53 protein-coding genes and 2 tRNA genes (2 of these 55 running past the window's edge) are annotated in these 55,723 nt (G+C 68.0%); 16 read left to right on the forward strand and 39 right to left on the reverse strand.

Features of this window, described 5'->3' with window-relative positions; translation table 11 throughout:
• Positions 1 to 998 carry the 5' portion of an acyl-CoA dehydrogenase family protein gene (locus DQG15_RS07420; protein WP_116084088.1) on the reverse strand. 622 nt of this gene lie to the left of the window's left edge, so 998 of the gene's 1,620 nt are visible here — the first part of the coding sequence; it begins with the start codon at positions 996 to 998; the stop codon falls past the left edge of the window.
• A 190-nt stretch (positions 999 to 1,188) separates the two neighbouring features.
• Here DQG15_RS07420 and DQG15_RS07425 point away from each other — a divergent pair, with 190 nt between their 5' ends.
• The gene (locus tag DQG15_RS07425; RefSeq protein WP_116084702.1) at positions 1,189 to 1,491 is read left to right on the forward strand and encodes a septum formation initiator family protein; all 303 of its coding nucleotides are present in this window, start codon (positions 1,189 to 1,191) and stop codon (positions 1,489 to 1,491) included.
• 84 nt (positions 1,492 to 1,575) lie between these two features.
• On the opposite strand, the gene DQG15_RS07430 is transcribed toward DQG15_RS07425, so the two are convergent.
• Positions 1,576 to 3,360: an ATP-binding protein gene (locus DQG15_RS07430; protein WP_198665108.1), complete on the reverse strand. Its 1,785-nt coding sequence runs from the start codon at positions 3,358 to 3,360 to the stop codon at positions 1,576 to 1,578.
• A gap of 503 nt (positions 3,361 to 3,863) precedes the next feature.
• On the opposite strand from DQG15_RS07430, the gene pdhA reads away from it, so the two are divergent.
• From pdhA to DQG15_RS07450, 4 genes are all read left to right on the forward strand, one after another.
• On the forward strand, positions 3,864 to 4,898 hold the full coding sequence (gene pdhA / locus DQG15_RS07435; protein WP_116084091.1) for a pyruvate dehydrogenase (acetyl-transferring) E1 component subunit alpha: 1,035 nt from the start codon (positions 3,864 to 3,866) through the stop codon (positions 4,896 to 4,898).
• Between the two features lie 16 nt (positions 4,899 to 4,914).
• On the forward strand, positions 4,915 to 6,306 hold the full coding sequence (locus DQG15_RS07440) for a pyruvate dehydrogenase complex E1 component subunit beta (RefSeq protein ID WP_116084093.1): 1,392 nt from the start codon (positions 4,915 to 4,917) through the stop codon (positions 6,304 to 6,306).
• 13 nt (positions 6,307 to 6,319) lie between these two features.
• Positions 6,320 to 6,589, forward strand: coding sequence for a hypothetical protein (locus DQG15_RS07445; protein ID WP_116084094.1), 270 nt, complete (start codon positions 6,320 to 6,322; stop codon positions 6,587 to 6,589).
• A gap of 66 nt (positions 6,590 to 6,655) precedes the next feature.
• Complete coding sequence (locus DQG15_RS07450) at positions 6,656 to 8,047, forward strand: pyruvate dehydrogenase complex dihydrolipoamide acetyltransferase (protein ID WP_116084096.1); 1,392 nt, start codon at positions 6,656 to 6,658, stop codon at positions 8,045 to 8,047.
• 122 nt (positions 8,048 to 8,169) lie between these two features.
• Here the strand turns inward: DQG15_RS07450 and DQG15_RS07455 are convergent, their stop codons facing one another.
• The 24 genes from DQG15_RS07455 to DQG15_RS07570 all read right to left on the reverse strand — a co-directional run bounded on the left by DQG15_RS07455 (position 8,170) and on the right by DQG15_RS07570 (position 28,941).
• On the reverse strand, positions 8,170 to 9,258 hold the full coding sequence (locus tag DQG15_RS07455) for a PHB depolymerase family esterase (protein WP_116084097.1): 1,089 nt from the start codon (positions 9,256 to 9,258) through the stop codon (positions 8,170 to 8,172).
• 36 nt (positions 9,259 to 9,294) lie between these two features.
• A complete protein-coding gene (locus DQG15_RS07460; RefSeq protein ID WP_116084099.1) occupies positions 9,295 to 9,711 on the reverse strand; it encodes a CopG family transcriptional regulator in 417 nt (138 codons plus the stop codon).
• A 138-nt stretch (positions 9,712 to 9,849) separates the two neighbouring features.
• Positions 9,850 to 10,653, reverse strand: coding sequence for a serine O-acetyltransferase (gene cysE / locus DQG15_RS07465; protein WP_116084101.1), 804 nt, complete (start codon positions 10,651 to 10,653; stop codon positions 9,850 to 9,852).
• Positions 10,654 to 10,927: 274 nt separating this feature from the next.
• Positions 10,928 to 11,638, reverse strand: a complete 711-nt coding sequence (locus DQG15_RS07470) for a DUF2793 domain-containing protein (RefSeq protein WP_116084102.1) — start codon at positions 11,636 to 11,638, stop codon at positions 10,928 to 10,930.
• The gene (locus DQG15_RS07475; RefSeq protein ID WP_116084104.1) at positions 11,631 to 15,569 is read right to left on the reverse strand and encodes a glycoside hydrolase/phage tail family protein; all 3,939 of its coding nucleotides are present in this window, start codon (positions 15,567 to 15,569) and stop codon (positions 11,631 to 11,633) included. Before DQG15_RS07475 ends, DQG15_RS07470 begins: the two co-directional genes overlap by 8 nt.
• Positions 15,570 to 15,581: 12 nt before the next feature.
• Complete coding sequence (locus DQG15_RS07480; protein ID WP_116084106.1) at positions 15,582 to 16,010, reverse strand: peptidase; 429 nt, start codon at positions 16,008 to 16,010, stop codon at positions 15,582 to 15,584.
• Positions 16,010 to 16,954: a DUF2163 domain-containing protein gene (locus DQG15_RS07485; protein WP_198665109.1), complete on the reverse strand. Its 945-nt coding sequence runs from the start codon at positions 16,952 to 16,954 to the stop codon at positions 16,010 to 16,012. Before DQG15_RS07485 ends, DQG15_RS07480 begins: the two co-directional genes overlap by 1 nt.
• Positions 16,951 to 17,586 carry a DUF2460 domain-containing protein gene (locus DQG15_RS07490; RefSeq protein WP_116084110.1) on the reverse strand — a complete coding sequence of 212 codons (636 nt, stop codon included), beginning with the start codon at positions 17,584 to 17,586 and terminating at the stop codon, positions 16,951 to 16,953. Before DQG15_RS07490 ends, DQG15_RS07485 begins: the two co-directional genes overlap by 4 nt.
• 10 nt (positions 17,587 to 17,596) lie before the next feature.
• Positions 17,597 to 18,253 carry a phage tail tape measure protein gene (locus tag DQG15_RS07495; protein WP_232830755.1) on the reverse strand — a complete coding sequence of 219 codons (657 nt, stop codon included), beginning with the start codon at positions 18,251 to 18,253 and terminating at the stop codon, positions 17,597 to 17,599.
• On the reverse strand, positions 18,243 to 18,440 hold the full coding sequence (locus DQG15_RS07500) for a rcc01693 family protein (RefSeq protein WP_116084111.1): 198 nt from the start codon (positions 18,438 to 18,440) through the stop codon (positions 18,243 to 18,245). The genes DQG15_RS07495 and DQG15_RS07500 overlap by 11 nt, the downstream gene beginning before the upstream one ends.
• On the reverse strand, positions 18,440 to 18,757 hold the full coding sequence (locus DQG15_RS07505; protein ID WP_116084113.1) for a gene transfer agent family protein: 318 nt from the start codon (positions 18,755 to 18,757) through the stop codon (positions 18,440 to 18,442). The genes DQG15_RS07500 and DQG15_RS07505 overlap by 1 nt, the downstream gene beginning before the upstream one ends.
• Complete coding sequence (locus DQG15_RS07510; protein WP_116084115.1) at positions 18,757 to 19,173, reverse strand: phage major tail protein, TP901-1 family; 417 nt, start codon at positions 19,171 to 19,173, stop codon at positions 18,757 to 18,759. Before DQG15_RS07510 ends, DQG15_RS07505 begins: the two co-directional genes overlap by 1 nt.
• A 27-nt stretch (positions 19,174 to 19,200) precedes the next feature.
• A complete protein-coding gene (locus DQG15_RS07515; protein ID WP_116084116.1) occupies positions 19,201 to 19,614 on the reverse strand; it encodes a DUF3168 domain-containing protein in 414 nt (137 codons plus the stop codon).
• Positions 19,611 to 19,952 carry a head-tail adaptor protein gene (locus DQG15_RS07520; RefSeq protein ID WP_116084118.1) on the reverse strand — a complete coding sequence of 114 codons (342 nt, stop codon included), beginning with the start codon at positions 19,950 to 19,952 and terminating at the stop codon, positions 19,611 to 19,613. Before DQG15_RS07520 ends, DQG15_RS07515 begins: the two co-directional genes overlap by 4 nt.
• Entirely contained in the window at positions 19,949 to 20,533 is a 585-nt protein-coding gene (locus DQG15_RS07525) for a hypothetical protein (RefSeq protein ID WP_157968935.1), read from the reverse strand. Before DQG15_RS07525 ends, DQG15_RS07520 begins: the two co-directional genes overlap by 4 nt.
• 82 nt (positions 20,534 to 20,615) lie before the next feature.
• The gene (locus DQG15_RS07530; protein ID WP_116084121.1) at positions 20,616 to 21,797 is read right to left on the reverse strand and encodes a phage major capsid protein; all 1,182 of its coding nucleotides are present in this window, start codon (positions 21,795 to 21,797) and stop codon (positions 20,616 to 20,618) included.
• Positions 21,798 to 21,847: 50 nt separating this feature from the next.
• A complete protein-coding gene (locus tag DQG15_RS07535; RefSeq protein ID WP_116084124.1) occupies positions 21,848 to 22,450 on the reverse strand; it encodes an HK97 family phage prohead protease in 603 nt (200 codons plus the stop codon).
• 11 nt (positions 22,451 to 22,461) lie between these two features.
• Positions 22,462 to 23,658, reverse strand: a complete 1,197-nt coding sequence (locus DQG15_RS07540; RefSeq protein ID WP_116084125.1) for a phage portal protein — start codon at positions 23,656 to 23,658, stop codon at positions 22,462 to 22,464.
• A 26-nt stretch (positions 23,659 to 23,684) separates the two neighbouring features.
• Positions 23,685 to 25,070, reverse strand: coding sequence for a DNA-packaging protein (locus tag DQG15_RS07545; protein WP_116084705.1), 1,386 nt, complete (start codon positions 25,068 to 25,070; stop codon positions 23,685 to 23,687).
• Positions 24,967 to 25,401 (reverse strand): hypothetical protein, encoded by a 435-nt coding sequence (locus DQG15_RS18390; RefSeq protein ID WP_232830756.1) that lies wholly within the window; start codon positions 25,399 to 25,401, stop codon positions 24,967 to 24,969. The genes DQG15_RS07545 and DQG15_RS18390 overlap by 104 nt, the downstream gene beginning before the upstream one ends.
• A 113-nt stretch (positions 25,402 to 25,514) precedes the next feature.
• Positions 25,515 to 26,675, reverse strand: a complete 1,161-nt coding sequence (gene mltG / locus DQG15_RS07555; protein ID WP_116084128.1) for an endolytic transglycosylase MltG — start codon at positions 26,673 to 26,675, stop codon at positions 25,515 to 25,517.
• Positions 26,675 to 27,934, reverse strand: coding sequence for a beta-ketoacyl-ACP synthase II (gene fabF / locus DQG15_RS07560; protein ID WP_116084130.1), 1,260 nt, complete (start codon positions 27,932 to 27,934; stop codon positions 26,675 to 26,677). Before fabF ends, mltG begins: the two co-directional genes overlap by 1 nt.
• A 105-nt stretch (positions 27,935 to 28,039) precedes the next feature.
• Positions 28,040 to 28,513, reverse strand: coding sequence for a DNA starvation/stationary phase protection protein Dps (gene dps, locus DQG15_RS07565; protein ID WP_116084131.1), 474 nt, complete (start codon positions 28,511 to 28,513; stop codon positions 28,040 to 28,042).
• A 191-nt stretch (positions 28,514 to 28,704) separates the two neighbouring features.
• The gene (locus DQG15_RS07570) at positions 28,705 to 28,941 is read right to left on the reverse strand and encodes an acyl carrier protein (RefSeq protein WP_116084133.1); all 237 of its coding nucleotides are present in this window, start codon (positions 28,939 to 28,941) and stop codon (positions 28,705 to 28,707) included.
• Positions 28,942 to 29,215: 274 nt separating this feature from the next.
• Here DQG15_RS07570 and DQG15_RS07575 point away from each other — a divergent pair, with 274 nt between their 5' ends.
• The 3 genes from DQG15_RS07575 (at position 29,216) to DQG15_RS07585 (ending at position 31,801) form a co-directional block, all read left to right on the forward strand.
• The gene (locus DQG15_RS07575) at positions 29,216 to 30,433 is read left to right on the forward strand and encodes a glycosyltransferase family 4 protein (RefSeq protein WP_232830757.1); all 1,218 of its coding nucleotides are present in this window, start codon (positions 29,216 to 29,218) and stop codon (positions 30,431 to 30,433) included.
• Positions 30,434 to 30,576: 143 nt separating this feature from the next.
• Positions 30,577 to 30,653 (forward strand) — tRNA-Pro (locus tag DQG15_RS07580).
• A 56-nt stretch (positions 30,654 to 30,709) separates the two neighbouring features.
• Positions 30,710 to 31,801, forward strand: coding sequence for a 2'-deoxycytidine 5'-triphosphate deaminase (locus DQG15_RS07585; RefSeq protein ID WP_116084135.1), 1,092 nt, complete (start codon positions 30,710 to 30,712; stop codon positions 31,799 to 31,801).
• A 4-nt stretch (positions 31,802 to 31,805) separates the two neighbouring features.
• On the opposite strand, the gene DQG15_RS07590 is transcribed toward DQG15_RS07585, so the two are convergent.
• The 7 genes from DQG15_RS07590 to argS all read right to left on the reverse strand — a co-directional run bounded on the left by DQG15_RS07590 (position 31,806) and on the right by argS (position 38,648).
• Positions 31,806 to 32,969: an MFS transporter gene (locus DQG15_RS07590; RefSeq protein ID WP_116084136.1), complete on the reverse strand. Its 1,164-nt coding sequence runs from the start codon at positions 32,967 to 32,969 to the stop codon at positions 31,806 to 31,808.
• A gap of 10 nt (positions 32,970 to 32,979) precedes the next feature.
• Positions 32,980 to 33,201: a hypothetical protein gene (locus DQG15_RS07595; protein ID WP_116084138.1), complete on the reverse strand. Its 222-nt coding sequence runs from the start codon at positions 33,199 to 33,201 to the stop codon at positions 32,980 to 32,982.
• Positions 33,198 to 33,842: an SMC-Scp complex subunit ScpB gene (scpB, locus tag DQG15_RS07600; RefSeq protein WP_116084140.1), complete on the reverse strand. Its 645-nt coding sequence runs from the start codon at positions 33,840 to 33,842 to the stop codon at positions 33,198 to 33,200. The genes DQG15_RS07595 and scpB overlap by 4 nt, the downstream gene beginning before the upstream one ends.
• The gene (locus DQG15_RS07605; protein ID WP_116084141.1) at positions 33,832 to 34,683 is read right to left on the reverse strand and encodes a ScpA family protein; all 852 of its coding nucleotides are present in this window, start codon (positions 34,681 to 34,683) and stop codon (positions 33,832 to 33,834) included. The genes scpB and DQG15_RS07605 overlap by 11 nt, the downstream gene beginning before the upstream one ends.
• The gene (locus DQG15_RS07610) at positions 34,676 to 35,683 is read right to left on the reverse strand and encodes a glycoside hydrolase family 3 N-terminal domain-containing protein (protein WP_232830758.1); all 1,008 of its coding nucleotides are present in this window, start codon (positions 35,681 to 35,683) and stop codon (positions 34,676 to 34,678) included. The genes DQG15_RS07605 and DQG15_RS07610 overlap by 8 nt, the downstream gene beginning before the upstream one ends.
• A gap of 25 nt (positions 35,684 to 35,708) precedes the next feature.
• Positions 35,709 to 36,788, reverse strand: a complete 1,080-nt coding sequence (locus DQG15_RS07615; protein ID WP_116084144.1) for an SPOR domain-containing protein — start codon at positions 36,786 to 36,788, stop codon at positions 35,709 to 35,711.
• Positions 36,789 to 36,899: 111 nt separating this feature from the next.
• Entirely contained in the window at positions 36,900 to 38,648 is a 1,749-nt protein-coding gene (gene argS, locus DQG15_RS07620) for an arginine--tRNA ligase (protein ID WP_116084146.1), read from the reverse strand.
• 202 nt (positions 38,649 to 38,850) lie between these two features.
• Between argS and DQG15_RS07625 the strand changes: the two genes are divergently transcribed.
• Genes DQG15_RS07625 through DQG15_RS07645 form a run of 5 tightly spaced genes read left to right on the forward strand, consistent with a single transcriptional unit; the run spans position 38,851 to position 45,009 of the window.
• Positions 38,851 to 41,133, forward strand: a complete 2,283-nt coding sequence (locus tag DQG15_RS07625) for an FdhF/YdeP family oxidoreductase (RefSeq protein WP_116084147.1) — start codon at positions 38,851 to 38,853, stop codon at positions 41,131 to 41,133.
• Positions 41,134 to 41,160: 27 nt separating this feature from the next.
• Complete coding sequence (locus DQG15_RS07630) at positions 41,161 to 42,012, forward strand: COX aromatic rich motif-containing protein (RefSeq protein WP_116084149.1); 852 nt, start codon at positions 41,161 to 41,163, stop codon at positions 42,010 to 42,012.
• Positions 41,997 to 44,078, forward strand: coding sequence for a cbb3-type cytochrome c oxidase subunit I (locus DQG15_RS07635; protein ID WP_116084150.1), 2,082 nt, complete (start codon positions 41,997 to 41,999; stop codon positions 44,076 to 44,078). The genes DQG15_RS07630 and DQG15_RS07635 overlap by 16 nt, the downstream gene beginning before the upstream one ends.
• Entirely contained in the window at positions 44,075 to 44,719 is a 645-nt protein-coding gene (locus tag DQG15_RS07640; protein WP_116084152.1) for a cytochrome c oxidase subunit 3, read from the forward strand. Before DQG15_RS07635 ends, DQG15_RS07640 begins: the two co-directional genes overlap by 4 nt.
• Positions 44,716 to 45,009 carry a cytochrome o ubiquinol/quinol oxidase subunit IV gene (locus tag DQG15_RS07645; RefSeq protein ID WP_116084154.1) on the forward strand — a complete coding sequence of 98 codons (294 nt, stop codon included), beginning with the start codon at positions 44,716 to 44,718 and terminating at the stop codon, positions 45,007 to 45,009. Before DQG15_RS07640 ends, DQG15_RS07645 begins: the two co-directional genes overlap by 4 nt.
• 17 nt (positions 45,010 to 45,026) lie before the next feature.
• On the opposite strand, the gene DQG15_RS07650 is transcribed toward DQG15_RS07645, so the two are convergent.
• The 4 genes from DQG15_RS07650 to DQG15_RS07665 form a co-directional block, all read right to left on the reverse strand.
• A complete protein-coding gene (locus DQG15_RS07650) occupies positions 45,027 to 45,971 on the reverse strand; it encodes a D-2-hydroxyacid dehydrogenase (RefSeq protein WP_116084155.1) in 945 nt (314 codons plus the stop codon).
• A gap of 84 nt (positions 45,972 to 46,055) precedes the next feature.
• Positions 46,056 to 46,637 (reverse strand): TIGR02281 family clan AA aspartic protease, encoded by a 582-nt coding sequence (locus DQG15_RS07655; protein ID WP_116084157.1) that lies wholly within the window; start codon positions 46,635 to 46,637, stop codon positions 46,056 to 46,058.
• 89 nt (positions 46,638 to 46,726) lie between these two features.
• Complete coding sequence (locus DQG15_RS07660) at positions 46,727 to 47,371, reverse strand: MarC family protein (protein WP_116084159.1); 645 nt, start codon at positions 47,369 to 47,371, stop codon at positions 46,727 to 46,729.
• A gap of 92 nt (positions 47,372 to 47,463) precedes the next feature.
• The gene (locus DQG15_RS07665; protein ID WP_116084708.1) at positions 47,464 to 49,326 is read right to left on the reverse strand and encodes an ABC-F family ATP-binding cassette domain-containing protein; all 1,863 of its coding nucleotides are present in this window, start codon (positions 49,324 to 49,326) and stop codon (positions 47,464 to 47,466) included.
• Between the two features lie 152 nt (positions 49,327 to 49,478).
• Here DQG15_RS07665 and ndk point away from each other — a divergent pair, with 152 nt between their 5' ends.
• Positions 49,479 to 49,901 carry a nucleoside-diphosphate kinase gene (gene ndk / locus DQG15_RS07670; protein ID WP_116084160.1) on the forward strand — a complete coding sequence of 141 codons (423 nt, stop codon included), beginning with the start codon at positions 49,479 to 49,481 and terminating at the stop codon, positions 49,899 to 49,901.
• A gap of 103 nt (positions 49,902 to 50,004) precedes the next feature.
• On the opposite strand, the gene DQG15_RS07675 is transcribed toward ndk, so the two are convergent.
• The gene (locus DQG15_RS07675; protein WP_116084162.1) at positions 50,005 to 51,270 is read right to left on the reverse strand and encodes a methyltransferase; all 1,266 of its coding nucleotides are present in this window, start codon (positions 51,268 to 51,270) and stop codon (positions 50,005 to 50,007) included.
• Positions 51,271 to 52,058: 788 nt separating this feature from the next.
• Here DQG15_RS07675 and DQG15_RS07680 point away from each other — a divergent pair.
• Positions 52,059 to 52,143, forward strand: a tRNA-Leu gene (locus DQG15_RS07680).
• Positions 52,144 to 52,281: 138 nt separating this feature from the next.
• On the opposite strand, the gene DQG15_RS07685 is transcribed toward DQG15_RS07680, so the two are convergent.
• Entirely contained in the window at positions 52,282 to 55,164 is a 2,883-nt protein-coding gene (locus DQG15_RS07685) for an EAL domain-containing protein (RefSeq protein WP_116084163.1), read from the reverse strand.
• A gap of 389 nt (positions 55,165 to 55,553) precedes the next feature.
• Here DQG15_RS07685 and tig point away from each other — a divergent pair, with 389 nt between their 5' ends.
• Positions 55,554 to 55,723, forward strand: partial view of a trigger factor gene (tig, locus tag DQG15_RS07690; protein WP_116084165.1) — the start only. It continues 1,162 nt past the right edge of the window; only the first 170 of its 1,332 coding nucleotides appear in the window; the start codon lies at positions 55,554 to 55,556; its stop codon lies beyond the right edge, outside the window.

The following is a 55,723-nucleotide window of genomic DNA, read 5'->3' on the forward strand; positions in this document are numbered from 1 at the left end:
GCGTCGATCAGGCTGCGCTGGAAGGCGGTGCGGCCCGCGCACCAGCGAAGCGCTTCCGCCAGCCCCGCGCGCATCAGGCCGGCCGGGGCAATGGCCGTGTCGAGCCGGGTGTGGTGGACCATGCGGATGATCGTCCGCACGCCGTCCCCCTCCTCCCCCAGGCGATGAGCGCGGGCGCCGGCATATTCTATCTCGGCCGACGCATTGGCGCGGTTGCCGAGCTTATCCTTCAGGCGCTGTAGGCGGATGGCGTTGCGGCCCTCCTCCGTCCAGCGCGGCACGACGAAGCAGGTCAGCCCGCCCGGTGCCTGTGCCAGCGTCAGGAAGCCGTCCGACATCGGCGCGGAGCAGAACCACTTGTGTCCCGTCAGCCGCCATGCGCCGTCCGCCTTTTCCGCGCGGGTCGCCGTGGCGCGGAGGTCAGAGCCGCCCTGCTTCTCCGTCATCGCCATGCCCATCGTGGCGGCGCGCTTCTGCGTTATCGGCGCGATGGCCGGATCGTAGGCGGCGGCCGTCAGGCGCGGCGCCCAGAGCGACTCCAGCGCTTCGTCCGCGGCGAGGGCCGGGACGGCGGCATAGCTCATCGTCATGGGACAGCAGACGCCCGGCTCGACTTGGCTCATCATGTACACGATGCCGGCATGGGTCGCGTGCCCGCCGGGCGCGCGGGACCAGGCGCGAGCGGCATAGCCCGCCGCGAGGCCGAGCGTGAGGAAGTCGTGGTAGGCGGGGTGAAAGGCAACCTCGTCGAGCCGTCGCCCGGCCCGGTCGAACAGGCGCAGCTCGGGCGGATGACGGTTCGCCGCGCGGGCCTTCTCGCGCCAGTCCTCCCGCCCGAGCTCCGCGCCAAGCCGCATCAGGGGAGCGGTATCCGCGCCGGACCGCGCAAGGTGATCCCGGAAGGGCGCGTCCAGCGCCCAGAGATCGAGATCGGCGGGCGGGCCGGGCTGGTTCGTCACCTCGTGGCTCCCCAGGTCGCTGAGCGGTGGCAGTGGCATGGGCCGCGCGTTCCTCCTGTTCCCTAAGGTAGAGGCTAGGCCGCCTGCGCGCTCGCGCAAGGCGAAATGCAGGGGGGCAACACGGGGCACAGTGGCGATTGGCAATCGCGCCGCCCTGTGGCATCGTCAGCTCTTAGGCCACCCGAAGAACGAGGCGGCCCCGAGGCATGTGGCAGAGGCGGATTTCCAGATGGGCGGCAAGGGCAAGAGGCCCGGCGTGGGCGCTGCGGTGTTCTTTACGCTGGCAATGGCGCTCGGCGCCTATTTCACCTTCGCGGCGGTTCAGGGCGATTACGGTCTGTTCCGGCGCATGGAGATCGACGCGGCCACACGGTCGCTTGAACGCGAACGGATCGAGCTGGAGGCCCAGGTGGCCGCGCTCGAGAACAAGACGCACCGTCTGTCCGACTCGTATCTCGACCTCGACCTTCTCGATCAGCAGGCCCGGTCCGTGCTTGGCCTCGTCCGCGCCGACGAAGTCATCTTCGACTAGGCCGGTCGCGGAGGTGGCCGGGTTTGACGGCTCCGTCCGGCATCATCGGGCCTTCCCCTCCGGCGCGGCGCTCCGGCCCGGGGCTCAGCGTACGGCATAGAGCTTTTGGGGCGCGGCTTGCGGAAGCCTGATATGGAAGATCGTGCCGCCCCCGGGCGCGGCTTCGTAGAAGATCTCCCCCTCCATCTGCTCCACCATGAGGCGCGAGATGTTCATGCCGAGGCCTGTGCCCTCGTGACTCCGCGTCGCCGAGCTGTCGAGCTGGACGAACCGGCCGAACACCTGGTCCTCCGATCCTTCCGGGATACCCGGACCCTGATCGCGGACCTGGACGTCCGCGTATCCGTCGCCGCAGAGAACGCAGACCGAGACCGTTCCGCCCTTCGGGGAGAACTTCACGGCATTGGACAGCACGTTGCCCAGTGCATGTGCGAGATGGGCGCGGTCGGCCAGGATCTCGCACGATCCGGGGGCCGGATCGAACGCGAACTCCACGTGCCATTGCCGGGCCTCATCCTTCATCGCCTCGAGGGTGGCGGCGACGACGTCGCTCGGGTCCACGAGCTCGTACTCGGGAGTGAGCTGCCTCGCCTCGAACTGCTGCGAGTTCGTCAGGTCGTTGACGAGCCGGGAGAGCCGGGCACAGTTGCGCCGGGCAACGGCGACGCCCTGTTTCCCCGGCTCGGCGAGCGGCCCCATCACACCGGCATCGAGCAGATCGAGGGTCCCGCTGATCGAGGTCAGCGGTGTGCGGAGCTCGTGGCTGATCACGGAGACAAGCTGGGCCTGCAGCCTGGACACCTGTTCAGCCTGCTCCTTCGCCGCGCGGAGCGCCGCCGCGGCCTCCTCCTCCTCGGTGACGTCGACCAGGGTCAACGTCCACCCCAGGAACGGACGGCTGGGATGGACGGGATCCTCGATGAGGATCGCGTGCGGGCGGAAGGACCGTTCCCCCACGCGTTCGTGGCATTCGGCGTGAAGATCCATCCCGTCGTTGAGATCCCCGGTCAATCGCTGGACGATTGCGCGGATGTCCGCCCCGTGGGGCCCGTCGAGATAGTCCTGCGCGTAGGGATTGGCCGAGGTGATCTCGCCGGACCTGTCGCAGATGATCATGATCGCGCGGGCAGCGCGGAACAGGTGCCGCTCCCCCACGACCTCCGCTGTCAGCGCCCGCCCGTTGACGAAAACCCAGGCGTAGGTGGCGATCGAGACGACCATCGAGAAGGCCGTCGGATCGACGCCGAATACCGTGAAACCGAAAAGGTTGTAGCCGATATTCGTGGCCACCGGCAGGACCGTCATCGCAAGCAGCGCGGCAAATAGCGGGCGGAACGCTGGATTCACTTGCCTGAGGCCCGTGACGGACACCACGGTCGCCACGACGATCCAGGCGTAATTGTGCGCGCTCATGAGATAGTAGAGGGGCCCGCGGTCGATGACGACGGAAACCCTGCCATCGAGCCATGCAGCCACGGACTGGTCCGTCACAAGGGCGGCGTGCCAGTGATTTGTCGCCCCGATGGCGAACGCCAAGAACCCCGCGACGATGATATATGGCCCCCGCCATCTGGCGCCGTAGAACAGCCTGAGCGGGCCGAACTCGATCAGGTAGAACGTCCAGGAGGTCACAAGGACCGTGAGCGCGGGCGCCGTGAGCGACATCCAGAAGATCTGACACTCGATCTCGAGCGCCCCGATCTGGATCGTGGACAGCCCGATCCAGGCCAGGAGTGAAACGTTGCTGATCCGGAAAAGCTTGTGACCGGGCCCGAACGGGCGCCGCCACGTCCAGATCGTCACCGCCAGGAAGAAGGCAAAGATCAGGCCGGCCGCGAGCAGACCGCCGCTGTATCCGAAAGACCGCATGCACATCATCGAGGGCATTCCGCATCACGCCGCGCAGCGCCGCGCGCCGGGCGCGGGCGGCCCGGACGCTGCCCGGCGTCTTCGCCGAACGTGGATCCCCGCGAGGGGGAGAACAGCCGGTTCATCGTGATCACTCGTCCAAAAAAGGTACGATCAGGGGTGGCACGTGGCGATAACAGGATCTGCCTATGGGAGAATTGAAGCGAAAGATGGGCAACTGACGTGAATCTTCTCGCTCGCACTAAACCGGAGGCCACCATACCCCTCAGAAAGTGTATATTTTGCTACCGGTCCGGGACTTCGTTGACGATCAGGTGATGTGCCCCCGGCATCGGAAGCGGGGGCATAATCCCGGTCCCACGTTCGGGGCGGTCCGGTCCCGGTGACCGCAGATCAGCAATGCGCGAGCCGGGAGGGTCGCGTTTTTGGGGATGCAGGGTCGCTAGGGGTCTGCTACGGATTAGTTAAGCACTAAACTATTTCGTTGCAGGGGTTCGCGAAACATGGCCGCACGAAGCACGACATCACGCAGCAAAGGCTCGGCGAAAACACCGCTGAGCGCCACGAAGGACGAGCTTCTCCAGTACTACAAGGACATGCTCTTGATCCGCCGGTTCGAGGAAAAGGCCGGTCAGCTCTACGGCATGGGCCTGATCGGTGGCTTCTGCCACCTCTACATCGGCCAGGAAGCCGTCGTCGTCGGCCTCGAAGCCGCGGCGAAGGAGGGCGACAAGCGCATCACCACCTACCGCGACCACGGTCACATGCTCGCATGCGGCATGGACCCCAAGGGCGTGATGGCCGAGCTCACGGGCCGCCGCGACGGCTACTCCAAGGGCAAGGGCGGCTCGATGCACATGTTCTCCAAGGAGAAGGACTTCTACGGCGGTCACGGCATCGTCGGCGCGAACGTCCCGATCGGCGCGGGCCTCGCCTTCTCCGACAAGTACAACGGCACCGACAACGTCACCTTCACCTATTTCGGGGACGGCGCGGCGAACCAGGGCCAGGTCTACGAGACCTACAACATGGCCGAACTGTGGGACCTGCCGGTGATCTTCGTCATCGAGAATAACCAGTACGCCATGGGCACCTCGGTGAAGCGCGCCACCAAGTCGAAATCCCTCTGGGAGCGCGGCGCGGCCTACGGCATTCCGGGCGAGGAAGTCGACGGGATGGACGTGCTCGCCGTGCGCGAGGCCGGCCGCCGGGCAGTCGAGAACTGCCGCGCGGGCGAAGGCCCCTACATCCTCGAGGTGATGACCTATCGCTATCGCGGGCACTCGATGTCCGACCCCGCCAAGTACCGCACCCGCGACGAGGTGCAGAAGATGCGGGAGGAGCGCGACCCGATCGAGCAGGTCCGCAAGCGTCTTCTCGACGGCGATCACGCCTCCGAGGACGAGCTGAAGGCTGTCGACAAGGAGATCAAGGAGGTCATCAACGAGGCCGCCGAGTTCGCCCGCGAAAGCCCGGAGCCCGATCCCGACGAGCTCTACACCGACATCTACGCCGACGTGGCCCCGCAGGACGCCTGAGGAGAGAACCAGAACCATGGCGACAGAAGTACTCATGCCCGCCCTCTCCCCCACCATGGAGGAGGGCACCCTGGCCAAATGGCTGGTGAAGGAAGGCGACACCGTCTCTTCCGGTGACATCCTGGCCGAGATCGAGACCGACAAGGCCACGATGGAATTCGAAGCCGTCGACGAAGGCACCATCGGCAAGATCCTGATCGAGGAAGGCACCGAGGGCGTTAAGGTGAACACGCCCATCGCCGTCCTCCTCGAGGAGGGCGAAAGCGCGGACGACATCGAGGATGCGTCCGGCAAGGGCTCCGCCGCGGCGCCCGCCGACAAGGAGCAGAGCTCCGAGACCGCTCCCTCGGACAGCAAGGACCACCCTGCCCCTGCGAAGCCGAAGGACAGCAGACCGGTCGAATCCGAACTGCCCGAGGGCACCAAGTTCAAGCAGCAGACCGTGCGCGAGGCGCTGCGGGACGCGATGGCCGAGGAAATGCGCCGCGACGGCGCGGTCTTCGTCATGGGCGAGGAGGTTGCCGAGTACCAGGGCGCCTACAAGATCACCCAAGGTCTGCTCGACGAGTTCGGCGACCGCCGCGTGATCGACACGCCCATCACCGAGCACGGCTTTGCCGGTCTCGGCGTCGGCGCGGCCTTCGGCGGCCTGCGCCCCATCGTCGAGTTCATGACCTTCAACTTCGCCATGCAGGCGATGGACCAGATCATCAACTCGGCAGCCAAGACGCTCTACATGGCCGGCGGCCAGATGGGCTGCCCGATGGTCTTCCGCGGCCCGAACGGCGCCGCCGCCCGCGTGGGCGCGCAGCACAGCCAGGACTACGCGGCATGGTATTCCTCCGTGCCGGGCCTGAAGGTCGTGCAGCCCTATTCCGCGGCGGATGCCAAGGGCCTCCTGAAGACCGCCATCCGCGACCCCAACCCGGTCGTCTTCCTCGAGAACGAGATCCTCTACGGCCGCACCTTCGACGTGCCGGACATCGAGGATCACACCGTCCCCTTCGGCAAGGCGAAGATCTGGCGCGAGGGGACGGACGTCACCATCGTCAGCTTTGGCATCGGTATGACCTACGCGCTCGAAGCGGCGGAGAAGCTCGCCGAGGACGGGATCGAGGCCGAGGTGATCGACCTGCGCACCCTGCGGCCGCTGGACTACGACACGCTCATCGAGAGCGTGAAGAAGACCAACCGCTGCGTGACGGTCGAGGAAGGCTTCCCGGTCTGCTCCATCGGCAATCACCTGTCCGCCTACATCATGCAGAACGCCTTCGATTATCTCGATGCCCCGGTGATCAACTGCACCGGCAAGGACGTTCCGATGCCGTATGCTGCCAACCTTGAAAAGCTGGCGCTGACGACGACGCAGGAAGTCCTCGACGCCGTCCACGCCGTTACCTACCGCTGACAAGGGGCCGATCATGGCAGAAGACGAGCAGATCATGCCCCTGGGGAACGGCGCCTTCGCGCTGCGCCTCGATGGGCTCGACAATCGCTACCGCGCGATCGTTCCCGCCGATTTCCTCGACGACGAGCTGGGGGAAGCGGCGACGGAAGGAGAACGCGTCCTGTGGATCCGCGACAACCTCGCCCATATTCTCGGTGCCGTGACGGCGCGGGAAACCGGCGGAACCGTTCGCGAGCCATGGGGCCGCGTATTCGTCGAGGAAACAGGGGAGGGCTACGCATGAGCCGCCCCGCCCCCACGTTCGACCGTTCGTCCATGACCGATCGCCCCGCCGAGGGAGAGAGCTGAGATGCCCACCGAAATCCTGATGCCCGCGCTGTCGCCCACCATGGAAGAGGGCACTTTGGCCAAGTGGCTCGTGAAGGAAGGGGACACCGTCTCCTCCGGCGACCTTCTGGCCGAAATCGAGACCGATAAGGCCACGATGGAGTTCGAGGCGGTGGATGAAGGCACCGTCGGCAAGATCCTCATCGAGGAAGGAACGGAGGGTGTGAAGGTGAACACCCCCATCGCCGTTCTTCTCGAGGACGGTGAAAGCAAGGACGACATCGGCGAGACCTCTGCGCCCAAGGGCGACGCGTCCTCCCATGCCGAGCCTGCCGGCTCCTCCGAAGTCACTGAGCCGGTCAAGGGGTATGGCCGCGGCCCGATGCCCGACAGCGGCGCCGGGGCGAAGGACGAAGGCGGCGCGCCTGCCAAGGCTCCGTCCGGCTCCGCGCCCGCATCCGGGTCCCGCGAGGATGGCGAGCGCATCTTCGCCTCCCCCCTCGCCCGCCGGATCGCGAAGGACAAGGGTCTGGACCTGTCGCAGCTCAAGGGCTCCGGCCCCAAGGGCCGCATCGTGAAGGCCGACGTGGAGGGCGCCGAGGCGCAGCCGCAGAAGGCCGCGTCCAAAGATGCTCCCAAGTCCGCACCGGATGCCGCGCCGGTTCCGCAGGCAGCCCCGTCCGGCCCCAGCGCGGACGCCGTTCTCAAGATGTATGCCGATCGGGAGACCGAGGAGGTCAAGCTCGACGGGATGCGCAAGGTCATCGGCCAGCGCCTGACCGAAGCCAAGCAGACCATCCCGCACTTCTATCTCCGCCGGGACATCAAGCTCGATGCCCTGCTGAAATTCCGCTCCACGCTGAACAAGCAGCTCGAAGGGCGCGGCGTGAAGCTGTCGGTCAACGACTTCATCATCAAGGCCTGCGCGTTGGCCCTGCAGGAGGTGCCGGACGCAAATGCCGTCTGGGCCGGAGACCGGATCCTGAAGCTGAAACCGTCCGACGTGGCGGTGGCCGTGGCCATCGAAGGCGGTCTCTTCACCCCGGTCCTGCGCGATGCCGAGAGCCGCACGCTCTCCTCGCTCAGCGCCCAGATGAAGGACCTCGCGTCCCGGGCCCGGGACCGCAAGCTCCAGCCGCAGGAATATCAGGGCGGCAGCTTCGCGATCTCCAATCTCGGGATGTTCGGGATCGATAACTTCGACGCCGTCATCAACCCGCCCCACGGCGCGATCCTCGCCGTCGGCGCGGGCGTGAAGAAGCCGATCGTGGGCGAAGACGGGGAGTTGACCACGGCGACGGTCATGTCCGTCACGCTCTCCGTCGATCACCGGGTCATCGACGGTGCCCTTGGCGCGGAGCTCCTGAAAGCCATCGTCGGCCATCTGGAGAACCCGATCGGCATGCTCGCCTGATCAAGGGGCCCCATGCGGCCAGAGGCGATAAAAGTCAGCGCCCCCGCAGACATCTGCGGGGGCGTCTTTCGTCAGTCACCGCGCATCATTGGGAGCTGGCGGAATGGTCCGTCCGCCCGGCGTCACGTCGCTGTCTGTTCGGCGAAGAACCGCAGCATTTCACCGGATGCGTCCGGCCCTGCCGGATCGGCATGGCTCCCCCCCGCATCGCCTCCGAACCACGCATGCCCGGCCCCCTCGACGATCCAGAGCTCGGAGCCGCCCGCCGTGGTCATTCGCGTCCATCGCCGTCCCTCACGCTCATGCTCCGTCACGACACCGTCCCCCGGAACCAAGGCCGCTGCGTTGGCGGGGGACACCGTGCGATCCGCCGTCCCGTGAAAGACGATGGCAGGGCGGGCCGCTGGCCGTCCGCCGCCCACCTGGCCCTGCATCGCGGCCAAGGCCGACGGCAGGTCCCGCGCCGCACCGGCCGGCAGACCCGAATGGATCCCCACCGCCGCGAAGACGTCCCCGTGCGTTTCCGCAAGCACGGCCGCCATGGCTCCCCCGGCCGACAATCCCGCGGCAAAAACACGGCCTTCGAGACTGAATTCCGCTGCCAGATCCTGCGCCAGTGCGCCCAGGATCGCGGGCTCCCCTCTCGCCCGCCCCTGGTCCTCGGGGCGAAACCAGTTCCAGCAGGATTGCGCGTTACTCGCGCCTGTCTGGGCAGGATAGGCCACGACAAAGCCCGCCTCTTCCGCCGCCTGATCCATCTTCGTGCCGAGCGCGAAATCCTCCGGCGATTGCGTGCAGCCGTGGAGCATGAGGACCAGTCCTGCGAAACCGCCCTCCCGCGGGGACGGCACGAAGAGACGGTAATCCCGTCCGCCGGCCGACCCGTCATGCCGGCGCATCTCCACCTGTGCCCCCTCGGGAACCGGCGCAGCCCGGCCACGCCGCGTTCCCCTCTGCGTTAGGCCGGAAAGCCCCGTCATCTTCGGCATTTGGGCCGATCCGGAAAGACCGGAGAGGCCGGAGAGGATCGTGCGCGAGCCCGATCGTGCCTTCGCCTTGGCCCGCTCTACCGCGGCGCAGGGGCCGCATTCCGTCCCGGACGCCGGGACCCCGGACAACGCCGCCTGGATCAGGGCCGTCGCTCCGGCGGGATCGGAGGCGCGCGTCTTCGAAAGCGCCCGGCGGAGCGCCGTCGCGAGATCATGTGTCATGTCATTTTGTCCTGAAAAGCGAGGGACGCGCCCTCGTCAGATGATGCGGTCCGACAGGGCCGCCTTGACGTCTTTCGATGCGTGAAGAGAACCGAGAACGCTCAGGGATCCGATGGCCTCGGCCGCAAGCTCCGGGGGTACGTCCTCGGCGATCCGGGCCAGCCCGACGACGCGCAGATGGAGCACCTCTCCTGCATCCCGCATCGTCTCGAGATCGGCCCGCGTGATGTCGAAAAGGCCCATTTCGAACCGGTGCCGCTCGACCGATTGGTCGACCGCCCGTGCTTCCGTCGCAAGTTGCCCCCGGATCGCTGAGCGGATGAAGTCAGTGCGGTTCGAGTAAAAGCCTTCTCGCACCAGAAGATCGATCCGCCCCAGGTCAACATGACCGAGATTGATCGTCACCTTCTCGGTGTCGGCCTGTCCGCTGCGTAATCTGTGTATCTTCGGCATGAGACAACTCCATCCACTTGGATGGTATATGGATGCCGCAGTGCAGCACGCAAGGGGCACGTGCAGAATTTGCGTGTCCGCACCGCCGAACGTTTTTGTGAGAACAGAGGAACGGCGCCCGGCGCCGAAGACGCGGCCTCAGTGCTCCAGAAGTTGATCCATCGAAATCGCGGGCTGATCACAGCCAGCCTCGCCCACGATCTTCGCCGGAACGCCGGCGACCGTCTTGCACGAGGGAACGTCGTGCAGAACCACGGACCCGGCTGCAATGCGGCTGCATGAGCCGATGCTGATATTGCCAAGAACCTTTGCCCCGGCCCCGATCAGGACGCCGTTGCCGATCTTGGGATGCCGGTCGCCATGCTCCTTGCCGGTCCCGCCAAGCGTCACCGAATGCAGCATGGACACGTTGTCGCCCACCACCGCCGTCTCGCCGATGACGATGGAATGCGCGTGGTCGATCATGATCCCCTTGCCGATGACGGCGTTGGGGTGAATATCGATCCCGAAGATCTCGGACACGCGCATCTGGATGAAATAGGCGAGGTCAACGCGCCCTTCGGTCCACAACCAGTGTCCCACGCGGTACGCCTGAATCGCCTGAAAGCCCTTGAAATAGAGAAGTGGCTGCAGGAGCCGATGGCAGGCCGGATCGCGGTCGTAGACCGCCGACAGATCGGCCCGCGCAGCCTCTCCGAGGCTCGGGACGGCCGCATGGGCCTCATCGGCGATTTCCCTCAGGATCTGCTCGCTCATCTCCTTGGAGGCAAGCTTCTGGGCCATGCGATAGGCCTGCGCGCGTTCGAGGCTGGTATGGTGCAGGATGCTGGAATGCATGAGCCCGCCGAGAAGCGGCTCGTCCGAGGCGGCTTTCTCCGCTTCAGCGACAATCCGATCCCAGACGGGATCGACACTTGCCACGCTCCGCTCGCTCTCCAGCATCGCGTCATCCTCTTGCCGCGGGTCCTTGGATCCCGAAATAAGGCGGCGAGCCCCGGGAGGGAACCCCCCGGGCACCCTGGGCATCTCGCAAGGCGCGCGGCGCGGCCCGCCACTTCGGGTCGCGGACGCGTCCGTCCGGCGCCAGACCGCACCGGCGGAGGGCCGAGGCCGGATCGCTTCGAAGCCGCATCCGCAAACCGTCCGCGATGCCGCGAAGAACAGGCCCGTGTTGCCCCCTCCCTCATCCGCACGCCCTCCTGCAAGACCAGCCGCATCAGGCCGCCGGAAGGTCCACCCGGATCAGGTGCAGTGCCACGCGCAGCGTCCCGCCGTCGAAATCGCCCCCCTCTGGCGCGATCCAGACCTGCGCTCCATCGTAGAAGGTCTGCGGTGTGCCCAGCAGTCCCGTCGCATAGGATCCGCTCAGCGGCCCCATGCCGGCACCGAACTTCGTCACTTCCGCCTGCGTTCCCAGCGACCACCCCGTCAGAGATGCGCCAAGATCTTCCGTGACCCTCGCGGAGCAGGCGAACACCATCGCTTCGGCGGGAATGAAAACCGGCAGGCCCTGCGCCCCGCCGGCCGAGACGCTGCACTCCGTCACTTCGCTCGCCAGCCGCAGCCCCGCATCGCCCGGCATTCCGGCCGACGGCGGCACGATCCACCCCTCTCCATCATGGACGACAACCTGTCCCGCCGATGCATCCCAGGCCCGCCACCCCGCGCGCGGGACGGCAAACACCCAACCGCCGTTCGACCGCACGGCAATCTCACCGCTATGCCCTGCCCAGGTCCCGGCAGCCCCCGGCGGCACGCCGTAGCACTCCCCCTCCAGGGCGGTGTTCGGCGGCATGGCGATGGCGCGCGAAACCAGAGTGAGCTGCGACAGCGCATCGAGCCGCATCAACGCCTCATTGACGGTGACGTGCTTCTGCGCCTGGCTCGGGGCCAGAAACGGCAAGGACAGGTTTGGCGTCTCACTCATGGATCTCGATCCTCGTCTGGGGTCCGTCGCCGAACGTCGTTGATATCTGCGCCACCGAGAGCGTGAGCGGGCCCGGCCCGTCCGCCGCCCGCTCCGCAGCGCCGTAGATGAAGGAAGGTGTTTCGGTCACGGTCTCGCGCAGAACCGCCCCCCCGGGCGCCAGCACACGGAGCCGGTAGCGCTCCGTCTCCTCCCCGAGCGGCACCTCCTCGCCCTGCCAACTGTCCCCTCCGATGCGCGTCCGCCGGATCCAGCCGATCTCGATATCTCCGTCCGGCATCGCCCGCGCCCGCAGATGCGCCGGAGCGTAGGGCCGCAGCCCCGTCCCGTCGAAGCTCTCTACCCGGTGGACGTAAGCCGCGTCCGACATCGGCAGGGAGGCGGGCCCGATCCGGTAGTGCCGCGCAAGTCCCCTCGCCGACAGGGCCGCCGGGATCTGCTCGGGCGTTCCGTCCAGCAACACGACGAGGCTTCCCGCGGGCCACTCGGCGGGCATGACGGCATCCGTTCCCGCCTGCCCCCTCAGCCGCCGCGACAGCTCCCACGTCTCCGCTCCGACGAGCACCGCCTCTGCGAACTGCACGATCTCCCAAGCTCCCGGCGCGCCGGATCCGATCGCCAGCGCGTTCGCTCCGCCGAGGACCGCGGGCCCATCCGCGCTCGACAGCGTTCCCCGCGCCATGCGAACCCGGAGCGGCGGGCCGAGATCCCAGCGCCCGGGAGAAGCGGCGAGCAGCGGCGCCTCCGTCACGCCGACGGAGGCCGGCGCCTCCACGACCGCATCCAGCCCGTAGCCGGCATCCTCGCCCGAGGAATAGACCGCCACCGCCCCGGGCCAGGGATCGCCCGCCACGGCCAGGTGCGGCGCATGGGGCACCTCCTCCCCCGTGAGAAGCGGCAGATCGAGGAAGATCGGCTCGACCGGCATCGGGGGCTGCCATGGCCGTGGCGCGCTCCGCGCGTCCGCGGCCTCTGACGGCACGTAGATCTGCGGCTCGACCCGAACCGCCTCCATGATCCGCACGTCCCCCTGCTCCACCCGGTCGATCCGGTAGCGCCCGTCGCCCCCTTCCGGGCCCAGAGCCACGACATCGCCCGCGCCCAGATCCAGCCGGGAGGGCGGCACCGCGAACCGGATCCCGTCCCGCGCAACCCGCGCCTCGGCCAGCCACCGCTCGACGACCCCACGCGCCTCCGCCGGGGTCAACGTCAGGGGACGCTCCGAATGGGACACCGTCGGTGCCGGCTCCCCCGGAAACGCAGCCTCCGCGGTCCGGACCTCGAAATCCGTCTCCGCCTCCAGATAGGTCAGCCGCACACGTCCCGCGATCTCCGCCTTGGGCGCGCGGATGCGCTCCACCGCGCCGTCGATCCCGTCCGCCTCGGCCAGTGCATCGAAGCTCAGCGCCACTGGCTGCGCGCCGGTCCGTGTCCGGAACATCAGTCGCCCGTCCCGCTCGATCGCCTCGAAGCCATAGGCCAGCATCAGCGGTTGCAGCACCCCGCGAGCCTCCCGCCCGTCCTCGACGGAAAACCCGCGCACCGTTCCGTGAAGCCCGGACACATCCGGCAGGCCTGCCCCCGCCCGCAGGCAGATCTCCGCGACGACGGCCCCGAGATCCTCGCCCGAGGTTCGCCCGTTGAGCCAATGCCCCCTGGCGTAGTTCTCCCCGTCACTCCAGACATCGCCCAGCGCCGGGAAATACGGAAACGGGCGCGCATCCCATGCCCAGACATGTGCCCGCGTCATGTCCACCATCGGTCCTCCATAGAGGTCCGAAACCGGGTTGGTCTCGGACCGCCCCCAGTAGGACGTCATCGCCCGCAGGTACTGCGCCTGAATCAGGTCGTCCCGCGTGCCGTCCGAATGGTGCGGCGTTCCGCTCTCCGAGGATTTGGCATCGACAAAGCGGTTCGGCTGGTTCGTCCCCTTGTCGATGGCCGCGCAGCCGATCTCGGTGAAACGGATCGGCTTCGAGCCCGGCACCCAATCCGTCGGCGCCGTCTGCCGGACCCCTCCGATCCGCTCGTGGTGCGGGTTCTCCCACCAGCCCCTCAGATCCTTGGGGCGGAACACCCAGGGCTCGGCATACGCCCCGTCCTCGATGGGCATACGTCGCTGCGCGACTCGCGCCTCCGTGTCAGGATAGTACCAGTCGTAGCCCTCTCCCCCCGCGACGTTCGCCTCGAGATATGCCGCATTGTAGATGCTGCCCCACTCCGCATCCGCATGCGCCTCGCCGTCCCGCCAGTCCGACAGCGGCATGTAATTGTCGATCCCGACGAAATCGATCGCCGGTTGCGACCAGAACGGGTCGAGGTGGAACCGGACGTCGCCGCTTCCGTCCTGCGGATGGTGACCGAAATACTCACTCCAGTCGGCGGCATAACCGATCTTGGTGTCGACCCCTAGAATCGAGCGCACATCGGCGGCCAGACGCACGAGCTCGGCAACCGCCGGATACGTTCCGCCGGCCCCGCGGATCTGGGTCACCCCCCGCATCTCGGAGCCGATGCAGAAGCTGTCCACCCCGCCGGCCAGGCTGCAGAGATGCGCGTAATGCAGGATGAACCGACGGAAGGACCATTCGTCCGGCCCATGATAGAGCACCTCGCCACCCGTGCGCTCGAAATCCCCCGGCTCCGCCGCGCCGAAGAACGCCGCGACCTCGGTCCCCGCAGCAACCGTTCCGTCAGGGCTGCCACCCAGACCGGGCGCGAGGGACGTCGTGACCCGGCCGCGCCATGGCAGGGCGGGCTGGCCCGTCGTCCCGCTCCACGGATCCACGAGATCGTTTCCCGCGACCTGATCCATCAGGATGAAGGGATAGAACATCACCTCCCGGCCGGTCTCGCGGATCGCCCGGATGGCCTCGATGACGGAGCCGTCCGCCGGCGTCCCGCCGTAGATCGGTCGCTCGTCAATCCGCGGCACGGTCCTCGCGGCACTGCGCCCGATACCGCCTGCGCGCCATTTCATCGGAACGCCGTCGATGTCCCGCTGCTCCACCTTGGGCTCGATGGCGCAAGAGCCGCATCGCAGGTCCCCTCCGAACCACGACACCACGAGGGAGACGGATCCGCACTCCGGCAACTCCTCCTCCAGGGCCAAGAGGGACGCCGCGAAGTCAGTGCGCCCCAGCGGCGAATGCGCGTTCACGGCCTCGTTCCGCCCGAGCCCGAACGCATGCCGCACGGGCGTCGTCGCCAGAGCGTACTCCCCCGTCCCCGGCACGAGCGCCACCGCCTTCACGACGTCCGACAGGCTCCGTACCGCGTCCGGGATCCCGTCCCCCTGCGCGGGCCGCACGACCTCGAATGTCAGCTGGGGAACCCGATTGCCGAATTCGCCCAGCGCCAGATCCTCGATGACGACATAGGCGATCCCGCGATAGGCTGGCGCCATCCCCTCGCCCTCGACCGCCTCGATCCGCGGATCCGGCAGCTGATCCTCCGAGCCGGTATAGACCCGCATGTCGAGCGATCCCGCAGGGAGCTCGATCCCGTCGGCCCAGACACGCCCCACCCTCAGGATCTCTCCCTCGCAGAGGGCCACGGCGAGCGAGACGCTGTAGCTGTAGCTCTTCGTCGTGACGGAGGAGCCACCGCCGCCGCCCTTGCCACCGCCGCTCTGCCGCGTCTTCTTGACGTGTTCCTCGAACTCGGTCGCCCAGATGACCTGCCCGGCCACCCGCACGCGCCCCCAGACGCGGCGGACCGGCGCCCCGTCGCTCGCCCCGGTGATGCGGTACCGGTCCAGCCGCGGCCCTTCGACGACCTCGCTGCCCGAGCCCATCAGGCGCTGGTCGATGACCTGACCGATGGACGCGCCGATCGCCCGTCCGATCACCGCGGACGACAGGCCGAGCACCGAACCGCCAACCATGCCGCCGACCGCCGCACCGGCCGCTGAAAGTAGGATTGTCGCCATCTTCTCTCGTCCTCAGGGCAGGATAAACCGCGCCACGATGCGGCGGGCCCAGGGCCGCGTCAGCGGGGATTCCACCACTGCGTGACCCTGGAATGCGTGAATGAAGCTGGGCCGGTCGCCCGTTTCGGCGGCGACGCCCAGATGCTTGGCGATACCGCCATGCCGCATCCGGAAGAGCAGGATGTCACCGGCCTCGGCGACCTCACCTCGCGGGCGTTCCGGCATCAATCGCCGCGCCGCAGCCCACATCCGCTCGTCGCCCTGCGGCTCCCCCCAGTCGAGCGTATAGGGCGGCACCCCGCCCGGCTCGTCTCCGTAGAGCGTGCGCCAGATCCCCCGCACGAGGCCGAGACAGTCGGTGCCGTGCCCCTGCACCGACGCGGCGTGGCGATAGGGCGTCCCGATCCAGCCTCTCGCGATCGCCACGACCTCGGGCCGCATCAATACCGATCTCTGGCAGCCTCGAACGCCGCCTTGATGTCCTCTGCGACCCTTCGCCCGGCACGGCTCCCCCCATGGTTCCCGCCCTTGCGCTTCGGATAGGAGGTCAGCCAGTCCTCGCCCGGGACATGCGGAAAGCCGCGGTAGTTGACGAAGTTGTCGAACTTGCCGATGCAGGTCGTATCGCGCTTGTCGCATCCCGCCTCGACCCTCAGCCGATCCCCCGGCGAGACCTCGGCGCGGATCTCCTCCCAAAGCTCGATCCGCCTGAGGATCCCCTCCGCCCGGTCCTCCTTGATCGCTCCGATGAGCCCGGCAGCGCGTCCCGACAGGATCTGCGCGCGGCCCCTCTCGAACCACCGCCGCGCATGGCCCTCCGCGCCCGCGATCCAGAAGATCCGTCCTGCCTCGACCACCGTGATCTCGGCCTCGACGGAAAGACCGGGCGCGTCCAGATCTACGCCGCAGGACGCATCCCCCAGCACCGCCGCGCACCCGGTCTGGTAGATGCGCCCGGTCGGCCGGTTGAGCGTCTCCGTCCGCCCCCTGAGATCCGCCCGAAACGCCCCGCCATCCCTGACGACCTCCCCGAGATTCCCCGCGAACACCACCGTCCTTGCTGCGGGATCGGTCCAGTCCACCAACCATTCCGTGACCTCGGCGCCATCGTATCGCCCGGCGAGGATATCCTCCTCCGTGATCGCGTCCGCAGACAGGAGCCCCGCCGCTTCCGTGTTGTCTACCGACAGTCCGGTGGACTGAGCGACCGCCCGCGCCGACAGCCCTGCATCCGCCCGGAAGACCGTTCCGCCGAATTCGAGCGGTTGATCGTGATCGGTGAAACCCAGCGTCACACCATCCCCCCGGACAATCGCCCAGGCACGGCAGACGGTACTGGCGCCCGCCTTCATCCGCGCCGCCAGCGTCTCCCGTCCCCCGCTCACAGCCGAACCTCGACGACGGGGACGTTCGGAACCTCGCCGGCCTGGAAGCTCGCGACGGACACCTCGATCCGGTCCGTGTCGAACCGCACCGGCACGTCGAACTCGAACCCCGCCGTGACACGGACCCCGATATCGGGCGCCTCGGCGAAGGTGAGGACACCGCGCGCTGCGTCGAGCTCCCAGTGGACCCCGTCCCGCAGCTCGTCCCCCTCGAGGCCCGCGCGCACGGTTCCGTCCACCGGCTTCAGGATCGGGCGAACGTACTCCGCATCTCCCGAACGGTAGGTCTTCGACAGGGCGAACTCGCGCCGGACCCCGTCCCCCTCGCCGATGATCTGGTCCTCGAAATCGATGTTTCCGGACGGCGCGCAGGACGTGAAGTCGGACCAGTCCTTCCAGCGAAAGCCGATGAGTTGCCCGCGCCGCGCCTCGAAGAACGAGATGAGGCGCGCGATGTCGTCGAGTGAGCACAAGGCAAGCCCCGCATCGTAGCGCCGCCGCGAATGGGCCCAGGGCGTGTTGCGCTCCTCGAAGCCGTTCACCAGCGCCGCAATCTCCGTCCGACGCTCCGGCCCGCCCACCGAACCGAAGGAAAGAGATGTCGGGAAGCGTATGTCGTGGAAATCCTTCATGTTGCCTCCTTCAGCGATTGCGCTGACCGCGTGCGAGCGCCCGGCCCATCTGCGCCGCGATCTGTCCCTGGCTGCGCTGGAAGCCGGCCACGTCCGGCGTCCGGACGTTCACGACCACATTGACCGGACGCCCCCCGCCGCCCGCCGAGACGCCGAGCCGACCATCCGCGCCGCGCGTAAGCGGCATGATCGCCTCCGGTCCCGCCTCGCCCATCAGCCCGCTACCGCCGCGCATCGCGAACGTCGTCGGGGATGTCACCACGCCCCCCTTCGCGAACGGCATGACGCGCCCCGCCGAGAACGTCCCGCCATCCGCGAACGCTGCCGCCGAGCCGATCCGGGCCAGCTGCTGCGCAACGACCCCGCCAAGGGTCTTCGTCACGGGTTTCATCGCCGCGGTGTAGGTCGCACCGGCGATCGACTGCGCCACACCGCGCAAGGTGTCCGAAAGCCGCGCCCCGTCCAGCGTCAGGTCCTTGAACGCCCGTCTCAGACCCCGGTCGATCCCTCCGCCGAGAGCACCGACGCTCCCGGTCGCCGCGGAGAGGCTTCCCCGCATCCGCTCGAGTTCGGCGCTGAAGACCGCCGTCATCGTTCCGGCATCGTCGAGCTGGTCCTCGAGCGCTTCCATCTCGGCGCGGATCGCATCCGTTTCTTCAGGCCCCATCGCCGCCTCCATCGTTACTATCGGGAAAGGCGCGGGCGAGCTCTGCAAGCCGCGCGCGCGTGAGTGGCGGAGCCTCAGTTTCGAGGCCGAGCATCAACGCAAGCTCCGCCGGGGTCAGGCACCAGAACGCATCAGGTCTCATCCCCAGCCCGCCAAGGCCGAGGCGCATCAGGCCCGCCCAGTCCATCAGCGTTCGGGCGGCGCGAAGGCGCGCGCCAGAAGCTGCGCCGCGAGCCGCGCGGCCTCCACCGGTCCACCCCGGATCTCCGCTCGCACGAGATCGGCCGCGCGTCCGTCCCAGCCGCCACCGCGGAGCCCGGCCACGATCAGCGCAAGGACATCCGTCGCGGAAAAGCAGCCGGCCTCGAAACGCTCGACCAGCTCCACCAGCGTTTCCGTCTGCAGCTCCGCCTCCAGCTCCGCCAGCGACCCGAGCGTCAGCTTCGCCCGATGCGCGACACCGTCGAGCACCACCTCGACTTCTCCGGCCCATGGATTGGCCATCAGGAGAGCGCCGTGAAGGACAGACGCCCCGCAGAGGCTAGCGACAGCTCGAACGTGGCCTCCCCGTCATGCGAGCCGGCATACTCGATGGCGACAATCTGGAACGCCCCCTCGATGATCCCGAAGGACGGGATCACCACCTGGAAGTCCGGCGTCGCCCCGTCGAAGAAAATCTGTCGCGCCCGCTCGTCGGTATCGGCATCGCGGAACACCCCCGATCCGCTGATCGACGCGCTGCGGGCGCCGGCCCCTGCCAGGAGCTCGCGCCAGCCCCCCTGGCTCTCGAGCGACGTGACGTCCACGGTCTCGGCGTTGAACGACAGACGGCTCGCCCGCAGACCGGCGATGGTCTGGAACTGCCCGGCTCCCGTCAGGTCGAGCTTGATCAGCAGGTCCCTGCCCGATTGTGCGGCCATGATGCCTCTCCCGATAGTTGTCTGAAATCACGCGCTCGCATCGACACGGATGTCGAAGCGCAGGTCGATGGTGCGGCCCTCGCCGCCCCGCTGACGCTTTGCGATGGCGCGGGCAAAGCGCAGGCTCACGACCCGGCCGCCCGCCAGGGCGGGTCTCGCTCCGTCGAGGGCGATCGAGATCGCAGCCGCCGCCTCCTTGGCCGCGGCGAACCCCGCCGTGACGGAGACGACCCGGAGGCTTACCCGGTGCCACGCCCCCGCCCCGCCGCTGTCCCCCGCCGCCCGTACGCTTTCCTCGCCGAGCGTGACGTAGAGCGGTGGCACGGCGCCCGGCGGCGCCGCGTCGAAGATGTCGCCACCGACGAGCGCCGTGAGTGTGGCGTCGGCCGTCAGGAGGCCGAAGATCGCGCTCTGGACCTCAAGTCCAAGGGCGTAGCTCATGACCGTACCCCCTCCTCGCTCGCGTGGCACAGAAGGTAGCGGCCCTCGATATCCCCTTCCGCCACGGCATTGATGCGAAACTTGCGCGCGCCCATGGCGAAGCGCTGCCCCGCAACCGGACGGGCAAGGTTGCCTTCGGGGGACGCACGGACCGTGATCCGCCACTGCACCCGCGTGCCCGGCAAGTCGCCGAGACCGGCCTCCCGCGCTGCCCCGGCCTTGAGTTCCCCCCAGAGCGAGCCGAGCGCTCTCCACCCGGTCCGAACGCCGCCATGTCCGTCCGGCACGCGCTCCCTTGCCTCGAGCACGAGGGAGCGATTCAGCCTTGGCACGGTCATGCCCGCCGCCCCCCGAGCCGCACCTGACGCCACGGACCGAGAAGAACGGAGATATCCGCAGGCGGCCCCTTCGCCTCGCCGGTGCGATACTCGTAGAACTTCGCCGCCTGGATCAGGACCGCCTGCGCCAGATCCGCGGGAACGCTCTCCCAGTCGTCGCCGAAGCCAGCCGTGAGATGCACCATGACCGTCCCGCCCTGCGGCGCAGACGGAAACGGCCGATCCCTCGCCACCAGCCGCGGGCGCCGCCAATCCGGGGCCAATCGCCAGCGGTCCTCCGCAAGGGGGATCTCAGCTCCCACCCGGTTCGTGTAGGTGATCTGCGTCACCGCCGCGATCGGCGCGATCGGCAGATCGACGCTCGCACCGCCGGGCCATCTCTCGGGAGCCCAGAGGAAACTGCGCGCGAGGAGCGACAGCCCCGTGCCGGCCTCGACGGCGGCCATCGCCGCCCGCAGGATCGTCTCCACGAGCGGGGTCTCCGCGCCATCGTCGGAAAATCCCCGTCCCAGACGGAGATGCGCGTTCAGCTCGGCCACCGGCAGGGCCGACGCGGGACACGCGCTCAGTTCGGTCAGCATCGGGGTATCCTCCTTGGCCGCCGCGACGTCGTCATGATGGAGGGGCGGCGCCCGGTCCCCCGGCCCGCCGCCCGGCTTCGGTTCAGCTTGCGGAGAACCGCATGACCTTGATCGCGCTGAAATCCGTGACATCCCCGCCGATCCGCTTGGTCGCGTAGAACAGGACATACGGCTTGGCGGAGAACGGATCGCGGAGCACCCGCAGGTCCGGCCGTTCGGCGATCGTATAGCCGGCACCGAAATCGCCGAAAGCGAGGGCCGCGGCGCCGGGCGCGATGTCCGGCATGTCCTCGGCGATCACCACCCGGTACCCGAGGAGCCGCGCAGGCTCCCCCTCGGCCAGGCCGTCGCTCCAGAGGAACCGCCCATCCGCGTCTTTCAGCTTGCGCACGGCACCCGCCGTTCGGGAGTTCATCACGAAAACGCCGTTCGCCCGGTACTCGGCTCCGAGTGCGTAGACGAGGTCGATCAGCGGATCGGCCTCGGCAAAGTCGCCCTCGGCCCCCGAGGCCACGCTGCCGATCTGACCCCAGCCCGGATCGACGTCTTCCGAGATCGGATGCGTCAGGAATCCCCGCGGCATGTCGAGGCCGTCCCCGAGGACGAACGCCGCCGCTTCGGCCCGCGCAAACCGCTGGGCGATCCGGTCCGCCAGCCAACCGTCGATATCGAAGGCGCTGTCATCGAGGAGCCGCTGACTGGCCTTCGGCATCGCCGACAGCTCGTGCAGCGCAATCGCGATCTTCTCGATTTGCGGCGTGTCGCTGTCGCTCGGCGCCGCAGTCTCGCTGCCCCAGCCCGACCCCAACTCGCCGTGATCCACGAGCACGTCGAAGCTGCCCGCCTCCACCTGGGCCACCGTTGCCACGCTCCGGATCGATGCCGAGGAGCGCAGAACGGTCGAGATCCGCTCCGCCGTGTCGGGATCGACGAGGTAACCACCATCGGCCGCCACCGTCGTCGTCATCGACTTGCCCTCGAGCTCCAGCCCGCGAAGGCCGTCATCGTCGCCGTTGCGCAGGTAGGTATCGAGCGCCTTGCGGTGGGGCGCGACATCATCCCGCGTCGTTTCAAGGGCGTGACGCGCGGTGGCGGAAAGGGTCTTGCGGTCCAGCATGGTCAGTCGCTCGTCCTGTTTGTTCAGTTTGCGGGTGATGTCGGCGCGGAACCGCCCGACTTCGCGCAGAAATCCGTCCATTGCGGCCCGGATGTCCCCGTCGGGCGCACCTTTCCCGCCCGTGGCTCGTGCCTCGGTCTCGCTCATCGCTCGTCCTTTTCGCTGCTGTCAGTTCGTCCGCCCGGAGCTGTCCGGGGTCAGGCTCCGTTGATCGCGGCAAGCCGCCGCCGCGCCGTCTCGAAGGCCCGGGCCAGCTCGTCTCCACGCTCCGGGGCCGAGCGCCCGGTCTTGACGGTATCGGCCCCCGCCGCCGCGATCCGCGCTTCGATCTGCATCGGGAACGTCACCAGAGACACCTCCCACAGATCGATCTCGCGCAGGACCCGGACGCCGTCCACGTCGCGCTCCGCCCGTGTCGTGCGGTATCCGATGGAAAGGCCCTCGATTGCCCCCGCCGAGAGGAGCGCAGCCGCTTCCCGCGCCCGTGCCACTTCGGGCAGGAGCCGTCCCTGAACGAGAAGCCCCGTCGCATCCTCCCGCACCATGTCCCAGACACCGATGGGCTGTGCCGGGTCGTGCTGCCAGAGCATCTTCACCCGCCGCCCGCTTCGCTCCAGCGCCGCGAGCCCCTTGGCGAACGCGCCTTCGGCCACCCTGTCCCCGCCGCGGTCCTGCCGCCCGAAAAGCGACGCATACCCTGAGATCCGAAGCCCCTCGCCGATCACCGGCCTGTCGCCGAGCACGCAAAACTTGCGCTCCAGCGCGATGCCCTCCGTCCTGTCGCCCGCATCCATCCGCATCTCCCCTCCGCTCAAGTGGCCGCCGCACCCGGCTCTGCGGGCAATCCCAGCAGAACCCGCTTTTCTCCATCCGTGAGGAAGTCCGCCTCGCCGATCCGCCGCCACTGAGCCTCTCGCTCGGCCGAAAGCGCCGGGATCCCGTCGGGATCGGGCCGGAGCTGGGCCGGCTCCCCCGCCCATTCGGACAGCCAGTCCGACAGCCCTGCCAAAACCCGCCCCGCGAGCGGGAGCACCGTGAGCCGGAAGAAGGCCCGGTTCGCCTCCTGATAATTGGCGTAGGTCGCCTCCCCCGGTATCCCGAGCATCATCGGCGGCACGCCGAATGCCGTTGCAATCTCCCGCGCTGCGGCCTCCTTCGTGCGCTGGAACTCCATGTCGGACGGGCTGAACCCCATCGGGCGCCAGTCGAGACCACCCTCCAGCAGCATCGGCCGGCCGGCATTCCTCGCGCCCTGGTGATGCGCTTCGAGCTCCGTCTGCAGGCGCTCATATTGATCCTGCGTCAGATGCCCATGCCCCTCCTCGCCGCGATAGACGATGGCACCGGAGGGGCGCGCAGCGTTGTCGAGGAGCCCCTTCGACCAGGCCGAGGCCGCGTTGTGCACATCGAGCGCCGTTGCCGCGGCCCTGAGCGGAGACAATCCGTAATGATCGTCCTGCGGATGGAAACTCCGGATATGGCAGACGGGCCGCGGCGCGTTCGGTGTCCACTCGAAGCGATGCGTTCTGCTGCCGACGTGGTAATCGAAAGCCTCCGGCCACCCCGTCGTCCCGGGCACCACGCTCATCCGGTCGGACCGCAACACATGCAGCTCGAGCGGCAACGTCGCCTCTTCCGCGCCCGGCACCGCCTCGACATACGCGTTCCCGGTCAGCAGCAATTGCCCGTAGAGCGCCTCCAGAAGCTCGGCCCCGCCCTGCCCCGCATTCGGGCGCCGCATCAGATCAAGGATCGGATGCGTCTCGTAGCGCCGCTCCGCATCCTGGCACAGGACCGGCACCGCCGCCGCCGCTTCCGCGATCAGCTTCACCGCACGGAATGCGATGGGATTTCCCAGAAAACCCGCCCGTGTCAGTGCCGGCACGTCTCGCGACGTCCAGGCCGCCCCACCGACCACCCCCAGCGGCCACCGGGCCGCCCGCGAGGCAGCGGATACCTTGTATTCGGCCGGCTGCGCCCCGCGCCGCCGGATCCTGTCCCAGATCATATGTCGCTCCTTGGCTTGAGGGTCGCTCACAGCGTGCGGATGAGTGGCCTCGACCGGTCGGACGCCGGCCGGATCAAGAGCTCGTGGATCGCCCAGACCAGCGCATCGAGCCGGTCCGGGCTGCCGCTGCCCTCCCAGCCCGCGACCGACATCCGCGTCATCTGGTCCTCGAGCTCCGAGAATTGTCCGACGTGGTGCACGCGCCCCTGCTCGTAGAGCGCGGCGACCGGTTCGGCTCTCGCGCTCTTGCCACGGCTGGCATGAACGGCCCGGAACGGCAGGAGCGGATCGATCCCGTGCATTACGGTCCGCACCATGTCCCCGCCCTGGTTCACCTCCGCCACCAGCCTGTCGGCGCCGTGGCGGCGGAAGGCCGCGATGGCGGCGACGGCCCAGCCGGTGGGCGTCTTGCCCTTGACCGTGCAATCCTCCAGCATGAATGCGCGCCACGTGTGCGGCGGACCCTGCATCTGGACGCCGGCGACGATGATCCCGCAGGCATCGGACCCCGGCCCGCTGCCCGCCGGGGGATCCACCGCGACAACGATCCGGTCAAGAGTGGGCGCCTCAGACATCCGCACCCCGTCGAGCCTCGCATGCGTCCAGAGCGCACCTTCCACCTCCTCCAGGAGCTGCCCGTCAAGCTCCTGACGGCCGAGCCGCGTGCCTGCGTAACGCCGCTCGATCTCCGCCATGAAGGATCTCGCGAGGTACGGCGCGTTCGCCGAGGTCGGCGCGTGGGTCATCACGGTCGACTCGCGTTTCAGTATGTCCCGCAGGACCGGCACGCTCCGCGGTGTCGTGGTCACGCATTGCCGGGGATCGTCCCCCAGCCGAAGCGCGAATTGCAGCATGTCCCAAGCGTCCTCGGCGCGCTTCCATTTCGCAAGCTCGTCCACCCAGGCCCCGTCGAATTGCGGACCCCGCAGAGCTTCGGGGTCATGCGCCGAATAGGCCGTCGCCGTCGCGCCGTTCGGCCAGACGAGGCGTCGCCGCCCTGCCTCCCAGGTCGGCTCCCGGTCATGCGGCGAACAGGCGAAGATCCCGCTCTCGCCGAACACCATGACATCCCGGACCTGATCGAAGGTTTCGCCGATCAGCGCGATGCGCCGGCATGGCCCCGGCGTCTCGGGCTCGGCCCCCTCCACCTGGGCGCGCACCCATTCCGCGCCCGCCCGCGTCTTTCCTGCCCCCCGGCCGCCGAGAATGACCCAGGTTTTCCAGTCCCCCGGTGGCGGCAACTGATGCTCATGTGCCCAGAATTCGAAGACCCACGGCAATCCGCAGATCGCCTCCTGGCTCAGGCTTTCAAGAAATGCCGCTTCCAGGGCGCTCCCCTTTGAGGCGAGCCAGGCGGCGCCCGATCTCCTCTCTGACTTTGGCGAGGTCGATTGTTCCGCAGGTCCCTTCATCCGTTCCCCCCTTGATGCGAGCACCTTGCGCCGCCGTGTATCGCCCCAGTTCATCCAGCAATCCGGCAGCCCGCCGGATCTCGGCGATGGAGCTGCCGAGCCGGCGTGCGCGTTCCGGGTTGCCCGCGTCGATTTCGCGAACGATCTCCGTCAGCTCCTTCGCATGGCTCCTGAACCGGATCGACGCACGTGCGAGTTCTTCGGCCGGATCTTCCGATCCGCCGGTCCCCTCGTCGATATTCAATGGAAAGCTCCCTTCTCGAAGGCGCCGGAGGAGGTGTGCAACAACGAAAAAAGCGGCGAGACCGTCTCCGGTCTGCCGCTTGCCCATGTCGTCCAGCTTGCCCTTGTTCTACCTAAGGGCGTTCGCAAAGTCAAGCACAATCTGAACGTGTGGAAGGAGGGCACCGTACGGTGCCCCCCATGATCGCCCGCGAACCGTGGTCAGTTGGCCGTCCGCTCGGCCTCGATCTGCCGCCAGCGCGCCACGTTCTCGTTGTGCTCGGCCAGCGTCTCCGCGAAGGCATGGCCGCCACTGCCGTCGGCCACGAAGAACACGTAATCGGTGTCTGCCGGGTCCAGCGCCGCCGCGATGCTCTCGCGGCCCGGATTGGCGATCGGCGTCGGCGGAAGCCCTTCGATCACGTAGGTGTTGTACGGCGTCGCCCGGTCCAGCTCGCTCCGGCGAAGCCCGCGTCCAAGCGCACCCTCGCCCTCCGTGATCCCGTAGATCACGGTCGGGTCTGTCTGCAGACGCATCCCCGCTTCGAGCCGGTTGATGAACACGCTCGCCACCTGGCGCCGCTCTTCGGGCACGCCGGTTTCCTTCTCGATGATCGACGCGAGGATCATCGCCTCTTCCGGCGTCTCGAGCGGAAGGCCGTCCACCCGCTCCTGCCACAACTCTTCGAGGATCGTTGCCTGACGCTCTTGCATCGACGCCACGAGCTCAGCGCGATCGGCTCCCGGCTGAACCTCGTAGCTGTAGGGAGCGAGCGAGCCCTCGGGCGGCACGTCTCCGCTCTCCCCGTCGAGGAAATCGGCCCGCTTCAGCGCGTCGATCACCTGCCAGCTCGTCGCCCCTTCGGCCACCGTCACCCGGAACCGCGTGCCGGTGGCGTTCGCCGCCTCGGTATATTCCGCCGGCGTCTCGACGCCTTCGGCTCCGGGGATGAAGTCGGCAACTTCCTCGTAGCGCTGCGTCTCGGGGTCGAGTTCGCGCACGATCATGTCCGCTTCCAGCACGCCGATCCGGAAGTTGATCTCCGTGCCGCAGGTCGACCGACCGCTCTCCGTAACAGCCATGGCAATCTGCTCCATCGAGGCGCCCGGCTCGATCAGGAAGCTCCCGGCCTTCAGAAGGCCTGCCCGATCGGTATAGTTCGCGCCCATCCGGAAGAGCGACGCGCTCGGAACCGCGCCCTGCTCCGCCAGATTGTTGCTGACCCGCAGCATGGAGGAGCCCGGCGGCACCTCGACGCAGATCGCCTCGGTCAGAGGCCCCTCTGAGGTCCAGGACGATTTTGCCCAGGCGATGGCACCCGCAACGGCGAGCAGCAGGATGACGAAGATCGTCAATGCGTTGGAGGCGATGGCTCTGCTCATCAGGTTGCGCGTCCCATCACGAGGCTGGCATTGGTGCCGCCGAAGCCGAAGCTGTTGGACAGGACAGTGTCGATTGTCCGTCTCCGCGCCTCGTTCGGCACGAGGTCGATGGCACTTTCCACGGCAGGCGTGTCGAGGTTGATCGTCGGCGGTGCGATGCCGTCCCGGATCGCAAGGATGCAGAAGATCGCCTCGACCGCGCCAGCGGCCCCGAGAAGATGCCCGATGGCGCTTTTCGTGGAGGACATGGAGGTCGCCCCGGCCGCATCGCCGAGCATCCGTTCGACCGCACCGAGCTCGATCACGTCGGCCATGGTGCTGGTGCCGTGGGCGTTGATGTAATCGATGGCGGAGGGCTCGAGGCCGGCGCTCCGCAGCGCCGCCCGCATGGACCGCTCCGCCCCATCCCCGGTCTCGGACGGCGCGGTGATGTGGTAGGCATCCCCCGACATGCCGTAGCCCAGAACCTCGGCATGGATCGTCGCGCCACGGGCCTTCGCGTGCTCGTACTCCTCGAGCACCACGACGCCCGCCCCCTCGCCCATGACAAAGCCGTCACGGTCGATATCATAGGGGCGGCTGGCCTTCTCGGGCTCGTCTGCCCGCTTGGTCGAAAGCGCCTTGCAGGCATTGAAGCCGGCAATCCCGATCTCGCTGATGGGGCTTTCTGCGCCGCCGGCCACCATCACGTCGGCATCGCCGAGCATGATCAGCCGCGCCGCGTCGCCGATGGCATGCGCACCGGTCGAGCAGGCCGTCACGACGGCATGGTTCGGGCCTTTGAACCCGTAACGGATGGAGACCTGGCCGCTGATGAGATTGATCAGCGCGCCCGGAATGAAGAATGGGGAGACGCGCCGCGCGCCCTTTTCCTTGATCAGAACCGCCGTGTCGGCAATCGAGTTCAAGCCCCCGATACCGGATCCGATCATCACGCCGGTGCGTTCCCGGTCCTCATCGGTCTCGGGGGTCCAACCGGAATCCTCGACCGCTTGCTGCGCCGCCGCCATGCCGTAAAGGATGAAGTCGTCGACCTTCCGACGTTCCTTGGCGGACATCCAGTCATCTGGGTTGAACGAGCCGTCGGAGCCGTCGCCGTACGGGATTTCGCAGGCGTAGGTCGTCGCGAGATGGCTGGCGTCGAAACGAGTGATCGGACCCGCTCCGGACTGCCCCTTGAGAAGCCGCGTCCACGTCTCCTCGACGCCGCAGGCCAGGGGGGTCACCATGCCCAGTCCCGTCACAACTACTCGCCGCATAAGCTCTGCCCCTCTCGGTCTTTATCGGTGATCCGAATACAGGACAGGGGCCGTGATCGGCAAGGCCCGGCGGCGAACCGCCGCCGGACGTGATCGTGCCCCGGATCAGGGGCGTTTGATGTGCGCTTCGATGAACCACATATCCTTGTCGATCTGGCGGGACACCTCGGTCAGCAGATCCTCGGAATCGTCTTCGCCCGCTTCGGAGCAGGTGTCGATCCCCTCGCGGATCACACCGCCCACATAGGAGAAGCGATCGGACAGAGCCTCGACATGGTCGAGCACGTCGACGAGATCCGTCGGGTAGGGTTTCATGCCGACGCCTTCGGCCGTCGTCTCCAGCGTGCCCTTCGCGACGCCGCCGAGGATCTGGATCCGCTCGGCGATGGTGTCGGAGGATTCATGGGTCCGGTCGTAGATGTCATCGAGCAGCTCGTGCACGCCGATGAACTGCGGGCCCTTCATGTTCCAGTGCGCCTGCTTAAGCGCGAGCTTGAGCGCGATGACCTCGGTGAGGCTCGTCTGAAGCGTCTCGATGGCGGTCTTGATGGCGTTGTCGTTCAATCCCTTCACGGGCATTGCGGTACTCCTTCCACAGGCAAGTCTTGACGGTGGAACGAGCCGGTGCCGCGAGGGTTCCGCCATGCCTCCGCATCGCCGCGTCACATGGCTGGTGGGGAGCGACGGAAGCGAAAGGCCGGAACGAAAAACGGCGCCCCCGGGGGAGCGCCGCCAATTGAAGCCGGGGGCCCCGAAGGGCCGGCCTGATCTTACTGGGCTTCCTTGATGAAGCGCACGGCATCGCCGAAGGTCTGGATCGTCTCGGCAGCGTCGTCCGGAATCTCGATGCCGAACTCTTCCTCGAACGCCATGACAAGCTCGACAGTGTCGAGACTGTCGGCGCCAAGGTCGTCGATGAAGGAGGCGCTCTCGGTCACCTTCTCTTCTTCAACGCTCAGGTGCTCGACCACGATCTTGCGCACGCGATCCGCGATGTCGTCGCTCATGTCATTTCCTCGTATCAGGCGGGACATCTGCCCCGGGGATGGTCCGTCCGCCGCGCGGGCGGGCTCTGGCGCCGTACCCGTGAGCGCGGGCGGTCGTCAATATCTATTCCCCCGAAACCCGAAGGTGTCAGGGTGCGCACTCCGATAGCATACCCGGTTTGCGATGCAAACGCTTTGTGCCGCACTTCGCCGTATGCGCCTGGGGCCCGGAACCCCCCTTCCCCAGGGCCGTTCGCCTCCGCAAGAGGGACGAGGATCCGCCATGGACACGCCGATGACTGAGCAAAGCGCCGGACCGAACGACGGACGCCCCCTGCGCATCGCCCTCCTTGCGCATCTGCGCCATCCCATCGCTCCGCCCTTCATGGGCGGCATGGAGGCCCATTCCTGGCACCTGTGCCGCGCCCTCATCGCCCGAGGCCACGATGTGACCCTCTTCGCCTCGGGGGACAGCGACCCCGCTCTGCCCCTCTCGGCGATCTGTGACGTCCATTACGATGCCGTCCTGCCCTGGCGCGACCACCACGGCACGGACCGCCTGAATGCGTGGCTGGATGACGCCCATGCCGCGGCGCTCGAGCGGATCGGGGCCGGCGGCTTCGACGTCGTCCACAACAACGGCCTGCATCGCTACCCGCCCCGCTGGGCGCGCGTCACGCGTCACCCGATGGTGACCTCGCTCCACGTCCCACCCTTCAACCCCCTCGATCGCGTCGCCAGGGATTCGGGCGCGCCCTTCGCCCCCTTCACGATCACCTCGAGGGTCCAGTCAGGGCGCTACTGGCCGGACGGACGACCGGACTGGGCGCATGTGGTCCCGAACGGGATCGATCCCGCGGACTGGCCCTACTCCCCGGTGGGAGACGGTACCGCGGTCTGGTTCGGCCGCATCGCGCCCAACAAGGGCCCCCATCTCGCCGCCGAAGCCGCCCGCATCGCGGGCATCCCGCTCACCCTCTTCGGCGCGATCGAAGACCCTGATTACTTCCAAAGCGCCGTCCGGCCCCATCTCGGCGACGCCGTGCGCTATGGCGGCCACCTGAGCGGCGCGGATCTCGCGCGGAGGATCGGCCGTGCCTCGGTGTGCCTCGCCACGCCCCTCTGGGACGAGCCCTTCGGGCTGACAGCCATCGAATCCCTCGCCTGCGGCACCCCGGTCGCGGCAACGGATATGGGCGCCATGCGAGAGGTTCTCGGCCCCTGCGGCACCTTTGCCCCGCCGGACGATCCCGGCGCCCTCGCCTCGGCCATGACGGCCGCGCTGCGGATCGACCGGGCCGCCTGTCGCGCGCGCGTCGAGGAGCGCTTTACCGCGGAGGCGATGACGCGCGCCTACGAGCGCCTCTATCGGTCCGCGATCGCCGCCCGCCACGCGGGCTGGCCGGACGCCACCTTCCCACCTTGCGAACTTCGCCCCGCCCTCGCGGCGCAGCGCGGGATGGTCGCCCGCCGGGGCGCTGCCCCGGACCCCGGGGTATTTGCCGAAAAGTGAAACGGGCGCAGCGCCCTGCCCCTTGGCTCCGCCCGAGGATTTTCCGGCGGTGGAGAGACTTCCCATCACGCCGCGGAAAGGCGCAGGATCCATCGGAATTCTCGCTTGCGCTCCCCGGCAAAATCGCTATCACGGCTCGGCGTCGGGCTATGGCGCAGCCTGGTAGCGCGTCCGTCTGGGGGACGGAAGGTCGCAGGTTCGAGTCCTGCTAGCCCGACCAATTCGAACGCCCGCGCCGGAAGGCGGCGGGCGTTTCGCTTTCGGGGGAGGCGGCGCATGACGATCTCTGACGGCACGGGCGTCCTGCCCGGACAGGCGATCGAGGCGATGGCGGCGCGCCGCGAGATCCGCGCGCCCGAGCCTTTCGCAGAGGGTCAGATCCAGCCTGCCAGCCTCGATCTGCGCCTCGGGACCCGCGCCTACCGCGTCCGCGCGTCCTTCCTGCCCGGACGGGGACGCAGCGTCGCGGAGCGGCTGGCCGACTTCACCATGCACGAGATGGACCTGACCGGCGGCGCGATCCTGGAAAAGGGATGCGTCTACGTCGTTCCCCTGATGGAGAGCCTGTCCCTTCCCGCCGGCCTGTCCGCCGTCACCAATGCGAAAAGCTCGACCGGCCGTCTCGATCTTCTGACCCGAACCATCGCCGATTGCGGCACCGAGTTCGACCGGATCCCGGAGGACTATAGCGGTCCGCTTTACGCCGAGATCTGTCCCCGCTCCTTCTCAGTCCTCGCAACGCCCGGACTTCGCCTCAACCAGATCCGCTTCCGGCGCGGCGAGGCGAAGCTGGACGACAACGCTCTGCGCGCCCTCCACGCGTCCGACCGGCTCGTGACCGGCGAGGCGACCATCGACGAGGGTCTTGCCTTCTCGGTCGACCTGTCCCCCGAGGCGGGCGAGATTTCCGGCTGGCGCGCCAAGCCCCATGCCGGGGTGATCGACCTGTCCCGGACGGGCGCCTACGACGCCTCGGACTTCTGGGAACCGGTCCGCGCCGATCGGGGCGGGATCATCCTCGATCCGGGCGCCTTCTACGTCCTAGTCTCCCGCGAGGCGGTGCACATTCCGCCCGGCTATGCCGCCGAGATGGCCCCCTACATCGCCATGGTCGGCGAATTCCGCGTGCACTATGCCGGCTTCTTCGATCCGGGCTTCGGTCATGCCGCCGCTGGCGGCGCCGGCGCACGCGGGGTGCTCGAAGTCCGCTGCCACGAGAGCCCCTTCGCGCTCGAGCACGGACAGGTCGTCGGGCGGCTGATCTACGAACGCATGACAGAGCCGCCACGGACGCTCTACGGCTCCGGCATCGCTTCGAACTATCAGGGTCAGGGCCTGAAGCTCTCCAAGCACTTCCGGCCGGCCTGAGACGTCACCGGCTCGGCGACAGCCGCCCGGCCAGGGCGATCATCAGCAGCGCCAGTACGGCCAGGAGACCGAGCGCCACGCGCAGCGAAGTCAGCCCCGCAATGGCGCCGAGGAGCGGTGGCCCCATGAGTATCGCGCCATAGCCCAGCGTCGCCACCGCCGCGAGGCCGCGCCCGGGGGAAACCTCGGGATCGTTCGCCGCGCGGGAATAGACCAGCGGCACCACGACGGCATACCCCACGCCCAGAAGCGCGAAGCCGGCGAGGATCGGGGCCACGCTCGACGACGAGACGGTCAGGAGAGCGCCACAGAGCGCCGCGATCCCGGAAAACCGAGCGGCGCGCACCGCCCCGAGCAGAGCGGTGATGCGATCCCCGAAGAGGCGGAGCGTCACCATCACCACCGAATAGGTCGCGTAGCCAAGCGCCGCGACACCCTCGTCTGCCCCCGCACTTTCCACGAGATAGACCGCGCTCCAATCCGCCATCGCGCCCTCGCCGACGGAGCCTGCGAGCGCGATCAGGCCGACGGCGAAGAGCGCGCCGGTCGGAAAGACGAAGAGCGGCGTTCCCTTCTGAGAGCGGGTAGCCTCCGCCTCCCAGGGTACGACGGACATCGAGAGGCAGAGGACGGCGAGCGCGAGGCCCGCGATCCAGAAATGCGGACCGGGCCCGAGGCCCATCTCGACGGCGCCGTAACCGGACGCGGCGCCGAGCCCTGCCCCGACCGACCAGAGCGCATGGAAGGAGGACATCATCGGCCGGCGCGCCCGGCGCTCTACCTCCGCGGCAAAGGCGTTCATGGAGACGTCGAGCCCGCCATGGCCCGCCCCGAAGACCAGAAGGACAAGGCCGAGCGTCCAGACGTTCGGCATCAGCGGAAGGGCCAGAAGGGCCGCGGCATACATCGCGCCGAGCCAGCGGGACACGGGAACGGCGCCGATGGAGTCGGAGGCGCGCCCGGCGACGGGAAAGGACAGGATCGCCCCGATTCCCATGCACAGGAGCAGCAGGCCGAGGACCGAGGGACTGAGCTCGTGCCGCGCCACGAAGGCCGGCACGCGGGAGGCCCAGATCCCGAACAGCCCCCCGTTGAGCAGGAAGAAGGCTGAAACGGCAACGCGGGGCGTGCGCAGGCGCGCCACGCGGCTGGCTGGCAGGTCGCTCATACCGGCCGGGTCAGAAGCGGCCGAAGCGCCTGAAGACGCGCATCGCCTGCTGCGCCCCCTTGCCCATCGATTTCTGCTGCTGTCTCCGGCGCTGCGCCTGCGCGCGCTCCTCGGGGGTCATGTCCGCGTTCGGGCGCTTGGAGCCCTCGCCCATCTTTCGGATCCCGTGGCGGACACCCTGATTGACGCCCTGACGGATCAGCGTGCGGACGATCATGCTGACGATGCTCATGTCTGCTCTCCCTGCTCGAACATCTCGGATTGCCCCGCGTCCTCGCCGGCCTCCTCGTCCGCGCCGCCCGGCATCGGACGACTGTCCAGAAGCCCCGCGGCGCGCAGCTCCCTGAGGCCAGGAAGATCTTTGGAACTCTCGAGTCCGAAATGATCCAGAAACTCCGTCGTGACAACATAGGTCACGGGCCGGCCCGGAGTCTCCCGCCGCTTGCCGAACCGGATCCATTCCAGTTCCATGAGCTGGTCCACGGTTCCGCGGGAGACGGACACACCGCGGATCTCCTCGATCTCCGCCCGCGTCACCGGCTGGTGGTAGGCGACGATCGCCAGGGTCTCGATCGCCGCGCGGGAGAGCTTGCGCGTCTCCGTCGTTTCCCGCCGCATCAGGAACCCCAGATCCGGCGCCGTCCGCAAGGCCCAGGCCTCCCCCACGCGGACGAGATGGACGCCCCGCCCCTTGTAGAGCTCCCTCAGCCGCCGAAGCGCGGCGGCGCTGTCCGAGCCGTGGGGCAGTCGGGCGTTCAACTCAGCAACGGTCACCGGCTCGGCGGAGGCGAATAGCACGGCCTCGACCATGCGGTCCTGCTCGGCCTCGGCCGGCGCTTCGAACAGTTCCTCTTCCAGCCTCTCATCGCTCATCGCGGCCCTCCGAACGTCTGATCTGAATGGGGGCGAACGTCTCCGTCTGCCGCAGGGAGATCCTTCCGGCCTTCGCCAGTTCCAGCGAGGCGGCGAAGGTCGCCGCCGTGGCGGAGCGGCGTCGGGCGGGCTCGCTCTCCCAGCCGTCGGGAAGGTACGACAGAAGGTCCGTCCACTCGCCCGCAAAGCCGACGAGGCCCCTCAGCCGGTCCAGCGCCTCCTCCATCGTGTAGACGCTTTCGCGGTCCATGACGTAGGGCCGGAACTCGTCCCGGGTGCGGATCCGGGCATAGGCTCGCATCAGGTCCATCAGGCTCGCCGTGTACCGGACGTTGCGCACGCGCTCCACGGTTTCGGGCACGCCGCGGGCGAAGAAGTCCTGCCCCTTGCGGTCCCGCCCCATGAGGCGGGCGGCGGCGTCCCGCATCGCCTGCAGGCGTTCGAGCTGGAAGGCGAGATGCGCCGCGAGCTCCTCGCCGGACGGCTCCTCCGCCTGCGGATCGGGCGGCAGTAGCAGGCGCGACTTGAGAAAGGCGAGCCAGGCGGCCATCACGAGATAGTCGGCCGCCAGCTCGATCCTGAGGCGTTTGGCTTCCTCGACGAAGGCGAGATACTGGCGCGCGAGCTGCAGCACCGAGACCTTGCGCAGATCGACCTTCTGCGTCCGGCCGAGCATGAGCAGGACGTCGAGCGGGCCCTCGAACCCGTCCACGTCGACGATGAGCGCCTCTGCTGCGACGCGGTCGGCGACGCTCTGAACCTCGCCCGCATCGTCTGCTGCGTCCTCGCGAGCGGCCTCGACGTCCCGGCCACCGACGAGGCGCACGGGCGTCTCAGCCATCGCCGGCCATCCCGCCGAGCGCGCGGAGCTCCTCCTCCGCCTCGGCGATGTCCAGATCCTCCGGCGTCCGCCGGGCGGCAATCGCCGCATCGGCCCGCCGCGCCGCTGCTCCCCAGAGGGTGCCGGAGCCGGCCACAACCTGCTCCATCTCCGCCATTTCGCCATTGCAGTGCAGGACCACGTCGCAGCCCGCCGCGATGCTGTCCTCGGCCCGCGCGGCCATCGGCCCGTGCAGCGCCTGCATGGAAATGTCGTCGGTCATCAGAAGACCCTCGATCCCGATCCCGTCGCGGATGTGGCGGATCATGCGGGGCGAGGTGGTCGCAGGACGATCCGCGTCGAAGGCGGAATAGACGATATGTGCGGTCATCGCGAGCGGCAGATCCCCGAGCGGGCGGAAGGCGGCAAAATCCTGCGCTTCCAGCTCGTCCTTGCTCGCCCGTACAACCGGCAGTTCAAGGTGGCTGTCCGCCCGCGCGCGGCCGTGACCCGGAACGTGCTTGAGAACCGGCAGGACGCCCCCCGCCATCAGCCCCTCGGCGACAGCCCGCGCCCGACGCGCCACGACGCCCGGCTCGCTACCGTAGCACCGGTTCTTCAGGAAAAGGTGCGTGGCCTCTTCGGCGACATCGGCCATCGGCGCGCAATTGGCGTCGATCCCGAGATCCCGAAGCTCGGCGGCGATGAGGCGGTAACGCAGGAACAGCGCACGGGCCGCGTCCGACGCCGCCTCGGCATGATCAAGGGGCGCGGGCCACGCCCGGCCGAGCGGCGGTGCAAGACGGTGGACGCGCCCGCCCTCCTGATCGATGAGGATCGGCGCCTCGCGCCCCACCGCCTCCCTCAGGTCGGCGCAGAGCGCGCGGAGCTGCTCGGCATCGCCCACGTTTCGGGAAAAGAGGATGAAGCCCCAGGGGGCCGCCTCCCGGAAGAAGGCGGCCTCCGCTTGAGAGAGCTGCTGGCCTGCGCAGCCGAGGATGGTGGCGCCGGTCTCACTCACGACGAGGCGAACCCGGTGCCCGACATCATCGCGCGACGACCGGGATGCACTCGGCCTGCTCGGCCACGAGTGCAGCGCAGAACCGGCGCGCATCCGCGAGGTTCTCGAACCCGACGGCCCGCAGGCGCCAGAACGGACGGCCGCCCGCCTCGGCTTGACGGATGAGCTGCTGCTTGTCGCTGAAGAGCGCGCCGAACCGGCCCGTCGCATCGGCCCAGGCAGCGCGCGCTTCCTCCTCGGAGGGGAACGCCCCGAGCTGCACGAGGCGGGTGCCCGGCGCGACCGTCGCGGGATCGGCGATCGCCGGTGCGGAGGTGTCCCGCGCGCTGGCGACGGCATCGGCGATGGCGGTCGGGGAATTCGACGCGATGCGAACCGAGGGGCGCTTCGCCGGACGCGGAGAAACGGACACGCCCTCCCCCGCCAGCGCGGCGAGAACAGCCATGTCGGTATCCGTCGCGGCCATGAAGCCAGCCTCTTCCTCGCCTTCGGCGGGCAGGTCCATCGACTCCCCGGCAAGGCGCTCCTCGTCGGTCTTCGCCGGCTGTCCGCCCATGTCGTCCAGCGTCAGGCCCCGCATCAGCGGCTCGGCGAGCTTCTCGGCCCCTTCCGCCCCGAGGGAGGCAAGCTGGATCGGCTCAGGCTTCGGCGCGCCGCCGATGTTGAGGGACGCGTTGACGATCTGGCTCGATCCGGCGCCCTCCGCCCCGGACGCGGCAAGGCTCCCGCCGGGCAGATCCTCGGAAGCGAGGTCCACCGGCTGCGGCGCAAGCGTCACGCGGTCGGAGGACTGGGCGGTGTTCCCCTCGGCCTGCACGCGGTTCACGGAGAGCCCCTCGTGCGAGGCGATGAGCCCGCCCGGATCCTCCGGCGCGGAGCGCATCGGCCCTTCGATGGCACGGACGACGGGAACGCCGGTCACGTCCCGCATGACCTGCTTGTACCCCCAGAGACCCAGGCCCGCGACCAGCGCCAGCGAAGCGATTGCGCCGGTGACATGCACCGCCATCGCACCGCGGGACGGCTCGGCCGCGGCGTAGGCGGCGGTGTTGTCCGTCTCGTAGCCGTGATCGCCCGGGTGCCCGGCGCTCGTGTGATACGTCATGCTTTGCCTCTATCCCTTTCGGACCGAGGCCGGATCTGCCTTCTGAAGAGGCGGCTGCCGGCTCGGCCTTCGATACCTGCTCTAGAGCCCCGACCGGCGCGCCAGTTCGCGTCAGCGCATCTCGTCTGCCGGGGTCACGCCAAGGATACCCAGACCGTTCGCGATCACAACCGCATTGGCGCGCGCGAGGGCAATTTTCGCGCGTGTTGTATCGGGGTCACCCTCCTGCAGGAAGCGCAGCGAATGATCCTCGTTGCCCCGATTCCAGAGCGCGTGGAATTGGCCTGCGAGATCATAGAGATAGAAGGCGATCCTGTGAGGCTCGTGGGTCCGTGCGGCGATCTCCACGATGCGCGGCCATTCGCCGAGCTTCGCCGCAAGCGCCGCCTCGGCCGGATGGGCGTTGACGGACAGATCCGCGGCCGCGAGCGCCTCGTCCCCGAGACCCTCGATCCCCGCCTCCTCCGCCTTGCGCAGGACCGAACAGATCCGCGCATGGGCATACTGGACGTAGAAGACGGCGTTGTCCTTGGACTGCTCCATCACCTTGTCGAAGTCGAATTCGAGGGGCGCGTCGTTCTTCCGCGTCAGCATCACGAACCGCGCGACGTCCGGCCCGACCTGCTCGACCACGTCGCGCAGGCCGACGAACGTCCCGGACCGTTTGGACATCTTGAAGTCCTTGCCGTCCTTGATGAGCCGCACGAGCTGGATCAGCTTCACGTCGAGCGGCACCTGCCCCTCGGACAAGGCCGAGACCGCCGCCTTCATCCGCTTGACGTAGCCGCCGTGATCGGCGCCGAGCACGTCGACGAGCTGATCGTAGCCGCGCTCGATCTTGTCGTAGTGATAGGCGATGTCCGGCGCGAAATAGGTCCACGAGCCATCGGACTTGCGGATCGGCCGGTCCACGTCGTCACCGTGCTCGGTGGAGCGGAAGAGCGTCTGCTCCCGCGGCTCCCAGTCCTCGGGCACCTTGCCCTTCGGCGGCTCGAGCACGCCGTCGTAGATCAGACCCTTGCCGCTCAGCCAGTCGATGGCCTTCTCGATCTTGCCGGTGCCGTAGAGCGACTTCTCCGAGAAGAAGTGATCGAACGACACGCCGAGGGAGGCGAGGTCCGACCGGATCCGCTCCATCATGGCGTCGGTCGCGAAATTGCGGACCTTCTCCAGCCAGAAATGTTCGGGCGTGCCGACGAAGGCATCGCCGACCTCGTCGCGGAGCGCCTCGCCAACGGGCACGAGGTAGTCGCCGGGATAGGTCCCCTCCTCGAAGGCGACCTCCTGCCCGTGCGCTTCGAGATACCGAAGGTACACCGAGCGGGCGAGCACATCGACCTGCGCGCCGCCGTCGTTGATGTAATATTCCCGCGTGACGTCGTAGCCGGCATAGTCCAGGAGACCCGCCAGCGCATCGCCGAACACGGCGCCCCGCGCATGGCCCACATGCATCGGCCCGGTGGGATTGGCGGAGACGAACTCGATGTTGACCTTCGTGCCGCTGCCCATGTCCGACTTGCCGTAATCCGGTCCCGCCTCCAGGATCGCGCGGGTCAGCTCCGCCCAGGAGGAGGCCGCGAGGCGCAGGTTGAGAAAGCCCGGGCCCGCGATGTCTGCGGTCTCGATCCGGGGATCGGCGAGAAGCTTCGGCGCCAGCGCCTCGGCGATGTCCCGCGGCTTGAGGCCCGCGGGCTTTGCGAGCACCATCGCGGCATTCGTCGCCATGTCGCCATGCGCGACATCGCGCGGCGGCTCCACCGCGACGGCGCCGAAATCCAGGCCATCGGGCAGGACTCCCTCCCGGACGAGCGTGTCGAGCTCGGCGATGACGAGCGTGCGGATATCGGCGTAGAGGTTCATCGGTCCCATCCCGGATTGGCAGGAGGCCGGTGTAGCACCTCGCCCCTTGGCGTCAACGCCCGCGAGGCTGCGGCGGGCCGCCGGGACGAAGCCTGCAATTATCTCGGAACTGCCCCCCGGTCCTTTTGTTATGGATCGGCGGAGGTTCCCCCGAACACGGCACCTTTCCGCATGGATATCCATGGCATTGGAGCCCTCCCACATGTCCGACACGCGCGAAGACCGGCAACGCGACGATACCGTTCACTACGATGGCGCAGCGGGCGGCTGGGGGAGCATGCGCGGCATCAAAGAGATCGCCCGCGCCGCAAAGCCGGATCCCGCCTTCGCCGACACGCTCCGCCGCCAGAACAAGCCCGGCGGGCACATGTGCACCTCCTGCGCCTGGACGAAGCCGGCACAACCGCACGCCTTCGAGTTCTGCGAGAACGGCGCAAAGGCGACGATTTGGGATCTGACGACGCGGCGCGCCGGGCCGGACTTCTTCGCCAGCCACACGCTTACGGACCTGCGCGCCCGCCCCGATTACGAGCTTGAGATCGAGGGGCGGCTCACGCACCCGATGCGCTACGATGCCGGCTCGGACAAGTACGTGCCGGTGTCCTGGGACGAAGCGTTCGCCGGGATCGGCGAGCGTCTCCGCCGCCTCGACCCCGCATCCGCCGTCTTCTACGCATCGGGCCGCGCCTCGCTCGAGACCTCCTACCTCTACGCCCTCTTCGCGCGGCTCTACGGCCACAACAACCTGCCCGACAGCTCGAACATGTGTCACGAGACCACGAGCGTCGGCCTGAAGAAGGTGATCGGATCGCCGGTCGGGACCTGCGTCCTCGAGGACTTCGATCATTGCGACATGATCCTGTTCTTCGGCCAGAACACCGGCACGAACAGCCCGCGCTTCCTGCACCCACTGAAGGACGCCGTGGATCGCGGCTGCCGCATCGTGACCTTCAACCCGGTGCGCGAAACCGGCCTCGTCAAGTTCGCCGATCCGCAGAATCCGTGGCAGATGACGGCCGGCAGCCCCACGGACATCTCGGAGCATTACCTGCAGGTCCGCCCCGGCGGGGATATCGGCGCGATCGCCGGCATCATAAAGCGCGTTTTCGAGCGGGAGGACGAGCGCGGCGACGTGCTCGACCGGGCCTTTATCGCCGAGCACACCCATGACTTCGAGACGTTCGAGGCGGCCATGCGCGCCGTCGACTGGTCGCTCATCGAGCGCGTCTCGGGCCTGTCCCGCGCGGCCCTCGAGCAGGTCGGCGACATCTACGTGGCCTCGCGGAACGTCATCGGCATCTACGGCATGGGCCTCACCCAGCACGTCCATGGCTCGCAGAGCATCGGCATGCTCGTGAACCTCCTCCTCCTGCGCGGCAACATGGGCCGCAAGGGCGCCGGGATCAGCCCGGTGCGCGGACATTCCAACGTGCAGGGCCAGCGCACCGTCGGCATCAGCGAAAAGCCCGAGCTCGTCCCGATGGACAAGATCGCGCAGATGTTCGACTTCGAGCCGCCGATGGAGACGGGCCGGACGACCGTTGAGGTCGTCGAGGGCGTTCTGGACGGCAGCGTAAAGGCCTTCGTCTCGCTCGGCGGCAACTTCGCCCGGGCCATTCCCGACACCGACCGCGCGGAGGAAAGCTGGACCCGTCTCGACGTCAACGTCCAGATCGCCACCAAGCTCAACCGGTCCCACCTTCTCGCCTGCCCGAACACATGGCTTCTGCCTTGCCTCGTGCGCGCCGAGGAGGATGTTCAAGCGACCGGCCCGCAGGCCGTGACGATGGAGGACAGCCTCTCCCACGTCCATGGCTCCCGCGGGCGCCGCACCCCGGCGGCGGACACGCTGAAATCCGAGGTCGCCATCGTCGCCGGCATCGCCAAGGCGACGCTGGCGCCTAATCCGAAGGTTCGCTGGGACGACTGGACCGGCGACTACGCCCTGATCCGTGACCTGATCGCCGAAACCTACCCGGACGAGTTCCACGACTTCAACGCGCGCATGTTCGAAGCGGGGGGCTTCTATCGTGGCAACCCGGTGCGCGATCTCGAATGGAAGACGGAGAGCGGGAAGGCCGAGTTCACCACTCCGGACGACGCGCTCAGCGCCCTGGGGCATGTTCCGGGCGAGGCGGAGTTCACCCTCATCACCCTGCGCTCCAACGACCAGTTCAACACCACGATCTACGGCTTCTCGGACCGCCTCCGTGGGATCGAGGGCAAGCGGGACGTGGTCCTGATGGCGCCCGAGGAGATCGAGAAGGCCGGCCTGCGCGCGGGCCAGCGCGTCACCCTTCACACCGTTCACGATGACGGTCACGAGCGCAGCGTGGGCGGGCTCGAGGTCGTGGCCTACGACCTGCCGCTGCATTGCGTCGGCGCCTATTATCCGGAGGTGAACGGACTGATCCCGCTGGACTATCATGACGAATTGTCGAAAACTCCGGCCTACAAGGGGGCCGCCGTCCGTATCGAGGCCTGATCCAGCTCCAGACGCGATTTTCCCGCAATGCCGCCCAGACGTACCGTTGCCGCGCTTGCCGCCATTGGGCTCCCCGGCCTGGCTGAAGCGGCGGGCGCTCTCAGTCCGAACGGGCCCGTCGCTGAGGCTCAGCTGGGCATTCTTCTGACCGCCCTCGGGCTCATGGCGATTGTCGTCCTGCCGGTCTGGCTCCTCGCGGCCGTCTTTGTCCTGCGCTATCGCAGTACGGCGGGGCAGACCTATCGTCCCGAGGAAGATTTCGATCTCAAGGTGGACCTCGTCATCTGGGCGGTCCCCGCCCTGATCGTCATTGCCATCGGCACCATCGTCTGGACACGGACCCACCAGCTGGACCCCTATGCGCAGATCGCCCCCGGCGACAGCCTGCGCATCGAAGCCGTCGCGCTCGACTGGAAATGGCTCTTCATCTATCCCGATCTCGGCATCGCCACCGTCAACGAGCTCGCCCTGCCGGCCGGCACCAATGCGGAGATCGCCCTGACCTCCGACACCGTCATCAATTCCCTCATCGTCCCCGGCCTCGCCGGCCAGATCATGGCGATGGCGGGAATGCGGACCGAGCTCAACGTGGTCGCGGACGCCCCCGCCCTGATGTGGGGGCGAAACACCCAGTACAGCGGGGAGGGCTTCGCGGATCAGGAGTTCCGCGTGCCCGTCACCACCCCTGAGGATTTTGCCGCCTGGGCCGAGACCGCGCGCCGCGAACGGCCCCTCGACCGCGCCGCCTATTGCAACCTTGCGACCGAAGGGGCGACAAGCGAGCCCCGTCGCTACTCCGCTCCGGAGGGCGGCCTCTTCAAGGCGATCATGATGCAGTACATGGACCAGGATCGAGGGCGCCTATGCTCGGACGACTGAGCTGGGACGCGTCCCCCTTCTACGGGGTGATCCCGGCCATCGCCGCCTCGGTGGTCGTTCTCGCCGCGATAGGCACCATCGTCCTTCTGACCGTCATGCGCCGCTGGCGCTGGCTCTGGTCGGAGTGGCTGACGAGCCTCGATCACAAGAAGATCGGGATCATGTACGTCGTCCTTGCGGCAATCATGCTTGCGCGCGCTTTCATCGAAGCGGGGCTCATGCGCACGCAACAGGCCCTGGGCGCTGGCGCCGGAGATGTCGGGCCGGTCGGCGCCGAGCACTTCGCGCAACTCTTCTCGACGCACGGGACGATCATGATCTTCTTCGTGCTGATGCCCTTCATGACCGGGCTCATCAACTTCGCCATGCCGCTGCAGATCGGCGCGCGGGACATGACGTTCCCCTGGATGAATTCCATCGCCCTCATGCTGACGATCGGCGGCGCCGGTCTCGTCATGGCGAGCCTCGTCATCGGCAAGTTCTCGACCGGTGGCTGGACCGGCTATCCCAACTTCACCGGGGCCGAAGTCAATCCGGGCGTCGGGCCCGATTACTGGATCTGGGCGCTGACCCTCGGCGGCGCGGGGTCGACACTCACCGGCATCAATATCGTCGCCACCATATGGAAGGAGCGCACCACAGGCCTCGATCACCTGATGTGGATGCCGCTGTTCTGCTGGACGTCGCTCTGCACCGCGCTTCTGATGATCTTCGCCTTTCCCGCCCTGACCGTCGCCACGGTGATGCTCTGGCTCGACCGGACCTTCGGCTTCCATTTCTTCACGCAAGGCGATGGCGGCAACATGATGCAGTACGTGAACCTCTTCTGGATGTGGGGGCATCCCGAGGTCTACATCCTCATCCTGCCGGCCTTCGGCGTCTATTCCGAGGTCATCGGCACGTTCAGCTCCAAGAAGCTGTTCGGCTATACCTCGCTCGTCTGGGCGACGATGGCGATCGCCGTGCTCTCCTTCACCGTCTGGCTGCACCACTTCTTCACCATGGGCGCATCGGCCAACGTCAACGCCATCTTCGGCATCGCCACGATGGTCATCGCCGTGCCGACCGGGGTGAAGGTCTACGACTGGCTTCTGACCATGCGCCACGGGCGGCTGCGCTTCGACGTGCCGATGCTCTACGCGGTCGGCTTCATAGTCACCTTCGTGGTCGGAGGCGTCACCGGCGTTCTGATGGCGATTCCGCCCTTTGACTACGTCGTGCACAACTCGACCTTCCTCGTCGCCCATTTCCACAACATGGTCATCCCCGGCTCCCTCTTCGGGATGATGGCGGGCGCGACTTTCTGGTTTCCCAAGGCCTTCGGCTTCCGGCTGGACGAGACATGGGGCCGCCGCGGGTTCTGGTTCTGGATCGTCGGCTTCTACCTCGCCTTCATGCCGCTCTACGTGCTCGGCCTCTTCGGCATGTCCCGCCGGATGGCGACGTACCTGCATCCCGAATGGCAGCCCTGGCTGATAGCGGCCTGGGCCGGAGCAGGGCTCGTCGGCTGCGGCCTGATCTGCCAGGCGATCATGCTCTACGTCTCGATCCGGGACCGGGAGCGACTGAGAGACATCACCGGCGATGCGTGGGACGGACGGACGCTGGAATGGCTCGCCCCGTCCCCACCTCCCGAATGGAACTTCGGCGCCCGGCCGGTCGTCACCGGCCGGGACGAGTTTGGGGAGCGCAAGCTGAACGACGAGGCCTACCCCGTTCCCGACCGCACCGCCTACCGCGACATCGAGATACCGGCCAATGCCGCGACCGCACCCCTCATCGGGATCTTCGCCTTCCTCCTCGCCTTCGCGGCAATCTGGTGGATGTGGTGGCTGGTTTGGATCTCGGCCGGCGCGATTTTCCTTCTGGTCCTCTGGCGCTCGATGCGGTTCGACCTGCATCGTCAGGTTTCTGCCGAAACCCTCTACCAGGCCGACATGGCGCACCGTCGCACGATACTTGCCCATGCAAATGGCGATATCGGCAGCGGCGCGCCCATGCGCCATGCCCGGGGAACCGAGGGCTATCTCGCCAAGGAACGTCGCGAGAGGGAGGGCCAGGCATGACGGACACGACGACGGATTCGCAGGGCGTCCGCCCGCATGCCGGCATTCCGCTCGAGCATCCGGACGCCGAAACCGCCCATGCCACCGAGCGGGCGGTCTTCGGCTTCTGGATCTTCCTGATGAGCGACCTCGTCGTGTTCGCGCTTCTCCTCGCGACCTACGCCGTCCTTCTGAAGGGCAACTCGTCCGCGCCCGGCCCTGCCGAGGTCATCGAGCTGGCCTACGCCTTTCCGGAAACCCTGCTCCTTCTGACATCGACCTTGACGCTGACCTTCGCGACCGTCGCCCTCCGCGAGGACCGGGCGCGCGGCGTCTATGGCTGGACCTTCCTCTCTCTCGCCCTCGGCGCGGGATTCCTCGCGCTCGAGGGCGCCGAGTTCGCCGGACTGATCAACAAAGGGCACGTCCCGCAGGTGAACGGGTTCCTCTCGGGCTACTGGCTCGCCATCGGCACGCACGGCCTCCACGTCGCGATCGGCGTGGTCTGGGGCCTGATCCTGATCGCGCAGTTCTGGATCTACGGGTTCTGCCCCGCGATCCGCTCCCGCCTCGTCCGCTTCTCGCTCTACTGGCACATGCTGGACGTGGTCTGGATCGCGATCTTCACCGTGATCTACCTGCCCGGGTCGCTCGTCTCATGAGGCGCGTCGATGCCATCCACCTCGCGGGCTACGCCGCGTCCCTCGCGCTCACGCTGGCGGCCTTCGGGATCGCGAAGTTCGGCTGGCTCGACGGAACGATTGCCCTCGTCGCCATCGGCCTCGCCGGGCTCGTGCAGGCGGCGATCCACCTGCGCGCCTTCCTTCACCTCGACTTCAAGGGCTCACAGCGGGAGGACCTGCAGCTCCTGCTCTTCGCGGCGGTCCTGATCGCGATCATGGTGGGCGGCAGCCTCTGGATCATGTTCGACCTCGGCCACCGCATGATGTGATCCCGGAGCCTGGCGCCTCACCGCGCCCGGTTCTTCAGCGCCTCCGCCCCGCCCAGGACCCAGGCCTCGAGGTTCGGCCCCACGATTTCGGCCGCCTGCTCGGCGTAGATATCGGACATGCCGCCGACATGCGGGGTCACGATCACGTTCTTCATCCCCCAGAGAGGCGATGCCTCGGGCAGCGGCTCCGTCTCGAATACGTCGAGCCCCGCCCCCGCGATCGTCCCGGCCCGCAGCGCCTCGATCAGGGCCGCCTCGTCGACCACCGGCCCTCGACCGAGATTGATGAGATAACCCTTCGAGCCCAGGGCAGTCAGAACGTCGGCATTCACGCTCCCCTTCGTCGCCTCCGTGAGCGGCGACAGCACGACGAGGAAATCCGCATCCGCCGCGGCCTCGGACAACCCGTCCCGCGTCCAGATCCGATCCACCCCCTCCATCTCGCTCCGTCCGTCCGAAATGCCGGTGATGCGCAGTCCGAACGGAGCGGCGCGCGCGATGAGCGCCTCCGCGATGCTGCCGAGCCCGTAGATGCACATCGTCCGGCCGACGAGCGGCGGCACCGGCCTCTGCTCCCATTTCCCTTCGGCCTGGTTGCGCGCGAAGGCCGGCATGTCCCGCAAGAGGCCGATCGCCATCCACAGGATCAGCTCCGACATCTGCGGACCATGGGCGCCCGAGAGTGTCGTGACCGGCAGATCCTCCGGCAGTGCCTCGATCCCGAGGATGCCTTCCACGCCCGCGGACAGGGACTGGATCCATTTCAACTTCGGCATCGCCTCGATCAGCCTGCCCGACACCTGGCCCGGCGGGGCGACCATGATCTCGGCCTCAGCCCCCTCCCGGATCGCGGTCTCCTCGTCTTCGGCCAGTCGCACGTCGAACCCGGCGAGAGACGCGCCGAGGGCATCGCGGAACCGCGCAGCAGATTTCGTGGCGATGAGAAGAACGGGATCGGACATGGGGAAGCGCTACCTGCGGCTGGGGAGGATCGGTGCCGGGACCCTAGCCCCGCCGCCGCCAGCTGCAAGTCGCACGTCGAAGCCTCAGCGGGTCAGCACCATCTGTCCGCCGCCGAATTCGACGCTGCCGAACGTGTTGAGGTAGCGCATTCCGAGGAGCGAGCCGGGCATCTCGCCATCGGTGACTACCGCCGGCACGTCCTCATCCATGAGCCCGCCGATGGAGAAACTGTCGAGCCACACCCGTGCGGTCCGCACCCGGCCATTCGCGGTCTGCGCCACCCCCGAGAAGCCGAGATCGTCGGTCTCGATGCCAGCGCGCGCGGCATCCTCGCCGCCGAGCACGATGTCGGATGCACCGGTATCGACGACGAAGCGGATCGGCTCGCCGTTCACCTCAGCCAGCAGATGGTAATGCCCGTCCGGCCCGAGCGGGATCTCGATCCGGCCATCCTCGGCCATGACAGCCTGCCGCGGCAGAACGGTGCCCTGTATGTCCCCCCAGAGGCCGTACCCCGCGATCACGCCGATGAAGATCAGCGCCCAGAGGCCCAGTTGCCGGAGGCCCTGCCCCATCCGTCCGCGATGGGAGAGGAAGAAATACCCGGCGATGACGGTGCCCAGCAGGCCGAGGTAGACGAAGGACGCGATCTGGTCGCCGCTCATGCGAGGCTCCGTGAGATGATGCTGCGGATATAGGGCGGGGCCGCGGCGGTTTCACGCGGGTCCCCGCCTTTCGGCCGATCACGCCCGCGTCAGCCGAAGACCCCGGCCCCCGCGAGACCGTCGAGGACGAACTGGACCGACAGCGCCGCAAGCAGCATTCCGAGGACCCGCGTGACCACCGAAACGCCGGTGACGCCGAGCCCCCGTTCGATGGCGCCCGAAATCAGGAACATGCCGAGCACGAGGCAGATCACGAGCGCCATGACGACGTGAATCCCGATCACGTCGATACTGCCCGGCGCCCGGCCCGTCAGGAGGATCATCGAGGCAATCGCCCCCGGCCCCGCGATCAGCGGCACCGCGAGCGGGAAGACCGAGGGGTCCGGCTCCTCCGCTTCGTCGAACGCCTCCTCCGTCGCTTCCTCGGCGCTCGACGCCCGGCGCTTCGTGCGCCGCTCGAACAGCATCTCGAGCGCGGTCAGGAAGAGGAGCAGGCCCCCGGCGATCCGGAAGGCCGGCATGGTGATGCCGACGAAGCCCAGCACCGCTTCCCCCGCCACGCCGAAGAGCGCGAGGATCAGAAAGGCAAGGACGCAGGCCCGAACCGCGATCGCCCGTCGCCGCGCCGCGCTCTGGCCCTGCGTCAGCGCCACAAAGACCGGCGCCATGCCGATCGGATCGATGACCACGAAGAGCGTGACGAAGGCGGAGATGAAGAAGGTCAGATCGGTCATGTCTGATGTAACCACCGATGATGCGACGCGGCGACCCCTTTCGGGCCCGTCCCCGGATCAGGCGCGCGCCGCGACCCGGGCCCCGGTTCGCTTCACGCCGCGCTTTCGGCCCGCTCCAGCTTTTCGGCGGCGGCGAGCCAGAGCGCTTCGGCCTTGTCGAGCGCGTCCATCACCTCGCCGTATTTCGCCTGCCAGACCTCGCGCTTCGACGCCATGTGATCCTCGTAGACCTCCGGCTTGCCGAGGCGGCGGGCGAGCTCGTCCCGCATCTCGGCGAGCTTCGCCATCCTCGCCTCGGATTTCTTCACGTCGGCCCTGAGGTCCTGAAGGGTGGCCTGACTCACGCGCTTCTTCGCGGGGGCGGGCTTGGCGGGCTTCTCCTCGGCCGACTTGCCCCCCTCGCCGAGCAGCATCTTGCGATAATCCTCGAGATCGCCGTCATACGGTTTCACCCGTCCGTCCGCGACGAGCCAGAGACGGTCCGCCACGAGGCTGAGAAGGTGCATGTCGTGGCTGACGAGGATCACGGCGCCCGAATATTCCGTGAGCGCCTCCACCAGCGCCTCGCGGCTTTCGATGTCGAGGTGGTTGGTCGGCTCGTCGAGGATCAGCATATGCGGCGCGTCGAGGGTCGCCAGAAGCAGCGACAGACGCGCCTTCTGCCCGCCCGACAGCCGTGCGACCTCCGTCTCCGCCTGATCGGCACCGAGCCCGAAGCCCGCGAGCCGGGCCCGGAGCTTCGGCTGCGCTTCCCCCGGCCGCTCGCGCAGAAGGTGTTGGAGCGGGGTCTCGTCTACCCGCAACTCCTCGACCTGGTGCTGCGCGAAGAAGCCGACGCGGAGCTTGGAGGCCGTAGTGATCCGCCCGCCCATCTTCTCCAGCCGCGCGGCAAGCAGTTTCGACAGGGTCGACTTGCCCTCGCCGTTGCGCCCCAGAAGGGCGATACGGTCGTCCTGATCGATCCGGAGATCCAGCTTCGAAAGCACCGCACGGTCGCCATAGCCGACGGAGGCGCTCTCGGTCGCGACGATCGGCGGAGACAGTTCCTCCGGGGCCGGGAAGGTGAACACGGTGCGCGCGGCATCTTCGGGCGCCGTGATCCGCTCCATCTTCTCCAGCATCTTCACGCGGCTCTGCGCCTGCCGCGCCTTGCTCGCCTTCGCGCGGAAGCGGTCGACGAAGCTTTGAAGGTGCGCCCGCTGAGCATCCTGCTTGCGGGCCATCGCCGCCTGCACCGCACGCCGCTCGGCCCGCTGCCGGGCGAACTGGTCATAACCGCCCTGCCAGAGCGTCAGCGTGCGATCCTCGAGGTGAAGGATCGCCCCAACCGCCCGGTTCAGAAGACCGCGATCGTGGCTGATGACGATGACGGTATGGGGATACTTCGCGAGATAGCTCTCGAGCCAGAGCGCGCCCTCGAGGTCGAGATAGTTCGTCGGCTCGTCGAGAAGCAGGATATCGGGCGCGGCGAAGAGGACGCCCGCCAGCGCCACCCGCATTCGCCAGCCCCCCGAGAAGGCCGAACAGGGCCGGTGCTGCTCCGCCTCGGTGAACCCGAGCCCCTTCAGGATCGCGCTCGCCCGCCCTTCGGCGGACCACGCATCGATATCGGCAAGCCGCGTGTGGACCTCGGCGATGCGCGAGGCGTCGGTCGCCGTTTCCGCCTCCGCCATGAGCGCGGCCCGCTCGGTGTCGGCGGACAGGACCGTGTCGAGCAGCGTTGTCTCGGAGGACGGCACCTCCTGCGCCACGCCGCCGATCTTCGCGCCGTCGGGCATTTCGACATGCCCCCCGTCGAGCGGAAGTTCCCCGCGGATCGCGCGGAACAGCGTCGTCTTGCCGGTGCCGTTGCGCCCGACGAGGCCGACCTTGTGGCCGGATGGAATGGTGACGCTGGCGCCCTCGAGAAGAGAGCGTCCGGCGACGGAGATGGCGAGATCGACGAGTTTCAGCATGGCATGCTGGTTGCCCGAATTGCCCACCGCCGTAAAGGGCGCCGGAGCGCGCGAGTGCTTCCCCCTCGCCCGGCCACATGATACGGCGCCGGCGCAAATCCCGACGGGAGCCGACAGACGGCCCCCCTGTCCCTCAACCGAAAGGCACGCCAATGGCCACCGAACGCACCCTGTCGATCATCAAGCCCGACGCCACCTCCCGGAACCTGACCGGCAAGATCAACGCCAAGTTCGAGGAGGCGGGCCTCCGCATCGTCGCCCAGAAGCGCATCCTGCTGACGAAGGCGCAGGCCGGCGAGTTCTACAAGGTCCATGCCGAGCGTCCGTTCTACGACGAGCTGTGCGAATTCATGGCCTCGGCGCCGGTCGTCGTGCAGGTTCTCGAGGGCGAGAACGCAATCGCCAAGAACCGTGAAGTCATGGGCGCGACGAACCCCGCCGATGCCGCCGAAGGCACGATCCGCGCCGAGTTCGCCCAGTCCGTCGGCGAAAACTCCGTGCACGGGTCCGACGCCCCGGAGACCGCGGCCGAAGAGATCGCCTACTACTTCTCCGGCCTCGAGCTGGTCGGCTGAACCGGCGACGGCTGATGGCCTGAATTCGGGGCGGTGCCTTTCGGGCGCCGCCCTTTTTCGTGTCGAGGGGTTGCGGCGCGTCTCGCTGACCGCCCTCCCGTCGCTAAGGCCTCTTTCGCGCCGCGTAGCATGTCCCGAGGATCGGCGCGCCGAACTCTCGCCGCAGGATCTCGGTGAACGTAACCTCCGGCGCCCCGAACCCGGCCTCGGACAGCGATGCCTCCACATAACCGCGCCCATGGCGGCAGCGCCCCGAGGAATACCGCTGCCACTCGAGGACCTCCGCGCCACCGTCCTCGACGGTGAAGACGAGCCATCCGCCAGGTACGAGATCGGCTGCGAGATTGCGAAGGACGCCCGGCAGCTCCCCGAAATACGTGAGCACGTCCGCCGCCACGACCACGTCCCAGGCGCCTTCGGGGTAGGAGGCGGGATCCGCGAGGTCGGTCCGCGTCAGCGCATCGAAGCCGCCGCGCGCGTCGGCCTTCGCCAGCATCCCCGGGGACAGGTCGCAGCCGTGAAGGAGGCGCGCCCGCGGCCGCAGGAAGGGCACGCAGAGCCCCGTCCCGCAGCCGGCATCGAGGATCGCAAGCGCCCCGTCCTGCGGCATGCCGATCTCCTCTAGCGCCCGCGCGACGAAGAGCGGACCGTTGTTTCCCAGCTCCTCGAGATTGCGGTCGTAGATCTCGGCGAACCGGTCGAACATCTCGGTCATCTGGTACGGGGACGCTTCCTCCGCGCCCGGATCCGCAAGGTAGCTCTCCAGCCCGACCGCCTGCCCCTCCGGCAGAAGGCGCCCCGCCTGCCGTACGGCCTCCGCGGCCTGCGCCTCGTATCCGAAATGGCAGAGCCCGGCGATCAGGTTGATCCAGAGGCTCCGCAGGTCCTCCGCAGACACGCCGCCATCCCGTCCCAGCTCGCTGAGATACGGAAGCCAGATCGCCATCGTCTCGTCATCCCGCCCGTCGAGCAGGAGGGCGCCGAGAAGCGTGCGGGCAGCATCGAAATTCTGCGGCGCGAGGGACATGGATCGCGTCAGCGCGGCGATCCCCCGCTCCTTCTCACGCAGGAGATAGAGCGTGTATCCGCAGACATGGCAGACGACGGGGTGGTCGAAATTCGCCTCGAGCGCGGTGTCCATCCCGGCGACGAGCGCTCGGCGGACCTCCTCGGCCCGCTCCGCATCGCCGAGCCGTACGGTCAACTCGTAGAGGCGCCCCGCCTCTTGTGCGGAGACGCGCCCCTCAGCGAGAATCCGTTCCGCAGCCGCCTTGGCCGCGCCGCGCCGCCCCATGACAAGGAGCCGCTCGGCATCGGCGATGCCAAGTTGCGGTTCGTCGGCCGCGGGATCGGCGCTGGCATCGGACATTGGGAGTTCCTGTCGTCACCACGGGACGACAGCAGCCTAACCGCAACCCACGGCGCCGATCCAGTGGCGCCGTTCGGGCGGCACCGTCAGATGCTGGCCCAGTCGGAGAAAACGGTCGCCTGCTCCACCGGGGGCGGATTGGTCAGGCGCGGTGCCTCTTGGACGCTGGCGCTCTGTATCTGCTGAATGTTCCGGGACGTACCGGAATGCGACTGGGGCTCACTTGCCCGCTGTTGATCTCTGGTTGCCATGATCTGCCTCGAAAGTATGCCGTCCGGTGTTGCCCGGGTTCGACGTGGGTGTCCTGCCATCAAGACGCTCGCTTCATGGCTTCGGCAAGTGGTCCGTGCGGCGGGGGCGCGCAGTGTTGCGACAATTCGACGCAATTTCTCGCGATGATCGGCGCGCGGGCGCTCATGACCGGAACTCATCGGCGCCGGAGCGTCGGTCCCGCCCCTTCCCCGCCCGAAGAGCCGGGCTCCCATCGCTCCCGAAAACAATCGGCCCGATCGGGACCATGAGGGCGATTCGTTCCGGCAGCGATCCCGATGCCTGAGCCGGCATCCGCCTGATGGGGTCGCACGGCCCGTTCGTGCGAGACGACAGGTCTGGTGAACATCAGCACGGGGGAACGCTCCTTCGGACTAGCTCGGGTCTCAAACCTGAATGACGCCAAGGTCTGAAGGATCGGTTGAGGTCACGGCTCCCTCCCGGCGCTGGACAGCACCGGCCGCCGCGCTTAGAGGAGATGCGTCTTCGCGGGGGGTGCGCATCGTCCCCCGGGCCCGGCGGACGTGGCGGAATTGGTAGACGCACCAGATTTAGGTTCTGGCGCCGCAAGGTGTGGGGGTTCGAGTCCCCCCGTCCGCACCAGCATGGCCTTGCGATAAAGGCGATCATCGACAAGCGGGCGGCCGGTTCCCGACCGGCCCTCGGGGGTCGTACCGCCGGGGACGGCCCACCCGCCCGGCACCCCATCCGACCCGGAGTGAACCCGGATCGGCCTCGCGGCTAGTTCACCGGCAGCGGCTGGGTCGCTGGATCCGCGTAGCCCGACCGCACCGCCTCCGCGATCTCGCCCAGGAGGGCCGGAAGGCGATCCGCGGGCTCGGGTCTGGCGAAGAGAAAACCCTGCAGCATGTCGCATCCGACGTCCTTCAGGGCATGGTATTGCTCTGGCGTCTCGACCCCTTCGGCCACGACGATCTTGCCGAGGTTGCGGCCAAGCCCGACGATCGCTTCGACGAGGACACGGCTCTTGATGTCGCTCATGTCCTTGATGAAGACGCGGTCGATCTTCAGTTTCTCGCACGGCAGGTCCTTCAGATAGGACAGCGCGCTGTATCCCGTTCCGAAATCGTCGATGGCGACGTGGACGCCGCGGGCACGCAGACCGTCGAACAGCGCCTTCGCAGCCCCGTCGCCGGGATCGAGAAGCAGCGTTTCGGTGATCTCCACCTCGAGATTCGAGCCGCTGATGCCGTGGCGCTCCATCGCGGCGTCGAGCGTGGTCAGAAGGTTGTCCCGCCGGGCGTCGATGGTGGAGAGATTGACGCCCACCCTCACATCCAGCCCGGCATCGCGCCAGATCCGTATCTGCCGGCAGGCCTCGGTGATGACCCAAGAGCTGAGCGCGTGAATGAGGCCGGTGGATTCGGCGATCGGGATGAATTCCTGTGGAGGAATGAGGCCGAGGCGCGGGTGCTTCCAGCGCACGAGCGCCTCCACCGTCGTGACACGTCCCTCGGCAAGGTCGAGCTGCGGCTGGTAGGCCAGCACCAGCTCCCCCCGATCGAGGGCGAGACGCAGATCGCTCTCGATCTCCCGGACGTTCCCGGTCTCCACCGTCATTGTCTCGTCGAACACCGCGCACGTCCCGCGGGCCGTGACCTTGGCCCGGCAAAGCGCGATATCCGCACGGTGCATCAGGGTCCGGTGGTCCTGTCCGTGGCGGGGAAAGATCGCCGCCCCCATGCTGACCGACGGCGTGACCTCGGTCCCGTCCAGCGCGAGCGGAAAGCAGGCCGCCTTCCGGATGCGGTCCGCCGCCGCCTCGACCCGGGCCACGGGACCGGTATGGCGAACGATGGCGGCGAACTCGTCCCCGCCGAGGCGGGCCAACGTCTCCTCCCCCTCAAGAGCGCCCTCGATCCGGTGGGCCAGAGCGTGCAGCAGCGCATCGCCCGCCTGTCGCCCGAGCGTGTCGTTGATACCCTTGAAGTGATCGACGTCGAGCCGCAGCAGGATCATCTCCTCGCCGGAGCGCCGGATCTGCGCGGCGACGGCGGCGAAGCGGTCCAGGAAAAGCGCGCGGTTGGGCAGCCCGGTCAGTGGATCGTAGAACGCCAGCTTTCGGAACTTCTCCTTGCTCCGGCAGAGGGCGGCCTCCGCCCTAACGCGTGCGAATTCGAGGAGCGCCACCCTCAGGACCTCGGCGGCCCGCAGATCACCGCCGGTCCAAGGGGCGCAGCGGCTGCCCGCGGCCTCGTCCCGGCGCTCCGAGCTGCGGGGGGAGCCGCCGCCCGTTTCGTCGCGGCCCTGCGCCTCGGGATCGTCCGTCCGGTTCCGCTGCGCCTGCATCCCGGAGCGGAAGAGCATGACATAGCCGCCTGCCCGCCCACGGATCGGCAGGGCGATGAGGCCGCCGATCCTCCGCTCTTCCGCCACAAGGCCGGGATGTGTCTCGGCGAGCGACGAGGTCGAGCTGATCCGCTCCCGGCCTTCCCGCGTCTCCAGATGGCGGGCCAGGGCCACGCATTCGGCCTCCGTCGGCGTGTGGCCGCAGGTTCGGTAGCGGCCGCCTTCGGACACCGCCAGGCCGTCGATCTCGATCGCTTCGCCGATGGTCCGTCGCAGCTCCCCGAGATCGCCGGGATTCTCCTCGTCCGCCTCGACGAGGGCGATCACCCGGTCGTACTGCTCCCGGGCACGGTCCGCCTGCGCTTTCTCGAGCAACTCTTCCCGACGGCTGATCTCGGCACTGGCGAAGCGCGTCAGCATGTCGGCCGCCAGGCGGATCCGGAAATCCGGCCGCAGCGGCCGCGGGTGGTGGCAGATCATCATGCCCCAGGGAGCCTCGTCCCTGAGGATCGAGACGGACATGCTTGCCGCGACGCCCATGTCGCGCAAGGGCCGAAGGTGCTCCGGGGGAACCGCCCGGTGAGCGGCCCGGGACAGATCGAGCGGGTCGGATCCGCTCGCTGCAATCGAGACGATGGGAACCGGCGGCGCCTCGACATCGTCAATCATGCTCGGAAGGTTGCGCGCGGTGAGCTCCCCCGCCTCCGGAAGGTTGTCTTCGGCGGGAAGGCGGCACCCGAGGACGCTCGGAAGGTCGCCGCCGAGGGATTCGCTAATGACCTCGCCGCCGCCGTCCCGGTCGAAGCGGTACACCATGACCCGGTCGAACCCCGTCAGCTCGCGCAGGAAATCCGCCGAGAGGGACCAGACCTGTTCGAGCGTCTCGCTGGACCTGATCCTGTCGAGAAGAGGCTGGATCACGTCGGCATCGTGGGTCGGACATTCGTCCGGCATGGGTTCGAACTCGATGATCGCCCGGGCCGCGTGGCGATGTATTGCGACGTCGAAGATGCGATTGTCCCCGAACAGATGGATGCCGAAGATGTTGGACCTGTAATACGGTGGCGGCAGGGCCTCGAAGCCCTGCTCCAGCCGCTCCACCGCTTCGGCGCTGAACCGCTCCGTCAGGGGTGTCCCCAAAAGGTCCCCGGCGTCGCTCCCAAGGACCGACGAGGTGTTGGCCGAGGCGCTGAGCACCCGTCCGTCGTCCCCGATCTCGACGAGGCAGCCGCCGGGCTGGATCGATGGCGTCTGCTCGCCATCCTTGCGCGCTCGATCGGCGAGGTCCGCCCCGGTCTCGTCTGCATCCTTCATCGCTCCACGTTGCCCTTCAGGTTCGGAAGCGGTCCCGGAGGTGGGTTCGCATTTTGCAACGTTGGATGCTCTTGGTTAAGAATGGATTAAGGACGGTGGGGAACCACCCGGCGGACCGCCCTGCCCCCGCCTTGCCCTTTCCCGGGATTCGCTCCATGCAGCCCCATCCGGGCAAGCCGGACCGCAGGACCACGGCTGCGGATGGACGCCCGGCGGGCGCGGCATCTGCTCGGCTCCGGTGGGGATCGGGGTCCGGCAGCCCGGGCCGGCCGGCCATTGTGCTTGCGCGGACACGGACGCGCCCCTAGAAGGGCGCCCAATTTCACGAACACGCGCCGCGCTCCGATTGCGCGGCCCCCGCAACGACAGCAAACGAAGGACGCTCCCCCATGCAGGTCACCGAGACCACAAACGAGGGCCTGAAGCGCGGCTACAAGATCACCATCCCGGCTTCCGAGCTGAACGAGAAGGTGGACGAGAAGCTGGTCGAGGCGCAGCCCCAGATCGAGATGAAGGGCTTCCGCAAGGGCAAGGTGCCGCTCGCGCTTCTCAAGAAACA

It is taken from the genome of Tropicimonas sp. IMCC34011, assembly GCF_003390865.1.
GTDB lineage: Bacteria > Pseudomonadota > Alphaproteobacteria > Rhodobacterales > Rhodobacteraceae > Tropicimonas_B.

Bases quoted from the DNA above. Each gene is read 5' to 3' on its own strand.
- dps (WP_116084131.1), bottom strand. From the start codon at position 28,513: ATGCCCGTGAAGGGATTGAACGACAACGCCATCAAGACCGCCATCGAG.
- ndk (WP_116084160.1), top strand. From the start codon at position 49,479: ATGGCCACCGAACGCACCCTGTCGATCATCAAGCCCGACGCCACCTCC.
- DQG15_RS07515 (WP_116084116.1), bottom strand. From the start codon at position 19,614: ATGAGCTACGCCCTTGGACTTGAGGTCCAGAGCGCGATCTTCGGCCTC.
- pdhA (WP_116084091.1), top strand. From the start codon at position 3,864: ATGGCCGCACGAAGCACGACATCACGCAGCAAAGGCTCGGCGAAAACA.
- DQG15_RS07660 (WP_116084159.1), bottom strand. From the start codon at position 47,371: ATGACCGATCTGACCTTCTTCATCTCCGCCTTCGTCACGCTCTTCGTG.
- DQG15_RS18390 (WP_232830756.1), bottom strand. From the start codon at position 25,401: ATGGGCAAGCGGCAGACCGGAGACGGTCTCGCCGCTTTTTTCGTTGTT.
- DQG15_RS07470 (WP_116084102.1), bottom strand. From the start codon at position 11,638: ATGAGTGAGACGCCAAACCTGTCCTTGCCGTTTCTGGCCCCGAGCCAG.
- DQG15_RS07685 (WP_116084163.1), bottom strand. From the start codon at position 55,164: ATGAAGGATGCAGACGAGACCGGGGCGGACCTCGCCGATCGAGCGCGC.
- DQG15_RS07455 (WP_116084097.1), bottom strand. From the start codon at position 9,258: ATGACACATGATCTCGCGACGGCGCTCCGCCGGGCGCTTTCGAAGACG.
- DQG15_RS07505 (WP_116084113.1), bottom strand. From the start codon at position 18,757: ATGGCCAATCCATGGGCCGGAGAAGTCGAGGTGGTGCTCGACGGTGTC.
- fabF (WP_116084130.1), bottom strand. From the start codon at position 27,934: ATGCGGCGAGTAGTTGTGACGGGACTGGGCATGGTGACCCCCCTGGCC.
- DQG15_RS07665 (WP_116084708.1), bottom strand. From the start codon at position 49,326: ATGCTGAAACTCGTCGATCTCGCCATCTCCGTCGCCGGACGCTCTCTT.
- DQG15_RS07615 (WP_116084144.1), bottom strand. From the start codon at position 36,788: ATGACGTATCACACGAGCGCCGGGCACCCGGGCGATCACGGCTACGAG.
- DQG15_RS07645 (WP_116084154.1), top strand. From the start codon at position 44,716: ATGAGGCGCGTCGATGCCATCCACCTCGCGGGCTACGCCGCGTCCCTC.
- DQG15_RS07575 (WP_232830757.1), top strand. From the start codon at position 29,216: ATGACTGAGCAAAGCGCCGGACCGAACGACGGACGCCCCCTGCGCATC.
- DQG15_RS07445 (WP_116084094.1), top strand. From the start codon at position 6,320: ATGGCAGAAGACGAGCAGATCATGCCCCTGGGGAACGGCGCCTTCGCG.
- DQG15_RS07510 (WP_116084115.1), bottom strand. From the start codon at position 19,173: ATGGCCGCACAATCGGGCAGGGACCTGCTGATCAAGCTCGACCTGACG.
- cysE (WP_116084101.1), bottom strand. From the start codon at position 10,653: ATGCTGGAGAGCGAGCGGAGCGTGGCAAGTGTCGATCCCGTCTGGGAT.
- DQG15_RS07525 (WP_157968935.1), bottom strand. From the start codon at position 20,533: ATGCTGACCGAACTGAGCGCGTGTCCCGCGTCGGCCCTGCCGGTGGCC.
- DQG15_RS07540 (WP_116084125.1), bottom strand. From the start codon at position 23,658: ATGATCTGGGACAGGATCCGGCGGCGCGGGGCGCAGCCGGCCGAATAC.
- DQG15_RS07535 (WP_116084124.1), bottom strand. From the start codon at position 22,450: ATGCGGATGGATGCGGGCGACAGGACGGAGGGCATCGCGCTGGAGCGC.
- DQG15_RS07585 (WP_116084135.1), top strand. From the start codon at position 30,710: ATGACGATCTCTGACGGCACGGGCGTCCTGCCCGGACAGGCGATCGAG.
- DQG15_RS07520 (WP_116084118.1), bottom strand. From the start codon at position 19,952: ATGACCGTGCCAAGGCTGAATCGCTCCCTCGTGCTCGAGGCAAGGGAG.
- DQG15_RS07480 (WP_116084106.1), bottom strand. From the start codon at position 16,010: ATGCGGCCCGAGGTCGTGGCGATCGCGAGAGGCTGGATCGGGACGCCC.
- DQG15_RS07495 (WP_232830755.1), bottom strand. From the start codon at position 18,253: ATGGGGCCTGAAGAAACGGATGCGATCCGCGCCGAGATGGAAGCGCTC.
- DQG15_RS07595 (WP_116084138.1), bottom strand. From the start codon at position 33,201: ATGAGCATCGTCAGCATGATCGTCCGCACGCTGATCCGTCAGGGCGTC.
- DQG15_RS07430 (WP_198665108.1), bottom strand. From the start codon at position 3,360: ATGCGGTCTTTCGGATACAGCGGCGGTCTGCTCGCGGCCGGCCTGATC.
- DQG15_RS07545 (WP_116084705.1), bottom strand. From the start codon at position 25,070: ATGAAGGGACCTGCGGAACAATCGACCTCGCCAAAGTCAGAGAGGAGA.
- DQG15_RS07570 (WP_116084133.1), bottom strand. From the start codon at position 28,941: ATGAGCGACGACATCGCGGATCGCGTGCGCAAGATCGTGGTCGAGCAC.
- argS (WP_116084146.1), bottom strand. From the start codon at position 38,648: ATGAACCTCTACGCCGATATCCGCACGCTCGTCATCGCCGAGCTCGAC.
- DQG15_RS07475 (WP_116084104.1), bottom strand. From the start codon at position 15,569: ATGGCGACAATCCTACTTTCAGCGGCCGGTGCGGCGGTCGGCGGCATG.
- mltG (WP_116084128.1), bottom strand. From the start codon at position 26,675: ATGAGCAGAGCCATCGCCTCCAACGCATTGACGATCTTCGTCATCCTG.
- scpB (WP_116084140.1), bottom strand. From the start codon at position 33,842: ATGAGCGATGAGAGGCTGGAAGAGGAACTGTTCGAAGCGCCGGCCGAG.
- DQG15_RS07625 (WP_116084147.1), top strand. From the start codon at position 38,851: ATGTCCGACACGCGCGAAGACCGGCAACGCGACGATACCGTTCACTAC.
- DQG15_RS07460 (WP_116084099.1), bottom strand. From the start codon at position 9,711: ATGCCGAAGATACACAGATTACGCAGCGGACAGGCCGACACCGAGAAG.
- DQG15_RS07450 (WP_116084096.1), top strand. From the start codon at position 6,656: ATGCCCACCGAAATCCTGATGCCCGCGCTGTCGCCCACCATGGAAGAG.
- DQG15_RS07650 (WP_116084155.1), bottom strand. From the start codon at position 45,971: ATGTCCGATCCCGTTCTTCTCATCGCCACGAAATCTGCTGCGCGGTTC.
- DQG15_RS07425 (WP_116084702.1), top strand. From the start codon at position 1,189: ATGGGCGGCAAGGGCAAGAGGCCCGGCGTGGGCGCTGCGGTGTTCTTT.
- DQG15_RS07635 (WP_116084150.1), top strand. From the start codon at position 41,997: ATGCTCGGACGACTGAGCTGGGACGCGTCCCCCTTCTACGGGGTGATC.
- DQG15_RS07640 (WP_116084152.1), top strand. From the start codon at position 44,075: ATGACGGACACGACGACGGATTCGCAGGGCGTCCGCCCGCATGCCGGC.
- DQG15_RS07675 (WP_116084162.1), bottom strand. From the start codon at position 51,270: ATGTCCGATGCCAGCGCCGATCCCGCGGCCGACGAACCGCAACTTGGC.
- DQG15_RS07655 (WP_116084157.1), bottom strand. From the start codon at position 46,637: ATGAGCGGCGACCAGATCGCGTCCTTCGTCTACCTCGGCCTGCTGGGC.
- DQG15_RS07590 (WP_116084136.1), bottom strand. From the start codon at position 32,969: ATGAGCGACCTGCCAGCCAGCCGCGTGGCGCGCCTGCGCACGCCCCGC.
- DQG15_RS07440 (WP_116084093.1), top strand. From the start codon at position 4,915: ATGGCGACAGAAGTACTCATGCCCGCCCTCTCCCCCACCATGGAGGAG.
- DQG15_RS07605 (WP_116084141.1), bottom strand. From the start codon at position 34,683: ATGGCTGAGACGCCCGTGCGCCTCGTCGGTGGCCGGGACGTCGAGGCC.
- DQG15_RS07490 (WP_116084110.1), bottom strand. From the start codon at position 17,586: ATGAAGGATTTCCACGACATACGCTTCCCGACATCTCTTTCCTTCGGT.
- DQG15_RS07530 (WP_116084121.1), bottom strand. From the start codon at position 21,797: ATGAGCGAGACCGAGGCACGAGCCACGGGCGGGAAAGGTGCGCCCGAC.
- DQG15_RS07630 (WP_116084149.1), top strand. From the start codon at position 41,161: ATGCCGCCCAGACGTACCGTTGCCGCGCTTGCCGCCATTGGGCTCCCC.
- DQG15_RS07500 (WP_116084111.1), bottom strand. From the start codon at position 18,440: ATGGACTGGGCGGGCCTGATGCGCCTCGGCCTTGGCGGGCTGGGGATG.